At 35.1% G+C, this 45,600-nt stretch carries 35 protein-coding genes; 16 read left to right on the top strand and 19 right to left on the bottom strand.

Annotated elements, in window-relative coordinates; translation table 11 throughout:
* Positions 1 to 1,461: 1,461 nt before the first annotated feature.
* The 8 genes from ACFOUY_RS13755 to trpS all read right to left on the bottom strand — a co-directional run bounded on the left by ACFOUY_RS13755 (position 1,462) and on the right by trpS (position 13,619).
* The gene (locus ACFOUY_RS13755; RefSeq protein WP_378961402.1) at positions 1,462 to 2,733 is read right to left on the bottom strand and encodes a nucleoside recognition domain-containing protein; all 1,272 of its coding nucleotides are present in this window, start codon (positions 2,731 to 2,733) and stop codon (positions 1,462 to 1,464) included.
* A 131-nt stretch (positions 2,734 to 2,864) separates the two neighbouring features.
* Positions 2,865 to 5,726, bottom strand: coding sequence for a S9 family peptidase (locus tag ACFOUY_RS13750; protein ID WP_378961400.1), 2,862 nt, complete (start codon positions 5,724 to 5,726; stop codon positions 2,865 to 2,867).
* A gap of 368 nt (positions 5,727 to 6,094) precedes the next feature.
* A complete protein-coding gene (gene yidC / locus ACFOUY_RS13745; RefSeq protein ID WP_378961399.1) occupies positions 6,095 to 7,894 on the bottom strand; it encodes a membrane protein insertase YidC in 1,800 nt (599 codons plus the stop codon).
* A 20-nt stretch (positions 7,895 to 7,914) separates the two neighbouring features.
* Positions 7,915 to 9,531, bottom strand: coding sequence for a CTP synthase (locus ACFOUY_RS13740; RefSeq protein WP_378961398.1), 1,617 nt, complete (start codon positions 9,529 to 9,531; stop codon positions 7,915 to 7,917).
* Between the two features lie 790 nt (positions 9,532 to 10,321).
* A complete protein-coding gene (locus tag ACFOUY_RS13735; protein ID WP_378961397.1) occupies positions 10,322 to 10,864 on the bottom strand; it encodes a hypothetical protein in 543 nt (180 codons plus the stop codon).
* Positions 10,865 to 11,011: 147 nt separating this feature from the next.
* Positions 11,012 to 11,797 (bottom strand): 3-deoxy-manno-octulosonate cytidylyltransferase, encoded by a 786-nt coding sequence (kdsB, locus tag ACFOUY_RS13730; RefSeq protein ID WP_378961396.1) that lies wholly within the window; start codon positions 11,795 to 11,797, stop codon positions 11,012 to 11,014.
* A 121-nt stretch (positions 11,798 to 11,918) separates the two neighbouring features.
* Complete coding sequence (locus ACFOUY_RS13725) at positions 11,919 to 12,545, bottom strand: deoxynucleoside kinase (protein WP_378961395.1); 627 nt, start codon at positions 12,543 to 12,545, stop codon at positions 11,919 to 11,921.
* Positions 12,546 to 12,620: 75 nt separating this feature from the next.
* Positions 12,621 to 13,619 carry a tryptophan--tRNA ligase gene (gene trpS / locus ACFOUY_RS13720; RefSeq protein ID WP_378961394.1) on the bottom strand — a complete coding sequence of 333 codons (999 nt, stop codon included), beginning with the start codon at positions 13,617 to 13,619 and terminating at the stop codon, positions 12,621 to 12,623.
* 663 nt (positions 13,620 to 14,282) lie between these two features.
* Here trpS and ACFOUY_RS13715 point away from each other — a divergent pair.
* The 6 genes from ACFOUY_RS13715 to ACFOUY_RS13690 all read left to right on the top strand — a co-directional run bounded on the left by ACFOUY_RS13715 (position 14,283) and on the right by ACFOUY_RS13690 (position 17,410).
* Entirely contained in the window at positions 14,283 to 15,008 is a 726-nt protein-coding gene (locus ACFOUY_RS13715) for a lysophospholipid acyltransferase family protein (RefSeq protein ID WP_378961393.1), read from the top strand.
* Between the two features lies 1 nt (position 15,009).
* On the top strand, positions 15,010 to 15,300 hold the full coding sequence (gatC, locus tag ACFOUY_RS13710) for an Asp-tRNA(Asn)/Glu-tRNA(Gln) amidotransferase subunit GatC (RefSeq protein WP_378961392.1): 291 nt from the start codon (positions 15,010 to 15,012) through the stop codon (positions 15,298 to 15,300).
* A 106-nt stretch (positions 15,301 to 15,406) separates the two neighbouring features.
* Complete coding sequence (locus tag ACFOUY_RS13705; protein WP_378961391.1) at positions 15,407 to 16,165, top strand: ABC transporter ATP-binding protein; 759 nt, start codon at positions 15,407 to 15,409, stop codon at positions 16,163 to 16,165.
* A gap of 70 nt (positions 16,166 to 16,235) precedes the next feature.
* Positions 16,236 to 16,784 (top strand): cob(I)yrinic acid a,c-diamide adenosyltransferase, encoded by a 549-nt coding sequence (locus tag ACFOUY_RS13700; protein ID WP_378961390.1) that lies wholly within the window; start codon positions 16,236 to 16,238, stop codon positions 16,782 to 16,784.
* An 85-nt stretch (positions 16,785 to 16,869) separates the two neighbouring features.
* Positions 16,870 to 17,091 carry a DUF2795 domain-containing protein gene (locus tag ACFOUY_RS13695; RefSeq protein WP_010603503.1) on the top strand — a complete coding sequence of 74 codons (222 nt, stop codon included), beginning with the start codon at positions 16,870 to 16,872 and terminating at the stop codon, positions 17,089 to 17,091.
* Positions 17,092 to 17,251: 160 nt separating this feature from the next.
* Positions 17,252 to 17,410 carry a lmo0937 family membrane protein gene (locus ACFOUY_RS13690; RefSeq protein ID WP_378961389.1) on the top strand — a complete coding sequence of 53 codons (159 nt, stop codon included), beginning with the start codon at positions 17,252 to 17,254 and terminating at the stop codon, positions 17,408 to 17,410.
* 209 nt (positions 17,411 to 17,619) lie between these two features.
* Here ACFOUY_RS13690 and ACFOUY_RS13685 read toward each other — a convergent pair whose 3' ends face one another.
* Both ACFOUY_RS13685 and queA read right to left on the bottom strand, forming a co-directional pair.
* Entirely contained in the window at positions 17,620 to 18,300 is a 681-nt protein-coding gene (locus ACFOUY_RS13685) for a 2-C-methyl-D-erythritol 4-phosphate cytidylyltransferase (protein WP_378961388.1), read from the bottom strand.
* Positions 18,301 to 18,381: 81 nt separating this feature from the next.
* Positions 18,382 to 19,431: a tRNA preQ1(34) S-adenosylmethionine ribosyltransferase-isomerase QueA gene (gene queA, locus ACFOUY_RS13680; RefSeq protein ID WP_378961387.1), complete on the bottom strand. Its 1,050-nt coding sequence runs from the start codon at positions 19,429 to 19,431 to the stop codon at positions 18,382 to 18,384.
* A 191-nt stretch (positions 19,432 to 19,622) separates the two neighbouring features.
* Here queA and ACFOUY_RS13675 point away from each other — a divergent pair, with 191 nt between their 5' ends.
* On the top strand, positions 19,623 to 20,873 hold the full coding sequence (locus ACFOUY_RS13675) for an ABC transporter permease (RefSeq protein WP_378961386.1): 1,251 nt from the start codon (positions 19,623 to 19,625) through the stop codon (positions 20,871 to 20,873).
* Positions 20,874 to 20,959: 86 nt separating this feature from the next.
* On the opposite strand, the gene ACFOUY_RS13670 is transcribed toward ACFOUY_RS13675, so the two are convergent.
* Positions 20,960 to 22,156: a pyridoxal phosphate-dependent aminotransferase gene (locus tag ACFOUY_RS13670; RefSeq protein WP_378961385.1), complete on the bottom strand. Its 1,197-nt coding sequence runs from the start codon at positions 22,154 to 22,156 to the stop codon at positions 20,960 to 20,962.
* Between the two features lie 112 nt (positions 22,157 to 22,268).
* Here ACFOUY_RS13670 and ACFOUY_RS13665 point away from each other — a divergent pair, with 112 nt between their 5' ends.
* Genes ACFOUY_RS13665 through bioA form a run of 4 tightly spaced genes read left to right on the top strand, consistent with a single transcriptional unit; the run spans position 22,269 to position 25,802 of the window.
* Positions 22,269 to 23,255, top strand: a complete 987-nt coding sequence (locus tag ACFOUY_RS13665; protein ID WP_378961384.1) for a cation diffusion facilitator family transporter — start codon at positions 22,269 to 22,271, stop codon at positions 23,253 to 23,255.
* Positions 23,242 to 23,697 (top strand): NUDIX domain-containing protein, encoded by a 456-nt coding sequence (locus ACFOUY_RS13660; protein WP_378961383.1) that lies wholly within the window; start codon positions 23,242 to 23,244, stop codon positions 23,695 to 23,697. The genes ACFOUY_RS13665 and ACFOUY_RS13660 overlap by 14 nt, the downstream gene beginning before the upstream one ends.
* Positions 23,687 to 24,559: a CPBP family intramembrane glutamic endopeptidase gene (locus ACFOUY_RS13655; RefSeq protein WP_378961382.1), complete on the top strand. Its 873-nt coding sequence runs from the start codon at positions 23,687 to 23,689 to the stop codon at positions 24,557 to 24,559. The genes ACFOUY_RS13660 and ACFOUY_RS13655 overlap by 11 nt, the downstream gene beginning before the upstream one ends.
* A complete protein-coding gene (gene bioA / locus ACFOUY_RS13650) occupies positions 24,537 to 25,802 on the top strand; it encodes an adenosylmethionine--8-amino-7-oxononanoate transaminase (RefSeq protein ID WP_378961381.1) in 1,266 nt (421 codons plus the stop codon). Before ACFOUY_RS13655 ends, bioA begins: the two co-directional genes overlap by 23 nt.
* A gap of 51 nt (positions 25,803 to 25,853) precedes the next feature.
* Here bioA and ACFOUY_RS13645 read toward each other — a convergent pair whose 3' ends face one another.
* From ACFOUY_RS13645 to ACFOUY_RS13620, 6 genes are all read right to left on the bottom strand, one after another.
* Entirely contained in the window at positions 25,854 to 26,288 is a 435-nt protein-coding gene (locus ACFOUY_RS13645; protein ID WP_378961380.1) for an SRPBCC family protein, read from the bottom strand.
* 82 nt (positions 26,289 to 26,370) lie between these two features.
* A complete protein-coding gene (locus tag ACFOUY_RS13640; protein ID WP_378961379.1) occupies positions 26,371 to 26,787 on the bottom strand; it encodes a VOC family protein in 417 nt (138 codons plus the stop codon).
* Positions 26,788 to 26,884: 97 nt separating this feature from the next.
* The gene (locus tag ACFOUY_RS13635) at positions 26,885 to 27,229 is read right to left on the bottom strand and encodes an MmcQ/YjbR family DNA-binding protein (protein WP_378961378.1); all 345 of its coding nucleotides are present in this window, start codon (positions 27,227 to 27,229) and stop codon (positions 26,885 to 26,887) included.
* A 109-nt stretch (positions 27,230 to 27,338) separates the two neighbouring features.
* Positions 27,339 to 28,712 carry an exonuclease domain-containing protein gene (locus ACFOUY_RS13630; RefSeq protein WP_378961377.1) on the bottom strand — a complete coding sequence of 458 codons (1,374 nt, stop codon included), beginning with the start codon at positions 28,710 to 28,712 and terminating at the stop codon, positions 27,339 to 27,341.
* A gap of 127 nt (positions 28,713 to 28,839) precedes the next feature.
* Positions 28,840 to 29,469 carry a hypothetical protein gene (locus ACFOUY_RS13625; RefSeq protein ID WP_378961376.1) on the bottom strand — a complete coding sequence of 210 codons (630 nt, stop codon included), beginning with the start codon at positions 29,467 to 29,469 and terminating at the stop codon, positions 28,840 to 28,842.
* Between the two features lie 10 nt (positions 29,470 to 29,479).
* Positions 29,480 to 29,842: a response regulator gene (locus ACFOUY_RS13620; protein WP_378961375.1), complete on the bottom strand. Its 363-nt coding sequence runs from the start codon at positions 29,840 to 29,842 to the stop codon at positions 29,480 to 29,482.
* Positions 29,843 to 29,967: 125 nt separating this feature from the next.
* Between ACFOUY_RS13620 and ACFOUY_RS13615 the strand changes: the two genes are divergently transcribed.
* Entirely contained in the window at positions 29,968 to 31,185 is a 1,218-nt protein-coding gene (locus ACFOUY_RS13615; protein ID WP_378961374.1) for a sterol desaturase family protein, read from the top strand.
* Positions 31,175 to 31,867, top strand: coding sequence for a lysoplasmalogenase (locus ACFOUY_RS13610; RefSeq protein ID WP_378961373.1), 693 nt, complete (start codon positions 31,175 to 31,177; stop codon positions 31,865 to 31,867). The genes ACFOUY_RS13615 and ACFOUY_RS13610 overlap by 11 nt, the downstream gene beginning before the upstream one ends.
* 243 nt (positions 31,868 to 32,110) lie before the next feature.
* Here ACFOUY_RS13610 and pbpC read toward each other — a convergent pair whose 3' ends face one another.
* Both pbpC and ACFOUY_RS13600 read right to left on the bottom strand, forming a co-directional pair.
* The gene (gene pbpC / locus ACFOUY_RS13605; RefSeq protein ID WP_378961372.1) at positions 32,111 to 34,489 is read right to left on the bottom strand and encodes a penicillin-binding protein 1C; all 2,379 of its coding nucleotides are present in this window, start codon (positions 34,487 to 34,489) and stop codon (positions 32,111 to 32,113) included.
* 511 nt (positions 34,490 to 35,000) lie between these two features.
* Positions 35,001 to 40,595 (bottom strand): alpha-2-macroglobulin family protein, encoded by a 5,595-nt coding sequence (locus ACFOUY_RS13600; protein ID WP_378961371.1) that lies wholly within the window; start codon positions 40,593 to 40,595, stop codon positions 35,001 to 35,003.
* 555 nt (positions 40,596 to 41,150) lie between these two features.
* Here ACFOUY_RS13600 and ACFOUY_RS13595 point away from each other — a divergent pair.
* The 3 genes from ACFOUY_RS13595 to ACFOUY_RS13585 all read left to right on the top strand — a co-directional run bounded on the left by ACFOUY_RS13595 (position 41,151) and on the right by ACFOUY_RS13585 (position 45,507).
* Positions 41,151 to 42,890, top strand: coding sequence for a DUF6377 domain-containing protein (locus ACFOUY_RS13595; protein ID WP_378961370.1), 1,740 nt, complete (start codon positions 41,151 to 41,153; stop codon positions 42,888 to 42,890).
* A gap of 422 nt (positions 42,891 to 43,312) precedes the next feature.
* Positions 43,313 to 44,890, top strand: coding sequence for a SusC/RagA family TonB-linked outer membrane protein (locus tag ACFOUY_RS13590; RefSeq protein ID WP_378961368.1), 1,578 nt, complete (start codon positions 43,313 to 43,315; stop codon positions 44,888 to 44,890).
* The gene (locus tag ACFOUY_RS13585; protein WP_378961367.1) at positions 44,851 to 45,507 is read left to right on the top strand and encodes a TonB-dependent receptor domain-containing protein; all 657 of its coding nucleotides are present in this window, start codon (positions 44,851 to 44,853) and stop codon (positions 45,505 to 45,507) included. Before ACFOUY_RS13590 ends, ACFOUY_RS13585 begins: the two co-directional genes overlap by 40 nt.
* Positions 45,508 to 45,600 lie beyond the last annotated feature (93 nt).

Here is a 45,600-nt window from a genome sequence, read left to right as displayed (position 1 = left end):
CAGTCACCCACGACACCCTTGTCTTTAGCTAACACTTCCTACTGCAAAGCGTGTTCGGGATTTGCACCCTATAGTCGATTGCCATGCCCGGCGCACCATAAAAAACACCTTATTCGAGTTGATCGAATAAGGTGTTTTTTGTTATATCTACTTCAAATATTATAATCTTATCACCCAGAGCGTAGCTTAATTGAAAGCTTTAGATATGCCCTTCGACTTCGCCCGGGATAACCTTTGAGTTTCAAGAGTTGTGATGTACTGCAATCATCTTGTCAACCAGAGTGTAGTCGAAGGAAATTATAACAATCCTTGCGAGGCCTGGGTATGAGCGAGCCGAAGCAATCTATTTTTACAACACCATCAGCTATAGTAAAAAGCAAAAAATTGACCATTTAAGAAATATAAGACCATTTAAGCTTAGATTTCCTTAGCTGCCTCTATATGGTTAATATGTTTGTCATCTTCAGGAGAGTTGAAGGACGATTGTTGTAGCCCTAACCCCCAATGTCATTAACTTAGGGAGAATATAAAAAATATTGTCATCTTGAGGGTCAATTTATTTCATAAAAATCAATATGAATTACGTTTAAATTCTGCAATTTGTAATTCCCCTCTTTTAGAGGGGTGTCCGCAGGACGGGGTGTTTTATTGTCCTGGCCGGACAGGCTCTTTTCTTTTGGCAACAAAAGAAACAAAATTACCGGTGAAAATTTTTGTATTGAAGTCAGTAGTTTGGCTTGGACAGTACATCCCCAAAAATTTGTTAGGCCGGATTTGAGTAGAACGGAGAGAGGTTACTAAGGCTTAGCTGGATGGAAAATAATAATCACTCAAAAACACTGATTATCATGTGATTAGCAAATAACGTCAATGGTAGCATCACGTAACGCCAATAGCAGCATGACCGCACACTATACGTCATTCCCGTGAAAACGGGAACCCTAAAGCGATAGAAAAGAAAACCAAGAAAACTCCTGCTTAGCCCACTGAGGATTAATTATTTAACCATTTAAGCTTAGATTTTCTTAGGTGCCTTAGATGGTTTAAAACATCAGTTTATATAACGTCTGGTAGCCCCAACGCACATCCTTGCCTCGGCTCGCCGCCACCGAGAGGCTCTTTCTTTTGTGCAAACAAAAAAAACAAAAATTGCCGCCTGCGCCCAGCTCTGTTAAAGTATGAGGTTGGCAAAAATTCTACTACCCGAACTGGACAAGGGCGGTGTTTAGCCAACGGAAGAACAGTGCTGATAACCCTAGTTCATATAGCATCTTTTATAATGAACTTTTGTTCTTTTCTGCTTCAAAAACAGGTAGTTACGGAATAACGTCATTGATAGCGGAGTCGAAGACTTTTTATACAATCGACTTACTCAGTGCGCCAATCTCTAAAATCAATTTGGCTAGCTTATTTCAAAAAAGAATCTTGGATAAATCCTCCTAGATTTTTTATCAACAGGTTTTACCCAAAAAATAAATAACAAATACCAATTGCTGTACATACGCCAACTAAATCTGCCAATAGCATTGAACCAATCGCATATCTTGTGTTTTTGATCTGTACAGAGCCAAAATAAACAGCAACAACGTAAAATGTAGTATCAGAAGCACCTTGAAATACGCCTGATAATTTACTTGCGAAAGAATCCGGACCATAAGTTTCCATTGTACTCACCATCATTCCTCTGGCAGCACCACCACTTAATGGCCTTATAAGCGCCGTTGGTAAGCCTTCAACAAATCTTGTATCCGTTCCGAGATAGATGAATACACTTTTAATTCCGTTAATAACAACATCAAAGGTGCCACTCGTACGAAGCAGGCTAATGGCCACCAACATACCAACTAGGTAAGGAATGATATTAATTGCCGTTTTAAAGCCGTCTTTTGCACCATCGATAAAAGCATCAAAAACATCTATTTTTTTGTATAAAGCACCAAGAACAATTACTAAAAAGATGAATAAGATTAATCCGTTGCTTAATAACCCCGAAAAAGATTGAATGCCGTTTGCATCTAATGACCTAATGTATAGTACTAGGCTTGCAATTATTACTGATAATCCTAAAATCCAGCCGATTACAACTGGCTGCAATAAGTTAATTTTTTGTTTAAAGGAAACAATTAGCATAGCAGCCATGGTTCCAACAAAAGTTACAATCAGGCAAGGGATGAAAACATCTGTTGGATTAGAGGCATTTTGAGAAGCACGTATTGCAATTACACTAACTGGTATTAAACTTAATCCGGCAGCATGTAAACATAAAAACATGATTTGTGCATTTGAAGCCGTGTCTTTACTTGGATTAAGTTCTTGCAAACTTTCCATGGCTTTTAAACCAAAAGGCGTTGCTGCATTATCTAAGCCCAATAAATTAGCGGAGAAGTTCATAATCATGTGCCCCATCGATGGATGACCTTTCGGGATATCAGGAAATAATTTTGAAAAGAATGGACCAACAATACGCGATAACAAACGGATTCCGCCAGCTTTTTCAGCAATGCTCATTAAGCCCATAAATAAAGCTAAAATTCCAATAAGTTTAAGGCAAAGTTCTACGGAAACCCAACAAGTTTGGATAATACCATCTAATTTTAGGGGATTGGCTGCATCATCGGCTTTACCAATCACCATCCAGTTAAAAATATCTGTTTGTCCGAAAAAGAAGCATTTTATGCTTGCTACAACAATAGCTACAATAATAAATGCTGACCAAATTCTGCTTAATGCCATTTGTGTTGTTTAGTTTTTAGTTGATGGGTTGAAAGTACCAAAATATTGAATAAAAAAATCGCTTGTTTAAAAGAAAAGCAAGATAACATTTCAGCTACCTTGCTTTTTTATATTAATGATTTAGATACTAACTAAGGTTTATCATCAGTAAGTTCAAAACCCCATGTTTTTCCTTTTTCAGTTGCAGGAATCCCGCTGGTCATCCAGGCTGGCGCTTTTGCGCCTTTTAAGTAATAATCAAAAAATTGTTGCTCACGAATTTGAATATCTTTACGGTTTTGGCGTTGAACTAAGTTGTGCGCTTCACCATTGTAGTTTAACATCCAAACTGGCTTACCTAAACGGCGTAAACCGGTAAACATTTCAATTCCCTGATACCAAGGCACTGCTCCATCTGCATCGTTTGCCATAACTACAACTGGTGTATTTACTTTTGGAAACATGAATAAAGGAGAGTTTTCTGTATATAATTCTGGTTTTTCCCAAAGGGTAGCACCGATGCGGCTTTGCGTTTTTTCATATTGGAACTGGCGGTTCATACCACTTTCCCAACGAATACCGCCATAAGCAGATGTCATATTTACTACTGGTGCACCAGCCCAGGCTGCTGCATACATATTATTTTGGGTAATTAAATAAGCGACTTGATAACCACCCCAACTTTGTCCTTGAATACCGATTTTACTTCCATCAACCCAGCTGTTTTTCTTTAAGCTTTCTACGCCCGAATTAATAAATTCTACAGCAGATTGACCTGGATGGCCAGTTGTATATGAAATATCCGGAGCAAAAACTAAGTAACCATTACTCACGAAGAAAGAAATATTTAATCTTGATGGAGTAGGAGCCGGAGCCTGATAAGCATATAAACCATCAGAAAGTTTTTCGTAGAAATAAACAATCATAGGATATTTCTTGGCAGGGTCAAAATTTTCTGGTTTATATAAAATACCTTCAGATTGATAACCTTTTGGTGTAGTCCATTTAACCAATTCTGCAGTTCCCCAATTGTAATTGGCTTGTTGTGGATTAGTGCTCGTTAACTTGGTTTCAGCTTTGAAATCTGTAGTTACGTAAACATCTGGCGAAGCCACATAATTTCCTTTATCGAAAATGTACACATCTTCATCTTTTGCTTTTAATAGATTTGAATATTTGGATTTACTCATCACAACTAAATCAGGATTTTTAACCGTACCCACGTTTTTGCGATAAAATCCATTTTCTTTAGTTAAATTATTAAAACCGTCTAACCATACTAATTCATTTGCTTTAACAAATTTGGTATCTGCGCCACGTTCAAAACGGTTGTCTTGTTGTGTTCTATGGTAACGAAGTGTTATTTTGTTGTCTCTGCCAAAGTTGTTGGTGATATTTTTAGCAGGTGTTTTTCCATCAGGAGAAAAAGACCAGATATCATATCTATCGTTAATTAAAACTGCCTTATCATCTTCAGTCCACGTTGCAATTCCGTAAGATTTTGGTGTATCTGGCACATCATTTTCCTCATCCGCAAATTTAACATTCATGCCGCTATTTAACTGAACAACTTTCCCGGTTGCAACATTGTAGGTAAACCAGTTTGAAGTGTTTTCATCAAAATAGATTACATAATTACCACGCGGAGATGCAAAGGCATTTCCATTAAGTTTTTCTATAATTTTTTTACGCTGACCAGTTTTTGTATCAACCAAATAATAGTCTTTTAATGTGGAACCACTCCATTGAGATTCAATTCTGCGGCCAAAATCTGTAGATGCTAAAACGAAATTGGCATCGCCATCACTTACCATAGTTGCATCAGGTAGAGATAGATTTGTTAGCGGAACAACTTTCGGATCGCTACTGTAAACATCTATTACAGAAAGAAAACTTCTTTTGCTATCTCTATCTGCATTTTTAAGCTGCATGGGTTGCAAGTAATCGTCCTTGTAATTCCAAACATCAACTTTTGCAACTTCAAAATCTACGATTGTTGTGTCTTTAGCTTTTTTAACTGGCGCAATTCCGAAGAATAGTTTTTTGCCATCTTTACTAAAAGCAACTCTTCCATCGCCACTTACCGACCATTTTGCAGGTAAGCCTGGCATATCGTAATCTACAATGATTTGTGCTGTATCTAACGTTAGCGAATTGTAATAAACGTTGTAATTTTTAATTTCCTGCTTCTCCGGACTTTGCTCACCTACAAAGGCTACATGTTCGCTTTCTTCATCAAAAGTAAAGCCTTTAAAGCTGCCTTTACCATTTATTAAGGTTTTAAGTGTGCCTTTTTCGGTATTTAAAAGGAAAACACCTTGTGGAGCCGCTTTATCTTTTTTAGAACCACTACAAGCAAAAACCAATTGTTTACCATCTTTACTAAAAGCATAATCGGTAACGTATTTATAGGTTTTATCAACGTTTGTTAAAAGGTTTTTAACGATTAAATCAGTTCCTTCCTCTTTTTTAGGACCTCCTGCAGCTGGTTCATCATCAGCAAAATCAGGTTCATCATCTTTTTTAGGTACGGCGCTTGTTGTTTTTTTGGCGGTATCTAATTTGTCTAACTGGTAAGCCAAATAGCCAAAACCATTTTCAGGCATTTTGAACGATTTTACTCTTGCAACTTTGGTTACTGCGTTAGAAGTTAAGTTGGCAATACCTAAAGTATCTTTCGGCATAGCATCAGGTTTGGTTTTTTTAATTTTTGCCTGACGTAAATCTTTGTATAATGGTTTTATTAGAAAAGCAGCGAATTTAGAATCGTTGCTAAACTGACCTAATGATGCACGCGGAATAGTTAATTTAGTATTAGTTTTTAGATTAGTGATATACAATGTTGCATCACCTTCTTGTTGTAAAACACTATACAAAGCCAATTGGCCATTATTGGATAATTGTTTTGTACCTATCGATTCCCAGGTATCATAAACTTTATGATCTAAAGGTTTTTTTTGCGCATAGGCAAAGCTGACAACGAAAAACAGAACAATTGTTAGTCTTTTTTGCATTTTAGGAATAAGTTAATTTGTTGGTTGAGATTTAGTTCATAAAAATTGCAAATTTTTATGTTAATATAAAGGATGTATGGCAAATATTACAAATAATGATGGTTTTTGTTTCATAAAAGCCCTAGATCTATCTAGTTTTAATCTGTTTAGTCAGCCGTAATTTCGACGGGGGGTGAATAATCTTTGTAAACAGAAATTAAAACGGGTTTAAAGATTTCTCCGTTTCGCTATGATCCATTTGAAAAGACGAAGGGAAGATGAAGCAACCTTCAGTAATACTAATTCGTGTAGATAAATTTCAAATAAGTCGCAAAAAAAGCCTCGATTTGCTTTTCACAAAATCGAGGCTTTAAAATATTTTTAGCTAATTACTTTTTAGCTTGTTGCTGCTGACGCATGTAATCATCTAAACGCTGTTGGAATTTAGATTTTTTCTTTTTCTCGTCCGCTGGTCTAGCTTTGTTCTGTTGAATTAAAGCATGAATTTTATCATCATCAACCATTTTACGGATTAAGAACTGCTGTCCGAAAGTCATTAAGTTGGCTAAGAAATAGTAGTAGTTTAATCCCGCAGGGTAGCTATTTAAAACACCTAAGAAAATTACTGGCATAATGTAACCAATGTATTTCATTTGGCCAGTAGCGCCAGAAACCTGGTTGTTAAAATAAGTCATAATCAATGTAGAGATGGTCATCAATACACACATTAAACTTAAGTGGTCGCCAATAAAAGGAATTTTTACACCAAAACGAATAAACTCATCATAAGTAGATAAATCTTTCATCCAAAGGAAACTTTCTTGCCTTAATTCGAATAAATTCGGGAAGAAGAAGAAGAAAGCCATAACTAACGGCAATTGTAAAAGCATGGGTAAACAACCTCCGAGCGGATTTACGCCTGCCTTTTTATAGAGTTTTAAATATTCCTGTTGAACTAATGTAGGATTATCTTCGCCAACCTTCGCTTTAATCTCATCCATTTCGGGCTTTAAAACCCTCATTTTAGCCATTGATAAGTACGACTTGTAAGTTAACGGAGATAAAGCAAGTTTTAATAGAATGGTAAGAGCAAAAATAATTAAGCCATAATTCCATCCAAATCCATTTAAGAAATTAAATACTGGTAATACGATGAAACGGTTAACATATTTTAAGGGCCAGTAACCCATATCAACTTGTTGTTCCAGGTCATATCCTTGAGCTTTTAGAGCTGAGAATTTGTTTGTACCGAAATAGAATTCCATTTCGTAAGCTTGGTTTGCAAGATGCGTGTATGGTAACTGCATATTTGCACTGTAGAATTTAATCTGACCTGGCGTTGTTGGAATTTTAACTTCTAAACTTCCTTTTTCAAAACCTTGTTTAGCAATTAACGAAGCAGAGAAAAAGTGCTGTTTAAATGAAACCCATTGAATTTTTCCTTTAGCTAACTCTTCTTTTTCGTCTTTAGAAACACTTAAATGATCTACGTCTCCATTTAAATACTTGTAATAAGGCGCAGAATAACGGTGCTCACTTTCAATAGATTTTTCTTGTTGTAATAATGTAGCATCCCAGTTTAAATTAATTGAATTACCGGTAATAACCTGCTGTAAACCAACTAAATTAACATTAAAAGCCACTTTATTGCTGTCTGGCTTTAAAGTATAAGCAAATTCTACGTAAGCATTTGCGCCGTAATTAGCACGCATGGTTACATTGTTGCCATTTTTAACTGGCGTAAAGTACAAATCATTTGTGTTGATTGCTTTTCCTGCCGCATTAAGGTTTAAACCGAATTTGTTATCGTTGCCACTAAATAAAATTAATGGTTTACCATCAAACGTTTTTTGACCTTTAACTTGTACCGAAACAATTTTACCTCCCTTGTTACTTAAAGTAATTAACAAGTTTTGGTTTTCTATAATTGTATTCGATTCTGTTCCTGCCAAAGCAGTACCAAAAGGACCTTTAAACGCTAATGAATCTACTGCAGGAGTTGTAGTAGTTGCAGTATTTTTTACAGTATCTTTTAAAGTTGTTGCAGTAACACCTGCTTTTTTAAGCGAATCTATTTTCTCAGTTTCTTTGGCTTTTTTTAGTTCTGCTTCACTTGGTTTGAAGAAGTAGAATGATCCTGCCAAAATGATCATAATCAGGAATAATCCTGTAAAGGTATTTCTATCCATTATTTATTTTTATGCTGCAGTTAATTTGTTTTCTTTTTAGCATACTCCATTGCAGCGGCCACAAATTTAACAAAAAGTGGGTGAGGATTTGCTACTGTTGATTTTAATTCAGGGTGAAATTGTCCGCCCACGAAAAATGGATGGTTTTTTAACTCTACAATCTCTACAAGACCCGATTCAGGATTAATTCCCGATGCAATCATTCCTGCTTCTTCGTATTGTTTTAAGTAATCGTTGTTAAATTCGTAACGATGACGGTGACGCTCGTTAATGTGTTGTTTGCCATAAATAGCGAATGCCTTTGTACCTTTCTTAATATCGCAAGGATAAGAACCCAAACGCATTGTACCGCCTTTATTGGTTATTTTTTTCTGCTCTTCCATCATGTTAATAACAGGATTTTCAGCATTTTCTTCAATTTCTACAGTATGTGCACCTTTTAAGCCTAAAACATTACGTCCGTACTCAATAACAGCACATTGCATACCTAAGCAAATACCGAAGAAAGGAATATTATTTTCGCGAACGAATTTAATGGTATCGATTTTACCTTCAATACCGCGACTGCCAAAACCTGGTGCAACTAAAACACCTTGTAAATGACCTAATTTTTCTTTTACGTTATCAGGGAAAATACCTTCAGAGTGAATATATTCTACCTTAACCTTACACTCATTTTTAGAACCAGCATGTACAAAAGATTCTATAATTGATTTATAAGCATCAGGCAATTCTACATATTTACCAACCAAACCAATTTTAACCTCGGCAGTTGGGTTTTTTAAACGACCAAGAAAATCTTTCCAGCTTTCCATATCCGGATCATTTTTAGTCGGTAACTTTAATTTTGCTAAAACCGTTTTATCTAATTGTTCTTTTAACATCAGTAACGGTACATCATAAATTGTAGATGCATCCATCGATTCGACTACTGCATTGATGTTAACGTTACAAAACAAAGCGATTTTTTTTCTCAAGTCCATCCCTAAGTGATGTTCTGTTCTACAAACCAGGATGTCTGGCTGAATACCATATTCTAATAAAGCCTTAACCGAGTGTTGCGTAGGTTTCGTTTTCAACTCGCCAGCAGCAGCTAAATAAGGAACTAAAGTTAAGTGAATTACAATGGCGTTAGAACTTCCTTCTTCCCATTTAAACTGACGAACTGCCTCGATAAAAGGTAAAGATTCGATATCACCAACTGTACCACCAAGCTCTGTAATTACGATATCATAATCGCCACTGTCGCCAAGAATACGCATATTGCGTTTAATTTCATCGGTAATATGAGGTACAACCTGAACAGTTTTGCCTAAATACTCACCTTTACGCTCTTTGCTGATTACGTTTTGGTAAATACGACCTGTTGTAATGTTATTTGCCTGAGAAGTTGGAACGTTTAGGAAACGCTCATAATGACCAAGATCTAAATCGGTTTCAGCACCATCTTCTGTAACAAAACACTCACCGTGCTCGTATGGATTTAAAGTTCCCGGATCGATATTTATGTACGGATCGAATTTTTGAATGGTTACACGATAACCTCGTGCCTGTAAAAGTTTAGCTAAAGATGCGGAAATGATGCCCTTACCTAAAGAGGAAGTAACACCGCCCGTAACAAAAATATACTTAGTCATGATTGTGAATTTATGCAACAAAGGCAAAAAATGTTGCTTTTTGTACGGGGTACAAAGGTAGTAAAATTACTCGTTCATGTAGAAATAAAACTTGGTAATTTTAAAAATGATAAAGCAATGTGATTTAGAGAATTAGGGAAATGCTTAGTTGTTTTCTGTTTTTTTGTGAAGCAAAGTCAGAAGCATTTGTTAATGTTAGCCCCGTTTTTCGCTAAATCTTTTTAGCAGAAAAAGCTAAAAAGTATATCGCTGCAACCGGGTTTAATTAACTTAGAAACTGTTTAAATTTCAACTCCAATTACTTTATAGAACTTGGAGAGATATTTCATGGCAATAGCCAAGGTGCGTGTCCCCACCAATGCTATTAACTTATGCACAAACCTTGTCATTCTGAGGGTTAATTTATTTCATAAAATAAATATAAATAACGTTTTAAGGCAATCGTCATTGCGAGGTACGAAGCAATCTTATTCGAAAGATAATTGAAATAAGATTGCTTCAGCTCACACAAACCCTGCTTCGCAATGACTACAAACAAAAAACGTCAATGGTAGCGTAGTCGAAGACCTTTTTAATAGTCGAATACAAAAATATCTTTCCTTCGACTACGCTCAGGATGACAATATTTTTATATTCTCCTTAAGTTAATAGCATTGGTGTCCCCACTCCATAGCCAAGGTGCGTGTCCCCACGCACCTTTATAAAATCTATAAATCATTTTTCAACTTTTCTTAATATTGCTAGAATATTCCAATTTTATAGGGTTTATAGAAAGAAAGATGCTGTAATTTTAACAACAATTGTAATATATTTTTACTTTCTGCTCTTTTTCACTCCATGCAATGTAGATGTTGTTTTCTTTGCCTAAACGGTATTTGAAGCCATTTAAACCAGATTTTTTTAGTTCTTCGTAAAGTGCTTTATCTGGTGTGTAATTATCAGCTTTATCGTTGGGCATTACAGCAGGCTCTAAGAAATTATCATCACTAAAGAAATCGTTGGCTATTGTTTTCAGAAAAATTATTTGGTCTTTTTGTTTAGATAAATCAATGTTTGGGTCGGTATTGCCTACAAGTTCGGTACCTTTTAATTTGGCATTGTAAATTTCTTTTCCTTTTGCATTTTTAATTGTGAAATTTAACACCATATCTTCTGGTTTTCTGCCAGTTAATTCAATTTTAAAAGTGTCTAACGTTTTTAAATCAGAGAATGACTTACCAATGCTCGAATTCACATTTTTAAATTCTAATGATTCAGCTTCTTTTTTATTGCCTGATTGACAAGCAGAAAGCGTGATAATCGAAATCAGGAATAAGAAGTAATTTTTTTTCATTAGATAGAATTTAATTTTTGGTATATGTTAAATCTTTTCTAAAATAACATTAAAATAGAAATGATGAAAAATAAGTTTGCCACAGATTAACAGATTTTATTAAAAACAGAATATAATAATCTGCGAATCTGTGGCTATATTTTAATTCTACTCAGATTTTAGCGCTTTTAGCAACTTGTTTAGTTTTTTAAGGTCTTCGGGTGTATCAATAGCAACAGTTTCCAAATCGGTAACTTTTGTTTGGATATAATAGCCATTTTCAATCCAGCGAAGCTGTTCTAAACTTTCAGCGATTTCTAAAGAAGAGGGCGGAAGTTTGGTAATTTCTTTTAATGATTCTGTACGGTAGCCGTAAATGCCAATATGTTTGTAAAACTGATGTTTCTCAGCCCAAACGCCAGGTTCTCCATTTCTAATAAATGGAATTGGGCTTCGGCTAAAATACATTGCTCTGCCGTTAATATCAATTACAACCTTTGGGCTGTTAGGGTTATAAATACTTTCCTGGCTTTCAATAGATTTTATTAAAGTTGCCAATTGTACTTTTTCTTCAGTAAAACAGCTGGTTAATAAATCAATTTGAGCAGGCTCTATAAAAGGTTCATCACCCTGAATATTAATTACAATTTCAAAACCAGGTAACTGTTCTATAACTTCAGCACATCTATCTGTACCGCTTTGGTGGCTTGATGAGGTAATTACGTATTCGCCACCAAATCTTTTAACTTCTTCAACAATTCGCTCATCATCGGTAGCAATTACTACTTTTGATAAACTTTCTGCCTTCGAGGCTTGCTCGTAAACCCTTTGTATCATGCTTTTACCAGCTATATCTACTAAAGGTTTACCCGGAAAGCGGGTTGAAGCAAAGCGAGCTGGTATAATGCCTAAAACCTCAACCCCTAAAGAGGCTTTTTCCTTTCCAATGTTCATATATGCTTTATATTTGAATTCTTAGGTTTGTGTTTTTAAGCTAATTTGTTATGATAACGAAATTAAAAATCTGATTTTAATTAAAGTCACTGCTATTTCCACCTTGCCCGTAGCTCCCCCTTTAGGGGGTTGGGGGGAACAACCCATTAATTTCAGCTTCTATAGATTGTATAACTATTCCTAAATCTTCAGGATTATTAGTAAAATCTAATTTGTCCTTATCTAAAATTAACAATTTACCCAAATTATAATCTTTAATCCAGGCCTCGTATTTCTCATTTAATTTAGATAAATAATCAATTCGAATACCAGCTTCGTACTCACGTCCACGGCGTTGAATATTATTTACCAATGTTGGAACCGATGCACGTAAATAAACCAACAAATCTGGTGGTTTAATAAAAGAGGTAATATTGTCGAAAATCGCACGATAATTATCATGGTCGCGAGTGGTCATTAAAGCCATGTCATGTAAGTTTTCGGCGAAAATATGTGCATCTTCGTAAATCGTTCTGTCTTGAATAACATTACGTTTATTTACTTCAATATCAGTTATTTGTTGGAAACGACTGTTTAAAAAGTAAATCTGGAGGTTAAAACTCCAGCGTTTCATATCGCTGTAAAAATCTTCGAGATAAGGGTTGTTATCCACAGCTTCGTATAAAGCTTCCCACCCATAATTTTTTGCTAATAAACCTGTTAAAGTCGTTTTACCAGCGCCTATATTTCCTACGATTGCTATGTGCATTTTTTCCTATTTTAAAATTAAGGTTGAGGCTAAGTCTAAGGTAAGTTTCTCAATCTAAACCTTAACCTTGCTAAATTAAAAACTTTTAAACCCGATTAAACTACGTACTTCTCTAATTGTTTTTTGTGCGCTTTCGCGCGCTTTTAGGGCGCCATGTCTAGCAACTTGCCTCAAGTAAGCATCATCTTTTGCAATATCCTGAATGCGCTCACGCATTGGCGTTGTTGCAATAATCATATCCTCAGCCAATTGTTTCTTAAAATCGCCATAACGGATTTGCATTTTATTGTATAAATCATCAAAATGCTGATGGGTATCTGCACTCGAAACGACTTTCATTAAATCGAAAAGATTTTGAATAGCTTCTGGTTTAGCCTGATTTTCTTCCGTCGGACCGCCATCGCTTACAGCTCTCATTACTTTTTTACGAATCGTTTCCGGATCATCAGAAAGATAAACAGCATTAGCTTCGCCTTCCGATTTTCCCATTTTACCTTTTCCATCTAAACCAGGTACTTTTACCAGTTTTTCTGTAAAACTAAAAGCGTAAGGCTCAGGGAAATATTCTGTATTGTATAATCTGTTAAAACGATTTCCAAAAGTACGAGCCATTTCTAAATGTTGTTCCTGGTCTTTTCCAACCGGAACTTTAGTAGCCTTGTGTATTAAAATATCTGCAGCCATTAAAACAGGATACGTTAACAAACCAGCATTCACGTTATCTGGGTTTGCACGAACTTTGTCTTTAAAAGAAGTGCTACGCTCTAATTCGCCCATATATGCATTCATATTTAAGTATAAATACAATTCCGCAATTTCAGGCACATCACTTTGTATGTAAATTGTGCTGTTTTCAGGGTCAATTCCACTTGCTAAATATTCAACCAAAACATGTTTAATATTTCCGTGTAAATCGGCAGGAGTAGGGTGCGTTGTTAAAGAATGTAAATCGGCAATAAAAAAGTAGCAATTGTAATCATTTTGCATTTGCACAAAGTTTTTTACTGCACCGTAGTAATTACCTAAATGTAATTTTCCTGTAGAGCGAATCCCGCTCACCACTGTTTCTTTCATAATGGCACGAAATTAAAAATAAAATGGCATCAAACTATAGTATAGATTCAATTTATATTTTAAGATTTTTTTGAAGAGCAATTACAAAAATCTTCGGTTGCATTAACCCGTTATGCAAATTTACATTGATTACACTAAGCGTAGCTCATTAAATAGTCTTCAACCCACTCAAACAATTTACTAAATATAAAGAGTAATTCATTTTTCAAATTTACAGTTTGTTACACGGAGCGTAATCGAAGTGCGTACAATAGTCTTCAAATCCATTCAGACTAACATTATTTATAATTTTTAAACTTTAATTCGCAAAAACTAAACGTTAATATGTAGCTATTCCATCTATAGTTAAAGCGTATCATCGTTGTAGATGAAGCGTAGATGCGTCATAGATAAAGGCATATTAAGGCATAAGTTATGTTAGCATAGTAATTTATATTAGACCCATTAATGCTATCATCTTCAGCAAAAAGTTATTTCATAAAATCAATATTCAATTTTTACTGGAACAATGACTTTTCAAAATATTAACTTATAGTTGGATTAAAACCAGCAATGTCAGCATGACCTATCACATAGTACGATAACACTAACCAGAGATAAATAATTTTCGAAATAGATATTATCTGTAAAGAAATATCGCATTAATTTATATTTTTGGCAGTTATGACCAATTTTTTTAGGCAAATACATCGCGTTTGGTATCTCTTTTGGATACTGTTTTTCTTTGCACTATTTTATCCGGTCTATTTTCTTTGCTCTCGGAACCCGAGATATTATGGCATATTAAACTTTTTCCGAAAGGCGAATAGTTTTCTTTGTAGTTTATTTGCAGGTGTAATTTTTGCCTTTAAATTCGAAGAAGCTTTAAATAATAAGCAAACCTATATTTACTGTGCCAACCATACTTCTAATTTAGATATTATGATATTTTGTATCCTTGCAAAAGGTCGATATCATTTTATGGGAAAAGATGAGTTGCTAAATAACCCAGTCTTAGGCATATTTTTTAAAACCATCGATATCTCTGTAAATCGCGATAGTAAAATATCTGCTTTTAGAGCTTTTAAAAAAGCAGGCGAGAATTTAGAAAAAGGAATGAGTTTAATAATTTTTCCCGAAGGTAAAATTGACGACCATTACCCTCCAAAACTTGGCGAGTTTAAAAATGGTCCATTTCGCCTGGCTATTGATAAAAACATTCCATTAGTACCTGTAAGTATTACTAATGTTTGGAAAATTAATTGGGATGATGGTGCAAAACATGGAAGTAAGCCCGGAATTTGCGATATTTACATCCACAAACCGATTAGCACATCGCAGTTAACAGATGCCGATACCGATGGATTGAAAGAAAAGGTTTTTAATTTGATTGAAAGTAAACTAGTATAATATGAATTTAGACGCAAAGACCATTTATAAAATAGCCGACTTGGCAAGAATTCATATTGATGAAAAAGAAGTAGATACACTTATTCCGGAAATGAATAAGATTTTATCCTTTATGGAAAAGTTAAATGAGTTAGATACTTCTTCTGTTAAGCCACTGGTTTATATGAATGAAGCTACAAACGTTTGGCGTGAGGATGTGGTTAAACAAGAAATTTCTACTGCAGATGGTTTAAAAAATGCGGCAAAACACACCGAACAATTTTTCATGGTTCCAAAAATTATAGAAAAATAATTTAGATAAATCATCGAGAAATTAGATTTCCTCATGTGTTACAATTGATAATTTTTAAATTGCTTGTAACATCTTAACCATTACCCTTGTCTAAAAAATAAAAACTATGTCGCAACCACTCATCACCATTAAAGAAATTGGGCGTAAATACGTTATCGGTTCAGAGGTAATTCACGCTTTAAAATCAGTTAGTTTAGATATTAATAAAGGTGAATTTGTAGCGTTAATGGGCCCTTCTGGTTCTGGTAAGTCTACATTGATGAATATTTTAGGTTGTTTAGATACCCCATCCAGCGGAACTTACATATTAAACGGAACGGATGTTAGCCACATGACGGATGATGCCCTGGCCGAAGTTCGTAATCAGGAAATTGGTTTCGTTTTTCAAACATTTAACCTTTTACCACGCTCAACTTCTTTAGATAATGTTGCGCTGCCATTAATTTACGCTGGTAACAGTAAAAAAGATAGAGATGCACGAGCTGCCAAAGCTTTAGAAAATGTTGGTCTAGGAAATCGTATGGATCATAAACCTAACGAACTTTCTGGTGGTCAACGCCAACGCGTTGCAGTTGCCAGAGCATTAATAAACGATCCATCTATTATTCTTGCCGATGAGCCAACAGGTAACTTAGATACCAAAACATCAATCGAAATTATGGGCTTGCTCGAAGAAATTCATAGTAAAGGAAATACAATTATTTTGGTAACACACGAGGAAGATATTGCCCAACATGCTCACCGAATTGTACGTATGCGTGATGGTTTAATAGAAAACGATTACTTTAATACAGATATTAAAAATGTTTCGCCACGTTTGCAGGCTTTAAAAGATAGCGGAAGCGACTGGGAAAAAATAAATTAATAACCTCTAAATCCCCTTTAGGGGATTTGGGATAAACGAAACTAATTCCCCCTTTAGGGGGCTAGGGGGTATGAAAATCTACACTAAAACAGGCGATAAGGGTCAAACATCGCTAATTGGTGGAACCCGGGTTGCAAAATATCACTTACGTATTGAGGCTTACGGAACCGTTGATGAATTAAATTCGTACATCGGTTTAATTATGTGTCAGGATATCGATTCGCATCATCAGCAATTATTAAAAGAAATTCAGGATAGGTTATTTACGGTTGGCGCTTCTTTGGCAGCCGACCCTGAAAAATCTAAAATGAAGATTCCTGATTTGCATGATGCAGACATTACTTTGCTTGAAAAAGAAATGGATGATATGAATGAAGTTTTACCTGCGTTAAAGCATTTTGTTTTACCTGGTGGGAATACTGTGGTTTCTTACTGCCATATTGCCCGTTGTGTTTGTAGAAGAGCTGAACGATTAACGGTAGCACTTGCAGAAAATAGCTTTGTAGATGAGCGAGTAACAGTTTACTTGAATCGTTTGAGCGATTATTTATTTGTTTTGGCACGAAAACTGAACATGGATTTCGGAGCAGAAGAAAACATTTGGATACCTCGAATTTAATGGTGGAAAAATAAGTTTGTTTTGCTCAAAAATTTTAATATACTTTGCGCATTATTAAGAATAAGAATTTAATTGAATTGAAGATATGTATTGGACACTAGAATTAGCTTCCCACCTGGAAGACGCACCATGGCCTGCAACAAAAGATGAGTTAATCGATTACGGTATCCGTTCTGGAGCACCTGTAGAAGTTATTGAAAATTTACAGGCGTTAGAAGACGACGGAGAGCCTTATGAAACCATAGAGGAAATTTGGCCAGATTATCCAACCAAAGAAGATTTCTTCTTTAATGAGGATGAATACTAACAAAACCTTAAAAGCTCCTAATGAAAATTAGGAGCTTTTGTTTTATCTGATTTTTTGAAATTATTTGATGTAAAACTTAATCTTTAAAAATATTTACATTTTTTAAACAAAACTTTATCCAGTGTGTTAATACATCAACATTACTTAAAAAATTAACACTATGGGAAATTTATTGTATTTAGTAGCAGTGGTATTAGTTATACTATGGGTTATAGGATTTGTATTTCACGGTTTTGGAGATGTGGGCGGAATTATCCACGTTTTACTTGTAATAGCCGTTATAGCAATATTACTTAAGATTATTGGCAGAGCATCCTAAAAATTTAAAATGAGGCTGTCTCAGAATTAATTTAGAAGATTTTTTAGCAGAATAATATGTTTGAGTTCGTCATTCCCGTGAAAACGGGAATCTTAATGCAACGGAAGGATCAAAAATGAGTACTTATTAAAGCATTAAGATACTCAGTTAAGCTGAGTATAACGACAACGCCAAATTTAATTCTTTTAAGATTTCTGAATGAGTTATTCTTAGACAGTCTCATTTTTGTTGAGTAGCATTTCTGCCAACTCTAAATCGATAGGGTAGGTTATCTTAATGTTATTACGTTCGCCGTCGATAATATTTATTTTTTCTCCCAAAGCCTCTACTACACTCGCGTCATCTGTAAAGCTTGCTTCGAAAGGTTGTTTGTAGGCAGCTTTTAAAATCGCAATGTTAAAAATTTGTGGCGTTTGAACTAAGTAAACTTCATTTCGCTTAATAGCTAATGTTTGTCCTTCTTTTGAAAGCCTTACGCTATCGCTAGATTGTACAGCAACAATTACATTGCCTATCTCTATAGCTTTTTTGTAGCTATTATCTATTAGCTGCTTAGATATTAATGGCCTAACAGCATCATGTATTGCCACAAAACTATCTTCATCAATTGTATCAATAGCATTCTGAACAGAATGAAATCTTTCTGAGCCACCTGCAATTATTTGATGCGGTACATTAAAATTAAACTCATTACAAAGGCGCTTCCAATAATTGTGTTGGTCTTGATGTAAAACAACTAATATTTTTGGCTGGGTATCGCTATGTGCAAAAGCTTTTATTGTGTGCATTAAAACCGGAAGGTTATTAAGCAATAGAAATTGTTTTGGGGTTTCAGTCTGCATCCGATTTCCCGAACCTCCTGCTACAATTACAGCGTAGTATTTCATCATCAAAAGTATCAAGTATTTAGTATCAAGTAGCAAGTAAAAGAACTCAGTCTTTATACTTGATACTTAATACTTGAATCTATCCTAGATAATTAGCATGGCATCGCCATAGCTGTAGAATTTATATTTTTCTTTTACTGCAACTTCGTAAGCGTTCATTACGTTTTCGTAACCACCGAAAGCACTAACCATCATTAATAAAGTAGATTCTGGTGTGTGAAAATTGGTAATCATTGAATTTGCAATGCTAAATTCGTAAGGGGGGAAGATAAACTTACTTGTCCAGTCGTTAGCGGCCTTTAAAGTTCTGTTTGCAGAAACTGCAGATTCTATAGAACGCATTGAAGTTGTGCCAACAGCGCAGATTCTTCTTTTTTCTTCTAAAGCTTTATTTACAATATTTGCATCTTTTTGCTCAATTATAAATTGCTCAGAATCCATTTTATGTTTAGTTAAATCTTCAACTTCAACAGTTCTGAAAGTGCCTAAACCTACATGCAGAGTAACTTCTGCAAATTCTACACCTTTAAGTTCAAGGCGTTTCATTAACTCGCGACTAAAGTGTAAACCTGCAGTTGGAGCTGCTACGGCACCTTCGTGTTTAGCGAAAATTGTTTGGTAACGTTCTTTATCTTCAGCAGTGGCTTTACGTTTAATATATTTAGGAAGTGGAGTTTCACCTAAAATTTCAACGTTTTTTCTAAATTCTTCGTCAGTTCCTTCAAATAAGAAACGAATAGTACGCCCACGTGAAGTCGTGTTATCTACAACTTCGGCAACTAATAAATCGTCATCTCCGAAATATAATTTATTACCAACACGAATTTTACGGGCTGGATCTACTAAAACGTCCCATAAACGTAATTCTTTATTTAATTCACGAAGCAAGAAAACCTCGATAGTAGCACCTGTTTTCTCTTTATTGCCGTACAAACGTGCAGGAAAAACTTTAGTGTTATTTAATATCATAACGTCTTTGTCATCGAAATAACCTAAAACGTCTTTAAAAATTTTATGTTCAATTTTACCGCTGTCTTTGTGTAAAACCATCAAACGTGCTTCATCGCGTTGTTCAGATGGATTGTTGGCAATTAATGACTCTGGTAAGTTGAATTTGAATTGTGATAATTTCATTCTTGATGAATTTTTTGAGGTGCAAAAATACGAATTTAATTTTTCTTTTTCGTATTTTATCAAACGCAATTTTAGTATATTATGTTTTAATACTTTTTAATGTCAAAATAACATCTTTTATCGATATAAAATTAATTAGTTTTGAATATGAACTGTAACCTTTTTCACCTCTTTGCATCTAACCATTAATTATGATAGTTTTCAGGCTTATAGGCGAGAGTTTTCGTTTTGCATTTGATGCATTACGCCAAAATAAATTACGTACAATGTTATCTCTTCTGGCGATAACCATTGGTATTTTTGTAATCATTTTTGTGTTTTCTGGTGTAGATACCTTTCGCGGTAAATTACAATCGAGTGTAGATAAATTAGGTTCTAACACAATTTATGTTCAAAAATGGCCTTGGAGTTTTGGCGATAACTATCCTTGGTGGAAGTATGCAAATCGTCCGCAACCATCGCTACGCGATTTCGAATCCTTAAAGCAACGTATGCAGAATGCTGATGGTATTACTTTTGAGATTTCCACCAGCAATAGAACAATAAAATATAGGAGTGGCTCAGTTGAAGGGATCACAATATCTGCTGCTTCTCAGGATTTCGATAAGACATGGAATTTTGAATTGCAACCAGGGCGAAGTCGTTATTTTACAGAAACTGAAAGCAATAATGGAACGCCTGTTTGTTTAATTGGTTCTGAAATTGCCGAAGGATTATTTGGAAGCGATGATCCGATTGGTAAACAAGTGCAGATTTTAGGTAGAAGAGTTACGGTTATAGGTGTTTTTGTTAAGGAAGGCGAAGATATGCTTGGTACATCGCTCGATAAAAGTGTAAATATTCCTATAAATTTTGCAAAAGGAATTTTAGATATCCAGAATGAACGATATAATCCTCAAATTACAGTTAGAGGTTCTGATAATGTTTCTTTAGAAGAAGTAGAGAGCGAACTTTTGGGGGTAATGAGGTCTATTCATCGTTTAAGACCAAACCAAGAAGATGATTTTGCATTAAATAAAACTACTATACTTTCGAACCAACTAAATAAAATGTTCGATGTAGTGAATTTAGCTGGTTGGGTTATTGGTGGCTTCTCGATTTTAGTTGGTGGTTTTAGCATCGCTAATATTATGTTTGTATCTGTAAAAGAACGAACTAATATTATTGGTATTCAAAAATCATTAGGTGCAAAAAGATACTTTATTCTATTGCAATTCATATTCGAAGCCATTTCTCTTTGTATTTTGGGCGGTTTATTCGGGTTGTTGCTCGTTTATTTGCTCGCATTAGCAATTGGTGCAATAACCGATTTTCACATTATTCTGGGTGTAAATAATATCGTTTTAGGTATTGGTATATCTGTAATAATTGGAACCATTTCAGGTTTTTGGCCAGCGTATTCAGCATCAAGATTAGATCCTGTTGAAGCGATTAGATCGTAATTCGGAAAAATATTTTAGGTTTAATAAAAAATCCCTTGCTGAAATTAATTTCTACAAGGGATTTTTTGTTTTCGGTTACTGCTTTGTTAACTCAGTTTTCCTAAAGCTTCTTTAATTCTTCTTAATGCTTCAACCAAACTCTCATCTGATGCGGCATAAGATAAACGGATGTAATTGTTGTTGCCAAAAGAATCACCACCAACCGTTGCTACGTGCCCAACATTTAATAAGTATAAAGCTAAATCTGATGAGTCTTTAATTTCATTTCCTTCAGCATCTTTTTTTCCGAAGAAAGAACTAATTTCTGGGAAGAAGTAAAAAGCACCATCTGGTAAATTTGTTTTTACTCCAGGTATTTCGTTTAATAAATTATAAACAAGTTCTCTACGACGTAAGAAAGCTTCTTTCATTACTAAAACGCTCTCTAATCCTTGCTCGTAAGCGACAATACCAGCACGTTGTGCAATAGAACAAGTTCCAGAAGTTGTTTGGCCTTGTAACTTATCGTTAGCTGCAGCAATTTCTTTATTTGCGGCAATATAACCCAATCTCCACCCAGTCATAGCAAAGGCCTTAGAGAAACCATTAACAATGATTACGCGGTCTTTAATGCTGTCGAATTGGGCTATAGATTCATGTTTATCAACGAAGTTAATATGTTCATAAATCTCATCAGATAGGATGTAAATATTTGGATGCTTTTCAAAAACTGCAACCAAAGCAGCTAATTCTTCTTTGCTGTAAACAGAACCTGTTGGATTACAAGGTGATGAAAACATGAAAAGTTTCGATTTTGGTGTAATTGCATCTTCAAGTTGTTCTGGCGTAATTTTAAAATTACTATCAATATCCGTATCAATAAAAACAGATTTTCCTTCGGCCAGGTTTACCATTTCCGAATAAGATACCCAATACGGGGTAGGAATAATTACTTCGTCTTCCGGATCTATTAAGGTAAGGATAACATTAGAAAGTGATTGTTTTGCACCTGTTGAAACTACAATTTGAGAAATATCATAATCTAAATTGTTTTCAGTTTTAAGCTTATTTACAATGGCTTGGCGCAATTCTGGGTAGCCCGGAACTGGCGAGTAACGAGTGTAATTTTCATCTAATGCTTTTTTAGCGGCATTTTTTACGTGGTCTGGTGTATTAAAATCTGGCTCGCCAACACTCAAACTGATTATATTAATCCCTTTTGAAGCTAACTCGCGACCTAATTTGGTCATTTTTAAGGTTGCAGATTCTGATAGACTGTTGATTCTTTTGGATAAGGTGCTCATGGTTAATTACTTTGACCGCAAATATATAAACCAAATATTATTCTGCACTAAAAAAGCGATAGTTTTTATCATTTAATTTACACGATAAGCGTATTTTTGAAAAAAAATCGTCGTGACTGTTAAAAAGAAAGCCATTTTAATTTCCTTATCTGTTAGTGTTGTTTTAATGCTTGCCAAGTTTGTGGCATACTTTATAACGAGTTCGAATGCTATTTTAACTGATGCTGCAGAAAGTATTGTTAATGTAATTGCAGGAAGTTTTGCATTCTATAGTATTTACTTAAGTACGCAACCAAGAGATGAAAACCATCCCTATGGTCACGGTAAAGTCGAATTTTTTTCAGCATTTGTAGAAGGTGTTCTTATTCTTATTGCGGGGGTAATTATAATATTTAAATCTTCTTATAATTTAATCTATCCGCACCCAGTAGGGCAGTTGTTAGAAGGGACTTTAATTATTGGAATTACTGGCTTAATTAATTTAATTGTCGGTTTTTACTTAATTAATGTAGGTAAGGACGAACATTCTGTAACCTTGGTAGCCGACGGAAAGCATTTATTAACTGATACATATACCAGTGCGGCGATTGTTGTAGGTTTAATCCTAATTCAGTTAACAAATATAATTTGGTTCGATAGTTTATTATCCTTTTTAGTAGGCTTTTACATCATATATTCTGGCTACAAATTAACTCGTGGCTCGGTTGGCGGTTTGATGGATGAAAGTGATTTTAAGTTGGTAGAAGAAGTAGTAGATGTTTTGCAAAAGAACAGGCACAATCCCTGGATTGATGTTCATAATCTGCGTACACAGCAATACGGACCAGAATTTCATATCGATTGCCACGTAACTTTGCCTTATTATTTCGATTTGAATAAAGTTCACAAAGAGATTTCTCAAATTGATGAATTGATAAATAAAAATGGCGTTCGAAAAGCTGAGCTATTCATCCATGCCGACCCATGCTTACCAGAATGTTGTAATTATTGCCACATGAGTGAATGCCCGGTTAGAGCCGAAGCTTTTAGAAAAGAAATTGTGTGGACACCAGAAATCGTAATCAGAAACAAAAAGCATTTCGCAAATGAGTTACTTTAACGTGAGAGTTTACGGCTTGCTTATTAACCAAAATAAAGAAGTTTTGGTTAGCGATGAGCAGGAATATGGGTTTCGTTTTAGTAAATTTCCTGGCGGAGGCTTAGAATTCGGCGAAGGGTTAATTGATGGATTAAAACGAGAGTTTATTGAAGAATGTAATGCGGATATCGAAATTCTCAGCCATTTTTACACAACCGATTTTTTTGAAAAATCATCCTTTAACGATAGTCAGGTTATCAGTGTTTATTATTTGGTTAAAGAAAAGGCTCCATTACAATTGGCTTTCAAAACTAAAATTTATGATTTTGATGGTGATGGTGAAATTTTACAAGAATTTCGTTGGGTTAAAATAGAAGATTTATCTGTTGATGAAATTACTTTCAGAACGGATAAAACTGTGGTCGAACTTTTAAAAAATCAATTCTCTGAAAATGGAGCATAAATTTATCTATCTCCTTAAACCAATATTAAGAGTTCTAGTCTTCATCTTTTACATGTTTTTGTGGGCAATACCAGTTGGACTTTTAACACAATTAAATATTTTTAAATTCCCAACAGAAAGTTTATCAGGTTTCTTTTTTGGTGAAATATCATTTGCTTTAATGGCAATCGGCGCATTGCTTATGATTTTTCAAACTTATCCAACTCGCAATTTTGAAAGTGTATTCGTAGTTAAAACAAATGTATTACCTGCGTTTTTAAAAGGAACAGCTATAGGTTTAGCCTTAATTTTGGCTTGTACGGCACTAATGTATATTAACGGAAACGTTGTTTTTCTTCCAACTAAAATTGAACTGGACTCTATTTTCGCCTATTTAGTCTTTTTTATTTTTGTCGGGATTTCTGAAGAATTGGTTTTCAGAACCTTTCCTTTAGTTGTTTTTGCCGAAAGGTATAAACTCTGGTTTTCAATATTTATTAACGGATTACTTTTTGGGTTAATTCACTTCTCAAACCCAAGTTTTTCAGTTTTTTCAATGATAAATATCACACTATGCGGCATTTTGTTTGCCTTAGTTACATTACAAAAAAGAAATATCTGGTGGAGTGTCGGCATACATTTTGGCTGGAATTTTTGCCAAGGAACATTGTTAGGCTTTAAAGTAAGCGGTATTAACACACCAGGATTAATGGTGACCAGGCCAATTGGTGATGTAACTTTTTCTGGTGGAAGTTTTGGAATTGAGGGGTCGGTGATTTGTACATTCGTATTAATTTTATATTTGGTTTGGTTAATCAGAAAAAGTAAAATAGAACCTTTAGAAGAAGTTTTTGTAGAATATGACCTTAGCAGAGAGAGATAAAAAAGTTATCTGGCATCCTTATACACAAATGAAAAATGCCTTGCCGCATATTCCAATTGTTAGGGGAGAAGGTGTATATGTTTATGATGAAAATGGCAAAAAATATATAGATGCTGTTTCATCATGGTGGGTAAATATTCATGGTCATGCTCATCCATACATTGCCAAAAAAGTAGCTGAGCAACTAACTGTTTTAGAGCACGTTATTTTTGCCGGATTTACACACGAACCCGCAGTTTTACTTGCCGAAAGATTATTAGAAATTCTACCAGGTAATCATGATAAGGTTTTTTATACCGATAATGGTTCTACAGCGGTTGAAGTTGCGTTAAAAATGTGCCTCCAATATTGGAATAATAAAGGGCAACCGAAAACCAAAATTTTAGCTTTTAAAGATGCCTATCATGGCGATACTTTTGGTGCAATGTCGGTTAGTGGTCGAAGTATTTTTACAGATGCTTTTAATAGTCTTTTGTTCGATGTAGAATTTATCGATTTACCAAATGATGATAATATTGAGATTATAAAATCTAAAATTGAAAATCTTGAATCTGAAGTTGCTTGCTTTATCTTCGAACCGCTTATTTTGGGTTCTGGTGGTATGCTAATGTATGAGGCCAAGCATCTTGACGAACTATTATCGACATGCAAAACAGCCAATATTTTAACAATTGCCGATGAAGTGATGACTGGTTTTGGCCGAACAGGTACCTATTTTGCTTGCGAAAAACTAAACAATAAGCCAGATATTTATTGTTTAAGCAAAGGTTTAACAGGAGGAACAATGCCCTTAGGTGTTACAACTTGTACCAATAAAATTTTTGATGCTTTTTTAAGTGATGACAAATTGAAAACCTTATATCACGGACACTCATTTACGGCAAATCCGATTGCTTGTGTAGCATCGCTAGCTAGTATGGATATTTTATTAGAGAAAGACACGCTAGCAAATATTAAAAGAGTAGAGGCTAAGCATTCTATTTTTTTAGAGGAGATAAAATCGCATCCTAAAGTTAAAGCAGTTCGTCAGACGGGAACTATTATTGCAATTGAGTGGGAAACTGGCGTGGGAACTTCTTATTTAAGTAATCTTCGTAATTTACTCTACGCCTACTTTTTAGATAAGGGTATAATTTTGAGACCGCTTGGAAATATCATTTACATTTTGCCACCTTATATAGTCAGTAACGAAGACCTCGACTATGTTTACGAAGCGATAAAATCGGCCCTAGAAGAGATTTAAATTAATTGAAATTTAAAAAAGTCATATTTTCTAGCTATGACTTTTTTATTTCTATTCTTCAGGTTCGAGGTGTTTTTTTAATGCATCATTTAAAAAATAGCTCCAACCAGCTTTAAAGCTATCTTTAGCAAAATCCTTTCCGTTTTCAGCAAAGCTATCTAAACCTGTGTGTGTTAATGTTAATCTGGTTTTATCTCCAGCTTCAAATAACTCCCAGGTAATTTCAGAATTGCCAGGATAATTATCATATTTCCAGGTATAAGCAAGCTTCTTTCCTGCTTCCAGTTGCGTAATTTCGCACTGATGCAAAAACTGCGGACCTTCATCTGGGCCACCTAAAAAATCAAATTTAAAACCAACTTTAGGTTTGAAATCTTGTAATTGGAAATACCACTTTTTAAGTTCATTGTTATTTGTTAAAGCATTCCATACTTTTTCAATAGGTACACTGTATATGCTTTCTACGATTAAGGGTTTCTTTTCCATGATATTTCTTTTTATTTTCTAATATTCATTAATAAAATAAGCAAATATCGAAGCTGCTTTGTTTTAAAAAATATGAGGTAGATTAACCCAATGGCATTTTAGCCATATCCATATAAAGTATGTTCCATCTTTGTCCATCTAAATCAATAAACCCGCAACCATACATCCATCCATCTTTGTACCCTGGCTTACCGTAAAGTTTGCCACCTGCATCTAAAACTTTTTTTGCCAGTTCGTCAACCTCTTCAGTGCTTTCTGCATCAAATGAAAATAAGACTTCAGTTCCAGAAATGTTCTTTGATAATTCTGAGCCAGCAAAAGATTCGTAAAGTGATTTTTCGAAAAGCATAATAATCAGATTACTTTCTCCAACCATAAAAGAAGCTGAATCTTCTCTAACGCCATACCTGTCGTTTGGTGTAAAACCAATTTTAGTAAAGAATTCTTTTGATTTGTTTACATTTTTAACCGGAAGATTTATCCAAAGCGATTTCGTCATAACATTTATATTTTGTTGTGCATAAAGATAGGCATCAATACGTGGGATGATGTACTGAAAAGAGAAAACTTAAAGGTGTATTTGAGACAAAAAGATTTTAATTGCTGTGCTTTTTAGCCAATTTTTCTGGAGCAACGGTACAATAAGATTTTGTTAAAGCTTCTTTAAGTTTTTCGGCCTCGATAAAGTTAATCTCAAAAATTGTCCAACCTTGTTTGCCCCAACCGGCAGGAGCAGGGTAAATCGCAGATGGGTCGAAATCAGAATATAGATTTTGGTCGGCCACTGATAATTTAAAAATCGCCTTTGCATTTTTATTATCAATAGTTACAAAGATTTTATCATCTACTTTGAACGTGTTTTTATCAAGGTTTGGTGCTTCAGTTACTTCATCAAAAGAAAGTGCAAGTTCTCTAAAAGCTTCTGTACTAAATATATTCATAAATTTATTTTAATGGTTCAATAGTATTGCTATTGAAGATTTGAATTTCCAAATTTACACCTAATTTCCTTCCTTTTGAAAATAGATATGCACAAAGATTAATTAGAAATTACAATTTGTATAATTTGTGAGGATGCTGTTCTGCATAATTTAGAATTAAATTAAGAATATAGCTATTAGATTGATAAGTGGAAAGGCTTTCTTTTACTAAACTAAAACCATTATTTAAATAATTTTTATCGGTAAAATAACCCATCCCATAAAATATTCCTTTTTCTACAACCAAGCAACTCATTTCCTCCTCTTTTCTGCCTTCATCAACCAAGGCAAAACTTGGTTGTAAGTTCTGAATATCCTCAATTGCAGCATTTAATCGTTTATTGTAAACAGCAACAGTTTCTATTCCGCTGCAAGCACCAAAACACTGACCATTTTCATGGGCGGTACATTTCGTTGCTGTTTTTTGCAAATAACAAAGTTTGGCACAAAGCTGATACTTTTCTACAAGCATATTTAAAAAATTATATCCCTCTAAAAGGTTATTAAAACTTTGCAATGCTTTATTGTTCTTTTTATGCTTATCAATTGCTAATCGTAAATAACCATTTTGATCTTCGAAAATATATAAGTCGTATTTGTGTTCGTAGCGCTTCATAGCCCTGTTATTTTCAGGCCAAAGGCGTTTAATTTCATTTGCTTCTAAAATTAAAGCCATTAATTCTGTTCCGCAGGTAACGTAATCCACATTGTGTATTGTTCTTAAAAAATCCTGGCGCCGCCTGTTTGGTTTGTTGCCCGTAAAATGGCTGGTAACTCTTTTCTTTAAATCTTTTGCTTTACCAACGTAAACGATTTTTCCTTTGTTATCCTTGAAATAATAAACGCCCGGTTGATTTGGCAATTTCATAATCGCAGCTTTGTCCAGGTTTGGTGGTAAAACTTGTTCTTTTGATGTTTTTTTTAGCATTTCTGCAATCACACCTTCCGTATCATTTTCTAGTAATAGGTTAAAAAGAATGCTTGTCGCATCAGCATCGCCAGCGGCTCTGTGTCGGTTACTAATTGGAATTTGTAATGCATTGCATAACTTTCCTAAACTGTATGAAACCTTGCCAGGAAATACCTTTCTACTTAGGCGAACGGTACAAAGTTTAGAGCATTGCAAATCATATCCAGCTAAAGATAAATGATGTTTTAAAAAGGAATAATCGAAGTTAACGTTATGAGCAACAAACACTTTTCCATATAATAGCTGATGAATTTGAAGTGCTACATCTTCAAAAAAAGGTGCGTTAACCAGCATCTCATCATCAATTCCAGTTAATGCAGTTATGTGAAAAGGAACATCGCGTTTAGGATTAATTAAGGTTGTGTAACGCTCCACAATTTGGTTACCATCATGAATGTTTATGGCAACTTCTGTTATGCCATTTGCCGAAGCATGGCCACCTGTGGTTTCTATATCTACAATTGCGTATAACATCAAAATGATTTGAATACAAATTTATACTAAAATAATTAGTAATGAAAGTGTTTTCATTATTTTTAAAACAAAAAAAGCGACAACGTATTAAACGCTATCGCTTTATCTTCTGTATAGAATATTTAATCTAAAGTTTACTTAATAATTTACTTAAATTTGGTTTGATGCCAATACTAATAGGTACTGTATTAAATGCTCTGTTTTGTATTTTTGAAAACCCATACATATAGCTAACTTCTGCAAATAAATTTGCCCCACCTAAACTATATTCTATTCCTCCGCCAGCTTCAATTATACCCATGCCGTTAGTTTTATTATCCATAGTTACTTGCAAAGTTTGTGCATTTACACCGGCTTGTGGTGTTAAAATGAAACCACCGCCAGCACCAGCAAAACCATAAAAAGCCCATTTATCTACAATTTTTCTGTAACCTAAGGCAACATTTAATAAATAAGTTGTTGCCCTTCCTTTTTCTATATTGTAAGTATAGCCAGCATCCGGGGTAATTTGGTTAAACTCAAAAGCATGCAAACTTACTTTTGGGTATAAAAATAATCCACCATCTCCTAAACCAAGGTTTAAGCCTAAAGAAGTTGAAAATTTTGGTTTTAAGTAATCTGCTGTTTCTCCAACTGGTAGCGAGAAACCTACTCCACTCATAGTGTACAATTTATCTGGTCTGCCAGTTTGCGCTTTAACATTTACAGATAGTGCTAGAAGTAAAAAGGCAATCGGGGTTAGTAATTTTAGTTTCATATTTATTTTTCTAATTTTCAGTTAATCTGTTTACTTTCTGAATCATTACAGCCATATTAAATGGTTTTTCTAAGTAATCATCAGGATGATACTTTTGCGAAGAAACATAGCTTTCTTTGTATCTGGCCGAAGCCATTATCACAGGAATTTTATCTGTTTCCGGACTCGATTTTAATTGTTTAAAAACTTCCCTGCCATCCATCCCGTTTAGCATTATGTCTAAAATAATCAGGTCGGGATTAAATTCTTTAATTGTTTTAAAAATATATCTAGGTGATAACAGAGGGTAAACATTATAATTTTCAGATTCCAAAGCGAGCTGAAAAACTTCTAAAATATCCGGATCATCATCTACAACAAGTACTCTTTTCAAGGCAAAAATGTTTATTTACGATTATATTACACCTAATACAATGTTATTGAGATAATGTTTTAGCTTAAGCAGATATTTCTTAAATTGTACTAACTTATTCTAATCAAATATATTTTCTTGTCCCTATGAAAGTAGATTATATTGCGTTATCCGTTCCCATATTTTTTATCCTAATTGGGGTAGAGCTAGCTTATAATTTTTATAAAAAATTAAACTATTACCGTTTAAATGATAGCATATCAAATTTAAGTCAGGGAATAGGGCAGCAGCTTACCGGAATTTTCATGAAAACGGCGTTGTTTTTTGGCTATAAATATATTTTTGAACATTGGCGTATTTTCGAAATGCCAAAAACCATTTGGGTTTGGATTATTTTATTTATTGGTGTAGATTTTTTTTATTACTGGTTTCACCGGATGAGTCATCAGGTAAATGCCCTTTGGGCTGCACACATTGTTCATCATCAATCTGAAGAATATAATTTAACGGTTGCATTGCGGCAAAGCTGGTTTCAAGGTTGGTTTAGCTGGGTTTTTTATCTGCCATTAGCCCTAATCGGTTTCGATCCGATTATGTTTTTAACGTTAAGTTCATTTAACACTTTGTATCAATTCTGGATTCATACCCGGGCAATAAAATCTATGGGTTTTTTAGAGTATGTATTGAATACGCCATCACATCACCGTGTTCATCATGGTTCTAATCCAAAATATATAGATAAAAACCATGCAGGTACCTTAATTATTTGGGATAGACTTTTTGGAACTTTTCAAAAGGAGGAAGAAGAGGTTTATTTTGGTATTACGAAACCCTTAGCAAGCTGGAACCCTGTTTGGGCAAACTTGCATTATTGGGATGATTTAGTAAAAACGGTAAGGCAATCTCCCAAATTCAGCGACAAACTAAAAGTGTTTTTAAAACCTCCAGGATGGTTTCCCGCTCATTTGGGTGGTTTTCAGCAGGCGCCAGAAATAGATGTTGATAAATACAGAAAGTACAACCCCGATTATCAATCGAAACTTACAGGCTATGTTTTGTTACAATTCATTGTTGCTTTAGCGGCAGGTTCTGCGATACTGTTTTCTTACAGTAAAATGGAAACCGTTTCTTTAATACTAGGCACAATTTTCACGATGCTAACACTAGTTACCTGTGGCGGTTTATTGGAGCAGAAAAAGTGGCAAATTAATTTCGAATATTTTAGACTGGCTTTGAGTATTTTACTTGTTTTGATTTTAAAATTTCCAATCGGTTATCTGGTAATCTTTATTACAATTCAGCTAATATCCGTAATTTGGTTTTTCAATCTTCAAAAAGTAAATCCCAGTATCGATGAAAACTAAAATTTTTGCCATAATTTTTGCGCTTGTTTATATTATTCAGTTATACGCAGAAACATCAGGCAATATTTCACTTCGTAATTTTTCGAAACCTTTAATTGTTATCACACTTTTAATTTGGCTTTATAGTAGTACAAACCTTAAAGGCAGGTTCCATAAGCGAATATTTACAGGTTTAGTTTTCGGATTAATTGGGGATATTTTGTTGATGCTTCAATCTGGCCGACCTAACTTTTTTATTTTCGGTTTAATTGCCTTTTTGCTTTGCCATATCTTTTACATCAGAGCATTTACACTCGATCACAAATCGAATCCAAATTATAAAAATCCATTTCTTTTATGGGCAATTGGTGTATTTGCTATCTTTTGTTCAGGTCTGTTTTTCTACCTGCAACCAAGTTTAGGCGCCATGCAATTTCCGGTTTTAATGTATGCCATCATCATAACTTTCATGGCAATTATGGCCGTTAACAGATATGGAAAAGTGAATATTTTTAGCTATAAACTAATTCTTTATGGCGCCTTGTTTTTCCTGTTATCTGATAGTGCTTTAGCGGTTAACAAGTTCGCTCAACCAATCCCTCAAGCAGGTGTTTTAATAATGGCTACCTATATGCTTGCACAGTATCTAATCGTTTACGGTACGGTGGTTAGAGAATTGGTTGTGAAGAAAACAGAGATTTAGCTTTTTTGAAAAGCAAAATTTAGTGCTTTTAAGGTTAGTTTAGTCCTGCTAACATTCCAATCTTTTCCAATTAAATCTGGTTTAGAAAAAAAGAAATTGCAAGAAAGAATATTTATTATGCCTTTGTAAACCGTTGACTGAAGTCAACGGCAATGAAACGGATGGTTTACTAATTATTGCTGGCAATCTCAACCAAGGTATTCATATTCTGAATGCAAGCTTTCAGCTTTAACCTTTTTGCTTTTATCTTTCTTTCTTCTCCTTATCCAGCACCGTAAAAGTCTGCACTAATCTTTCTCCATTTTCGTCGACAAGCGTTAAAGTATGTTTTCCTGGCGGCGGACTAATCGCTAATTGGTGGTAATTGGTAGTTGTAGCAACATATTCATTATCAATATGCCAGTAAATTTTTGAGCGCTGATTTCTGTGCGCTGCATTTAAAACAATTTTTCCTCGTGTTCCATCCAACTCTAAAGGAATGTAAACTGTCGCACCATTTTTAGGATAAATCAATTCCATTACATTATTTCCACCAGAAACATCGCAACCAGCCATAAAGGGAGGTAAGGTTTTGTAATCGCTGTTCTTAATTTTATAATAATATTCCATCGCTGGCGGTAAAATGAACCAACTTTTATGCTGCATATTGGTAACACTTTCGCATTGGTCGGTAACGCGATATGTTCCCGTTTTATCCAAATGAATAATTTTATGAAAAGGACAAACTACCGTTTTTTCGCCAGCTATCGGTACTAATTCATCTACAATATCCAGACAAGATTCGCTTGCTTTATAGCCACTTTGTTTGCAGATTTTAATCTTTTTAAGTTTAGTTTTTGGTGTTTCGAACCATTTTCCATTAGGTAATAATCTAAAAATATCAAATAAAACAGGAGCAGCAGCCTCAATACCTACCAAACCCGGCCTGCCTTCACCATCGGCATTACCAACCCAAACACAAACTACATAATTTGGTGTTAAACCAACCGCCCACGCATCGCGGAAGCCAAAGCTAGTTCCGGTTTTCCATGCCACCCTTTGCGAGGAAGAAAACTGTTCCCATAAACCCTCATCGCCTGGTCGCATTACTTCTTCCATTGCACTAAATGTTGCCCAAATAGCGCCATGGTCTAAAAATGAATTACGCTGATAATCTTTTTCATTCTTTTTATTTCCATTGTAATAAGTAGCTTGCTGGTAATCTTTAGGGTTGTATAAGCCTTTGTAAGTATTGAAATGATTTAACGTTCTAACCATGCCCATATAAGTATTCGCTAAATCCCACATCGTTACTTCACTTCCTCCTAAAATCAATGATAAACCATAATGGTCGGCTGGTTGGTTTAACGTTCCTATTCCAAGTTTTTTAAGTTTATCGTAAAAGCGTTCGTACTTATATTGTTGCAACATTTTAACAGCAGGTATATTAAGCGAACGACTTAAAGCCTTATCTGCCGCAATTGCACCATCGTAACCTAAATCGTAATTTTGAGGAGAGTAACCAGCAATTTGTGTTGGTACATCGGGCACTAATGTATGCGGCAAAATAAAGCCATCATTCAACATACTGGCGTAAAGCAGAGGTTTTAAGGTACTTCCCGGACTACGAGGTGCTTTTATCATATCAACATGGCTCTGCAAATCTGCATTTTCTAGTTGATAAATATTACCTACGTAACTCACCACATTTCCATTTCTGGCATCTAAAACCAAAGCAGAAATGTTATTAATATCATTTGCTCTATATCGATTATTGTATCGTTTTAATATAGAGTTTACTTTAAGTTGAATATCTTCATTCAATGTTGATGTAATTCTGGTAGAATTGATTTCTAAAGACTTCCTCTCTACCTTAAAGCGATTTAATAAATGGGGTGCATTTTGAGGTAAGGGTAGAGGTTTACCCGGAACAGGTTCGAGTTTAGCAAGATTAGCCGTACTTTGATCGATATATTTTAGTTTCGCCAATTTATCCAGCAAATCGTTTCTTTTTTTAATTAATCTAGTCGAATTTTTTCCTGGATGAACTAGCGACGGGCTATTTGGCAGAACGGCTAAAGTTGCCATTTCTCCCCATGAAAGTGTTTTAGCATCACGACCATAATAGCGCCAACTTGCGGCCTCTAAACCCACAACATTACTTCCGAAAGGCGCATTTGCCGCATATAAACCAATAATTTCTTCTTTTGAATATTTCAGTTCTAACCTAAAAGCCAGAATAATTTCATAAATTTTTTGCCAGATAGTTCTATCTTCTTTTCTTGATAATCGGATAACCTGCATTGTTAATGTGCTTCCACCGCTAACTACGCTTTTAGCCTTGAAGTTTTGTTTAATTGCTCTGCTCATGGCTAAGAAATCTACTCCAAAATGGTTATAGAATCGTTTATCTTCAAAAGCGATAATGCAATCTTTAAATTTCACCGGAACCGAATCTGCAACGGGAAAACGCCACTGGCCATCGCTAGCAATAGCAGCGCTAAGTAAGTTTCCATTGCTGGCTTCAATAACAAATGATGTTGGTGTTTTGAAAAGTTTAGCAGGGAGCAAAAATAAAAACACCACAAGCAATACGATAGAAATGATTTCGGAAATGAGGAATGCTTTTGGTGTTTTGTTCATTGGAGATTTAGTTATTTTTCGGTTCTTGGAGACACGAACCGAGGCTTTCTAGTTAAACAAAGCGCCATGGTTAGTATCTTCATTAACCATTTAAAAGTTTCTCTTTCGTAGCTGTGGCGTTTCGCTTCAAGCAATATTAATGTTTTTTTAGGTGTAACGTAAAATGCTTTGGCTGATATTAATGATTTTGATACTATTGAATCTTCTTATTTTAGGTAATTTAAAGTGCCATGGTTCGTGTCTCCACGAACCATGGCGGAAGAGTATATTTAGTATTAAGATTGTTTCGTAACTCGCAAAGACTGCCATAAACATCATTGCGAGATTACAAAGCATCTATTTTATTTTTTCTCCATTCTTCACCTTGTTCCGATTCATTTGAATCAAGGTTCTTAAATTATATTATGATACTGAAATAAATTCAGCATGACGGAACATACTAACAAAACTAATTATTCTCTACACAATGGTTCGTGTCTCCACGAACCATTATAGCCATTTTATTCATATCCTACTTCACCACCTGAACCCACTTTCCATCCTGCGTGGCAGAAATATCATTATTATACATTGCCTCGCATTGAACAGCTGATAAATAATATTTCCCTAAATAAGATGCATTTAGCAATACCTTGTAAACTAAACTCTCATTTTCGCGAATATTGAAATAAGTGAAAACCCTGTCGTCTCTAATATCCTGGTAAGTGAAAGGAGAGGACGCTAAAATGCTCTGATTATCATTTACTCTGGTGTTGATAATTTCCCAACCTGATGGGAAAATTTGAGTTAGCGCCATTTGTTCGTAATAACCCATTCTGCCCGGATTTTTTATAGTCACTTCTGCATAGAAATCGGTTCCTTGTTTTAATGTTGTTGGGTCTAAAGAAGTTCCGTTTAAACGTTTATAAACAACATTCATATCTAAAACATCTGGTCGGTTAGGCAAGAAATTATTCTGACCAGCAACTGGTTGTCCCTCCAAAACTAAACGAACAAATAACACATTGTTTCCTTTATTGGTTACAGATGCAGTGTTGCCTTTAAAGTTTACGGCTGTACTACTAATGTACTGACCAGAGTTTACTGGCGCAGTTTTTCCATCTAACACATATTGATATTGCAATTTATTTGATGATTGATTAGAACCACAGAATTTCGCAATTGCCAGTAAGCTATAAGCAGTTGTCTGCGTACTATACCAGGTATTTTCACCTAATTTAGCTGCTAACGGTTGCAATAAACTTGCTGCTTTAGCTTTCTGACCGAGTAAGGTCAAAGTTTCTAAAATCATTGCTTGATCCCGAACATCTGAGCCATAAGTTCCTCCTAATTGTTTGTAAGGTTGAATCGATGTATCTAAACCGCGGATCATGTTTTGAGCAACTTCATTTTGCCCAGCTAATTTATATGCAGCTGCTAAACGCCATTTCGCAGAAACCGATAAATATTCGAAAGCCTTTAATCTGTTCATTGCCGCCATTTCTGGTTTCTTAGCTAAAGCAAGCATGTATAAACGATAAGCCTGAGATAAATCGCCACCATAGAAATTGTTGCTGTTGGGTGCCCAATTGGCCGCTTTAGTTTTCTGATAACGCAATAATTCGTCTAACAAACCAACAGGTAAGGTGTAGCCCGCATTTTGCGCCTCTACTAAAAAGTGACCGCCATAATTACTTCCCCATTCATCAGAGCTTCCCTCTCCAGGCCAATATGATAAACCGCCATCTGTAGTTTGGAAGCCCTTAATTCTCGTTATTCCAGCTTTGATGTTTTTCTCTGTCATTGCTTTTTGTTGCTCATTCAACGGACTCAATCTATCTAAATATAATTGAGGGAAAATTCCTGAAGTTGTTTGCTCAATACATCCATGAGGATATTGAATCAAGTAGCTTAAGCGCTTTTTAAGGTTAATTGCAGGGATAGAAGAAACCTCTAATGTTCCGGAATTTGTTCCACCCATCCCAATAGGTGCATAATTTATGGCCCATTTTTGTCCAGGCTGAACTGTTGCAGAAACCACATTAGTAACGTATGGATTTGGATTTCGAATATCCATCTCTACATCGTAATCGGTTCTTTCTCCACCACTCTGAGCAATCACTTTTACTTTTGCTATACCAACTGTATTTGGCGCTTTCACTTCGAAATACGCCATTTGTTCGCCAGTTTGCTTATAGTAAAGTTGTTGCTTATTCGTACCCTGAATAATCAAATTATTAGCCTGAAGTTGAACAGAAACATTTTTCAAATTACTTTCTGTTGCAAAAACCGTAACTGGTAAAGTAAAAGTTTCACCAGGACCAATTACACGAGGCAAGGTTGCCAAAACCATTAACGGCTTTTTAACCTGAACCGATTTTTCGGCAAAACCATAGGCTGCATCCTGACCTGCAACAACCATTGCCCTAACTGCACCTATGTATTGTGGCAATTTAAATTTATGGGTTTTGCTTTCACCTTTACCAATGGTAAATGGCCCCATAAATTTAACCACTGCTTTGAATCGGTTTGCCTTTGCAGGATTTAAGTTTTTATTGATGCTACCATCACCACCTATGCTTAAAATGCGTTCTAAATTTCCGCCCCAGGCGCCTAAAACGTAATCAAATAAATCCCAGGTTTTAACGCCTAATCCTTCACGTGCATAAAATGCGCCATGTGGATCTGGTGTTTTGAAACGGGTTAAATCCAATAACCCCTCATCAACCAGAGCAATTGTATAAGTCATGGCTTTACCGTTTTGCTCACCAACTGTGATGGTGTTTTCCGTTTCAGGTTTAATTTTATCCAACATTTTTATAGTTGGTCTTAAAATTGTTTGCGGGTCTTCTACAGAAATTGGAATTGCACCATACATTCTGATTGGCAAATCGTTAATTGTTTGTGCATGAGGCTGCAATAGTGTAATGTTAGCGAAAACATTTGGTGCCATTTCTTTCTCAGCCTTAAATTTATATTGCGTTTGACCAGCCTCTGTATCAATCCAGAAAGTTTTTAAAACGCGACTACCATTTTCAATTGAAACTAAAGCTCTACCGTTTTTAGCTGTTGGAATGGTTAAAGTAATATCCTCGCCAACGGTAAATTTTTCTTTATTGGCAGTAAAAGACAACATCGATGCCTCCGTTGGATTGGAACCTTGCTCTCGCTGTGCCCAACCTGGCCAATCTATATAAACAGATTTTCCGGTTACATGACGGCCGTTTAAATCGCGAACCAAAATCAAATAACGACCCCATTCTGGTTCATCAATGCGTAAATTCCAACTTCCTTTACCGTTTGATAAATTAACCTGATGGGTTTCTACAAGTTTGTTATATTGGTTTTGGGTGAAATTTGCATAAGTATATTGATTGTCTTGTTCCCACCACCAACGCCATTGTGTTTTGTATAATTCAACCTGAACGGTTTTATTACCAGAAAGTAATTTACCATCGGTATTTACATTAACAATCTCAATTTTGTGGTCTTTGCCGGTAACCAACATACCGCTTAATTTATCACCTTTTTCTGGTCGAACACCTAAATAACTACTATAAACATGGTAGGGAATGCTAAAGTTATCTATACTGAAATTACCGCCCGGTTCGAAAACTTTTGTGGTAAAGTTTGCTCTTAAAACACCAGGAGCCGTATTGTTTTCGTTCAGATTTGTATTAATCTGTGCTGTTCCAGCTGCATTTAAACTTCCCTCAAAAATGGTTTTTACCTGCGATTCGAAATTAACCGTAGGATTATCAAAACTATAACCATCGAAACCTTTAAACTTGGTTTCTGTGGTATTTAGGTTTACATCAACCTTGGCTTTTAAATTTTGTGCTGGCGAACCAAAAAGCCATTTAGCAGACAGGGTAGCGGCACCAGTACCAGCCGTTAAATATGGTTTATTCCCAACGTTGAAATCAATTTTCAAGCGATTCGGCATAACCGTTTCTATTTTTAAAGTTTTAGTGAAAGTAGCGCCACCTGCTTTAACTTTCACCATCCAGTTTCCGGTAGGCGCTGTGCTCTCTGTTGCCGTTTTAAAAGTGTAGAAACCGTTTACAGGCTTTCCATTAATTAAACGTTTATATAATTGTCCTTTCGGATTATAAAACTCCATTGTAACTGGATAATTTGTCGGTAGTTTCTTCAATTTATCTTCTAAAACGAAAGAAATAAATAAACTGTCTCCTGGTCGCCAAACGCCGCGTTCACCATAAATAAAGCCTTTTAAACCACTTTGAACTACATCTCCACCAACATCAAATCTGCTCAAGGGCAACGAACTTCCATCATCTAATTTTAAATAACCACGTTCTGAGCCACTTTTAGCAATTAACAAAAATGGTTGACGTTTTAAATCGAATCTGGCGAAACCATCTCCATCAGTTTTCGTCGTGAAAATGGTTTGTCGCTGATAATCTAACAACTCTAAACTTACCCCGCTTAGTGGTTTCGCAGTTAGTAAATCAGTTGCTACGATGAGCATACTGTTGTCGTTTCCACGTTTTGCAACCAAGCCAATGTTTGATGCAATTAAATTACGACTTGCCCAACGTTGGTTAGTGTAAAACGATGGCGTGCAAGGATTATCCTTATCATTCCAACGGTAATTATTTGGGTAATAATTATTGTAGCGTTGCCAGAAATCATCGTCTTCATCAATCTTTTCGCCATAACTTTCATCCTCACCATAATATCCATTTTCATCATTGTCATCCCCAGCTTTTTCATCATTTGCTTTGCAATTGTATGCATTATATTCTTGTCTGAAAGCAATGGTAACACGATACATAGCGCCTGGTTCGGTGCGAATCATTTTATCTAAATCGAGTGTAAAACGATTCTTTTTATGCAGATTTAAAGATTTGTCTTCATCTAAACGAATAGTTTTTTGCAAGATTGGTTTTGCTACACGACGTAGCTCGTTTCCATCTTTATAACTATTGGTTTGGAAGAATTGAGGAATGTTATTTTCGTAGATTTTTATTACTGTAACATCGACAGCTTTTAGATTTGTTGCCTCGAAAGGTAAAACCAATTTACCCGAATTTGGTAAAATTGTTCCTGCACCGGCAATGGTAACAGATGGTAATTTATCTTCAAAAACCAAGTTGGCTGTTTTTCCACCAGTTAAGGTTTTTCCATTAATATTTTCTACACCATTATTTACATTCAGCGTGTAATTACCTTTCAATTCTTCAGCAGCATAAACTTTAACCTGACTTGCATCAATGGTAAATCTTAAATCGCTTAAATTGCCTAATGAAATCATTCCCGTTAAATCTTGACCAACACCAATAGGCTCAGAAAACTGCACTAAAGCATAATCTTCTTCACCTTGAATGGCTTTCATATCCAAAATTTCAAATTTATTTAACGCCGGAATACGGATTTCTTCTTCACCTTTTTGATCAGCATCAATTGGATCACCATCCCAGTTTAGTTTTAAAGTTTGGTCTGCAGATTTCTTTTTAATACTATCGATAGTAAATTTAGAGATGTTTTTTGCAGGATCGTGTTGCCATTTTACCTTTAATTTCTGATCAAAATCCAACTCAATTACCTTTTCTATTTTAGAAGTTTCTTCGGCATCAGCCGTGGCTACTTCGCCGGTTAACTTCATGTAATCTAATGAAGTATTATTTTGAGAAACTAAGCCATTTTGCGAAAGCATTACACCAGGTGTGATTACTTTAAACTCGAAATCGAAATCTTCCAAGCCTTTTTCTGTTTCCGAAACTTCTGATAATTTAAAAGTTGCTTCATATTCTTTGCCGGGCTTCAGATTTTCATCTGGTCTGAACTCCACCGTTTGTGGGTCTATCCAATATGTTTTTCCTGAAATGGATGGAGAAAAATCGAATAAATCGCGAGAATCAGCTTTACCCAAATCTTGCATCCCGGTAGCTGCATTAGCCAAATGAAGGCGGATGAAACTCTTTTTTGAAATGGTTCCTGAAGTGTAAGCTTCAATGTATTTTGCATAAGCCTGGTTATCTTCATTTGATTTCTTTTTATGCCTGAAATAAATGAAAAGAATTGCTGCGATTGAGACTACAAGTAAGCCTATAAAAATGAATTTCTTTTTGGAGGATGATTGGTAGGTAGATGATTGTTCCATTATTTGAAATTGTAATTAGATGTGATTGAAAATTAACTAAAATTTGCGTTAAAATAACTTATGTTGAAAATTAAGAGGTTGTGAGTATTTTGGTTGAAATTATTTATTATCGCATTTAAAAATATCTTTTTTCTTCGGGTATTTTCTGAGCAATGTATATCCGCTATAGATTTCTTGTTTTTTGCCGCATTCTAATTATTATTTGTTTTGAGCAAGCAGGTAAAATTGGGTAAATAATTTGATTTTGTTTTTGGTGCTTTGATTCCGTGATGCAATTAAAATAATATTATGTTTTTTAACCTTTTTCATTGATAATTCTTCTAATCGGAAATAGAAAATGTTGCTATTACCTTCCAAAACAACCCTAATTGTCTGTTGAGTTGCATTTAGGTTTTGTTAGGTTTATTATAGTTAATTTGTTACTAATAAAATCTAGAATAGCACTTTTTAGATGCGGATAGTAATTGTGATAATGTTATATTTGGTTAACCAAATATACTTTAAGCCGATGCCTAAGGGAAAGAACGCTTTAAGTTAACTCACATCTCATTTCCTATGGTTAGCAAATTGCAAAAAAACATCAATAGAGAATTTTATGGCACCAGAATTGGTTTCACCATCTTTTTCATAATTGCTATTGGGTTTGTTAGTAGGGTATTTGCTAACGATAATATTGATAGTTTAAAACGCGAACTCAGTGATGCAATTGCCAATAAGGTGATTTTCGATAGCGAAAAGCAGAATACCATTTTAAAACTAAAAAAAAAGTTTTCCTTCAGTCAATCAGATTATGATTCTCGATATCAGGCCTGCGTTGAGCTCTTCAAAGCTTATAAATCATTTATTCACGATTCAGCATTTGTTTACGCTAAAAAGGCTAACCAGTATGCAAACTTGATTGGGGATGATAACAAGATAAATCAATCTAGAGTTAATTTGGGCTTTGTTCTGATTTCATCTGGTATGTTTAAAGAAGGATTGGATACCCTGACCACAGTAAAATCCGAAAAACTCACTTCAGAAGAAAAGTTTCGATATTATTTTCTCATGGCCAGAAGTAATTTCGATCTTTCTGATTATAATAAAATTGATGATTATAGTAAATTATATACCAGAGAAGGACTTAAGTATTGTGATACAATTATCAACAATTATTCACCAAACTCTTATCAATATTTGAGTGGAATGGGATTAAAACTTCTAAGAAGTAAAAACTATAAGGCGGCATTAGTGCCATATGAGAAACTTATAAAGCTTAAAACCTCTTATCAGGATAGTGCCATAAATTTCAGCTGCCTGAGTTACCTTTATTTTAGTGTTAATCAGCCAGATAAAGGATTGGCTTATCTTATAAAATCGTCTATCCTGGATAACGTCCATTCCATAAAAGAGTCTTTGGCTCTTGTAAATCTATCTAAATACCTTTATTCTCAGGGAGAAACCAGGGCGGCATTTGCCTACATTCATAGTGCTATTGAGGATAATGATTTCTATGGAGCAAAGCAAAGAAAAGTTGAAATAAGTAATATTCTACCTATTATTGAACGCGACAAAATCAATGGTATAGAGAAACAGAAACGCTCGCTGATAATCTACGCTTCAATTATTACCTTGCTAACACTTCTTACCATTTACTTCGGCACAAAAACTTTCAAACAACTTAAAAAGATAAGGATTGCGGATCAGCTCATTATCAATCAAAATCATGATTTAAATGAGGTTAACAACAAATTACTAAGAACAAATAAATCTCTTGATAGCGCTAACCATTCCTTGATTAGTACCGTTAGGAAACTTGACGAAGCAAATTTGATCAAAGAGGAATATATCGGGCATTTCTTTAACGTTAGTGCCGATTATATAGAAAAATTAGATCGTCTTAAACGCTCTCTTGAAAAAGTTGTCCACCTCAAAAGATTCGAGGAACTTAATACCATCCTTCAGCGATTGAATACCAGTCAGGAAAGGGAAAGTTTTTTTGCAAGTTTTGATGAAGTCTTCCTAAATCTGTTTCCTGATTTTATTTCAGAGTTCAATTCACTTTTTGATGAAGAGCATAAAACTCAGTTGAGTACAGGACAACTTTTGAATAACGAATTAAGGATATTTGCCCTAATTCGTTTGGGAATAGATGAAAACGAAATGATTGCTAAAATTCTGAATTACTCAGTAAATACAATTTATACGTATAAAACCAAAGTTAAAAACCGCTCTATTGTGCCAAATGAAGAATTTGCAGAACGCATATTGAGTATCAGGACCGTAAAAAATGACATGGTTTTAGAAACTTCGTAGCAACTCCATTTTATTTGAATTTTAGGCGTTTTAGGTTTTACCTCCCTTTGCCATGCAATTAATCATTTAGATTTAATTCTGATATCAATACTTTGTTCAGAAGAAATTTGAAAAGGTAATAAAACTTCAATATCCGCTATTATCCATTAGGTTTTCGGTTTTGCAATTGTGCAATTATCTTATTTCACAAGCAAAATTTCCTTAAAAAATGATAAAATCACCTTGTGTTATCCATATATTTCTAGATTTATATTGGATTCATGTATCTGTAAATCAATATTTTGTGGTTTTTTTTCTCTTCTTATTTTTAATATTTGCTTTTCCTTCTATTGTGATTGGAAATAAACTCCACTTACTTTGATTAGTAGTACATCGATTTCCATTTGAGTACTCAATAACCAAATATTAACCAACTAATCATTATGAGAAAAACTTACTTTTTCTACTTTTTTAAGTATGGCCTTGCCCTACTTTTATTATTCGCTATAACAGATGGTTTTGCCCAGCAAAATTTATTTAACGGGCGAGTGGTCGATGAAAATAACGATGCGTTGCCCGGAGCAACTTTACAGGTTAAAGGCACCAACCAGACTACGATTACCAACTCAAAGGGAGAATTTCAGATCAGCATCAATCAAACTGCAATAACCGTTGCGGTAAGTTTTGTTGGTTATGATGTAACAGAACGCATTCTGGTTCCTGGCAAACAGGCTGTAATTCAATTGAAGCCTGATGCAAAATCGCTTTCTGATGTTGTGGTTATAGGCTATGGTACCGCTAAAAAGTCTGACGTGACTGGAGCTGTCACGAGTGTTTCAAGTAAAGATTTCAATCAGGGTGCCCTCACTAGTCCGCTTCAGCAAATTGCGGGTAAAGCGGCTGGGGTAACCATCACCCAAACCGGTAGTGAGCCAGGAAGTTCACCGAATATTAAAATACGTGGTATTACTTCTATTCAGGGCAATAATAATCCGCTTGTTGTAATTGATGGAGTACAAGGTGACGTTGGTTTGCTGAATCAAATCCCTCCAACTGAAATTCAAAGTATTGAGATTCTAAAGGATGCTTCAGCAACTGCAATTTATGGCTCAAGAGGTGCTTCTGGAGTATTAATTGTGACGATGAAAAAAAGCAGGGCAGGAACTTCCATTGAGTATAATGCGAATTCATCTGTCGACGTTGTTACCAGGCAACTGAAAATGCTCACAGCAGAAGAATGGACCCAGCAGGCAGCCGCGAGGTCAATCCCGGCCTCTTCTAATTTTGGAGCCAATACCGACTGGTTTGGACTTTTGACCAGAAATGGGACAACGCAAAATCATACCGTAACAATAGGAGGTGCAAGTGATAATTTCAGTTACCGAGCAAGCTTGGGCATGGTTCTTCAGAACGGGATTGTTATTCGTTCTGATAATCAACGTTACATTGGAAGGATAGAAGCCACCCAGAAAGCTTTGGATAACAAGCTAACAATAACAATGACCCTGAACAATACAAACTCTGAAAACAACGGAAGTCCGGGTTCGATTGGCAGAGCTGCTTTTACTTCTAATCTAATTTCAAATGCCTATATCTCAAGACCTACAGATCCGGTTTATAAAGCAGATGGAACATATTTTACAGATCCAAATCTTTTCCAACCGCTTAATGTATTGGCTGCTGCAAATACAATCATCAGTGAATCTGAAACTAACAGACTATTGGGTTCTATGCGGGTGAATTATAAAATTTTTAGCGGGTTGTCTGCTGAAGTTTTTGGCAGTTGGCAAAAGACCAATGGAACATCGGGCAATTATACTCCTGCTGTTTCAACAGTAGCAGCGGCAATAGATCAAAAAGGGTATGCCAGTGTGAACAATAACAATTCTGACTATAAACTAATGGATTTTCAGTTGAATTATTCAAAGGATTTTGGCAAACACCATTTGATGCAGCAGCTGTTTATGAATGGCAGGCTCAAATGGATTCTGGTAGCGGAAGTGCCGCAAGAGGATTTGTGAATGATTTAGCAACTTACAACAGTCTAGGCCTTGGCGATTTTTCTAAAGTTCAGGCCGGTGATTATTCTTCATACCGCAACCAGCGTAGAACAGTTTCTGTTCTTGGGCGGATTAACTACTCATTTCTGGATAGATACTTGTTAACTGCAAATTTCAGGAGAGATGGAGCAACCGTATTTGGAGCAAATCATAAATGGGGAAATTTTCCATCAGCATCATTAGCCTGGAAGATAGATCAGGAACCTTTTATGAAAAATCAGAAACTGTTTTCTGCGCTGAAATTAAGAGGTGGTTTTGGTATCACTGGTAACCAACAGCCACTTGGCGTTTTACAATCGTTACAAATTGTTCAAGGCTCTGGCACTGTATATTTTGCAGGAAACGTTCAAACGAACTTCCGTACAACGCAAAATTCCAATGCAGATTTAGAATGGGAACAAAAAAAATCGATTAACATTGGTCTTGATTTTACTATGTTAAAGGGTAGATTAAGTGGAAGCTTTGACGTTTTTAAGAATACAACGGATAAATTACTTTATGGCTATACCGTACCTCAACCTCCATTTCCTACAGGTTCTATTCAGGCAAACGTAGGCAGTATTCAGGGAGGGCACTGAAAAAGTGGACTTAAAATAGTCTGTTTTTGCAAAGCGGATGAATGAGTGCTGAACTCTTCATCCGCTTTCTTTTTTTTACGTTATTTGATATTT

The organism is Pedobacter jamesrossensis, from assembly GCF_042650905.1.
GTDB classification, from domain to species: Bacteria; Bacteroidota; Bacteroidia; order Sphingobacteriales; family Sphingobacteriaceae; genus Pedobacter; species Pedobacter jamesrossensis.
The sequence above is the reverse complement of the archived record's forward strand: the minus strand, read 5'-3'. Positions and strand labels throughout refer to the sequence as shown.

What these genes read in the sequence shown, in the direction of transcription:
- ACFOUY_RS13755 (WP_378961402.1), bottom strand. Translation starts at nt 2,733, where the DNA reads ATGGCATTAAGCAGAATTTGGTCAGCATTTATTATTGTAGCTATTGTT.
- ACFOUY_RS13750 (WP_378961400.1), bottom strand. Translation starts at nt 5,726, where the DNA reads ATGCAAAAAAGACTAACAATTGTTCTGTTTTTCGTTGTCAGCTTTGCC.
- yidC (WP_378961399.1), bottom strand. Translation starts at nt 7,894, where the DNA reads ATGGATAGAAATACCTTTACAGGATTATTCCTGATTATGATCATTTTG.
- ACFOUY_RS13740 (WP_378961398.1), bottom strand. Translation starts at nt 9,531, where the DNA reads ATGACTAAGTATATTTTTGTTACGGGCGGTGTTACTTCCTCTTTAGGT.
- ACFOUY_RS13735 (WP_378961397.1), bottom strand. Translation starts at nt 10,864, where the DNA reads ATGAAAAAAAATTACTTCTTATTCCTGATTTCGATTATCACGCTTTCT.
- kdsB (WP_378961396.1), bottom strand. Translation starts at nt 11,797, where the DNA reads ATGAACATTGGAAAGGAAAAAGCCTCTTTAGGGGTTGAGGTTTTAGGC.
- ACFOUY_RS13725 (WP_378961395.1), bottom strand. Translation starts at nt 12,545, where the DNA reads ATGCACATAGCAATCGTAGGAAATATAGGCGCTGGTAAAACGACTTTA.
- trpS (WP_378961394.1), bottom strand. Translation starts at nt 13,619, where the DNA reads ATGAAAGAAACAGTGGTGAGCGGGATTCGCTCTACAGGAAAATTACAT.
- ACFOUY_RS13715 (WP_378961393.1), top strand. Translation starts at nt 14,283, where the DNA reads ATGACCAATTTTTTTAGGCAAATACATCGCGTTTGGTATCTCTTTTGG.
- gatC (WP_378961392.1), top strand. Translation starts at nt 15,010, where the DNA reads ATGAATTTAGACGCAAAGACCATTTATAAAATAGCCGACTTGGCAAGA.
- ACFOUY_RS13705 (WP_378961391.1), top strand. Translation starts at nt 15,407, where the DNA reads ATGTCGCAACCACTCATCACCATTAAAGAAATTGGGCGTAAATACGTT.
- ACFOUY_RS13700 (WP_378961390.1), top strand. Translation starts at nt 16,236, where the DNA reads ATGAAAATCTACACTAAAACAGGCGATAAGGGTCAAACATCGCTAATT.
- ACFOUY_RS13695 (WP_010603503.1), top strand. Translation starts at nt 16,870, where the DNA reads ATGTATTGGACACTAGAATTAGCTTCCCACCTGGAAGACGCACCATGG.
- ACFOUY_RS13690 (WP_378961389.1), top strand. Translation starts at nt 17,252, where the DNA reads ATGGGAAATTTATTGTATTTAGTAGCAGTGGTATTAGTTATACTATGG.
- ACFOUY_RS13685 (WP_378961388.1), bottom strand. Translation starts at nt 18,300, where the DNA reads ATGATGAAATACTACGCTGTAATTGTAGCAGGAGGTTCGGGAAATCGG.
- queA (WP_378961387.1), bottom strand. Translation starts at nt 19,431, where the DNA reads ATGAAATTATCACAATTCAAATTCAACTTACCAGAGTCATTAATTGCC.
- ACFOUY_RS13675 (WP_378961386.1), top strand. Translation starts at nt 19,623, where the DNA reads ATGATAGTTTTCAGGCTTATAGGCGAGAGTTTTCGTTTTGCATTTGAT.
- ACFOUY_RS13670 (WP_378961385.1), bottom strand. Translation starts at nt 22,156, where the DNA reads ATGAGCACCTTATCCAAAAGAATCAACAGTCTATCAGAATCTGCAACC.
- ACFOUY_RS13660 (WP_378961383.1), top strand. Translation starts at nt 23,242, where the DNA reads ATGAGTTACTTTAACGTGAGAGTTTACGGCTTGCTTATTAACCAAAAT.
- ACFOUY_RS13655 (WP_378961382.1), top strand. Translation starts at nt 23,687, where the DNA reads ATGGAGCATAAATTTATCTATCTCCTTAAACCAATATTAAGAGTTCTA.
- bioA (WP_378961381.1), top strand. Translation starts at nt 24,537, where the DNA reads ATGACCTTAGCAGAGAGAGATAAAAAAGTTATCTGGCATCCTTATACA.
- ACFOUY_RS13645 (WP_378961380.1), bottom strand. Translation starts at nt 26,288, where the DNA reads ATGGAAAAGAAACCCTTAATCGTAGAAAGCATATACAGTGTACCTATT.
- ACFOUY_RS13640 (WP_378961379.1), bottom strand. Translation starts at nt 26,787, where the DNA reads ATGACGAAATCGCTTTGGATAAATCTTCCGGTTAAAAATGTAAACAAA.
- ACFOUY_RS13635 (WP_378961378.1), bottom strand. Translation starts at nt 27,229, where the DNA reads ATGAATATATTTAGTACAGAAGCTTTTAGAGAACTTGCACTTTCTTTT.
- ACFOUY_RS13630 (WP_378961377.1), bottom strand. Translation starts at nt 28,712, where the DNA reads ATGTTATACGCAATTGTAGATATAGAAACCACAGGTGGCCATGCTTCG.
- ACFOUY_RS13625 (WP_378961376.1), bottom strand. Translation starts at nt 29,469, where the DNA reads ATGAAACTAAAATTACTAACCCCGATTGCCTTTTTACTTCTAGCACTA.
- ACFOUY_RS13615 (WP_378961374.1), top strand. Translation starts at nt 29,968, where the DNA reads ATGAAAGTAGATTATATTGCGTTATCCGTTCCCATATTTTTTATCCTA.
- ACFOUY_RS13610 (WP_378961373.1), top strand. Translation starts at nt 31,175, where the DNA reads ATGAAAACTAAAATTTTTGCCATAATTTTTGCGCTTGTTTATATTATT.
- pbpC (WP_378961372.1), bottom strand. Translation starts at nt 34,489, where the DNA reads ATGAACAAAACACCAAAAGCATTCCTCATTTCCGAAATCATTTCTATC.
- ACFOUY_RS13600 (WP_378961371.1), bottom strand. Translation starts at nt 40,595, where the DNA reads ATGGAACAATCATCTACCTACCAATCATCCTCCAAAAAGAAATTCATT.
- ACFOUY_RS13595 (WP_378961370.1), top strand. Translation starts at nt 41,151, where the DNA reads ATGGTTAGCAAATTGCAAAAAAACATCAATAGAGAATTTTATGGCACC.
- ACFOUY_RS13590 (WP_378961368.1), top strand. Translation starts at nt 43,313, where the DNA reads ATGAGAAAAACTTACTTTTTCTACTTTTTTAAGTATGGCCTTGCCCTA.
- ACFOUY_RS13585 (WP_378961367.1), top strand. Translation starts at nt 44,851, where the DNA reads ATGGATTCTGGTAGCGGAAGTGCCGCAAGAGGATTTGTGAATGATTTA.